General features: G+C 43.0%; 62 protein-coding genes (2 of these 62 running past the window's edge). 8 read left to right on the forward strand and 54 right to left on the reverse strand.

The window, feature by feature from the left end; all coding sequences use genetic code 11:
- Both DW159_RS04495 and glgA read right to left on the reverse strand, forming a co-directional pair.
- Positions 1 to 576, reverse strand: the 5' end (the start) of a protein-coding gene (locus DW159_RS04495) for an Rqc2 family fibronectin-binding protein (protein WP_117549458.1). 1170 nt of this gene lie to the left of the window's left edge; the window shows 576 of its 1746 coding nt (coding positions 1–576); the start codon lies at positions 574 to 576; its stop codon lies beyond the left edge, outside the window.
- Between the two features lie 94 nt (positions 577 to 670).
- Positions 671 to 2107 (reverse strand): glycogen synthase GlgA, encoded by a 1437-nt coding sequence (gene glgA / locus DW159_RS04500; protein WP_055224132.1) that lies wholly within the window; start codon positions 2105 to 2107, stop codon positions 671 to 673.
- Positions 2108 to 2290: 183 nt separating this feature from the next.
- On the opposite strand from glgA, the gene DW159_RS04505 reads away from it, so the two are divergent.
- Positions 2291 to 2788, forward strand: coding sequence for a DUF5721 family protein (locus tag DW159_RS04505; RefSeq protein ID WP_117549076.1), 498 nt, complete (start codon positions 2291 to 2293; stop codon positions 2786 to 2788).
- 251 nt (positions 2789 to 3039) lie between these two features.
- Complete coding sequence (gene htpG, locus DW159_RS04510) at positions 3040 to 5007, forward strand: molecular chaperone HtpG (protein WP_117549077.1); 1968 nt, start codon at positions 3040 to 3042, stop codon at positions 5005 to 5007.
- 122 nt (positions 5008 to 5129) lie between these two features.
- Here the strand turns inward: htpG and DW159_RS04515 are convergent, their stop codons facing one another.
- The 5 genes from DW159_RS04515 to DW159_RS04535 form a co-directional block, all read right to left on the reverse strand.
- On the reverse strand, positions 5130 to 6002 hold the full coding sequence (locus DW159_RS04515; protein WP_015534804.1) for a methionyl aminopeptidase: 873 nt from the start codon (positions 6000 to 6002) through the stop codon (positions 5130 to 5132).
- A gap of 112 nt (positions 6003 to 6114) precedes the next feature.
- On the reverse strand, positions 6115 to 8220 hold the full coding sequence (locus DW159_RS04520; protein WP_117549078.1) for an LTA synthase family protein: 2106 nt from the start codon (positions 8218 to 8220) through the stop codon (positions 6115 to 6117).
- Positions 8221 to 8332: 112 nt separating this feature from the next.
- A complete protein-coding gene (gene pyrE, locus DW159_RS04525; RefSeq protein ID WP_055144715.1) occupies positions 8333 to 9007 on the reverse strand; it encodes an orotate phosphoribosyltransferase in 675 nt (224 codons plus the stop codon).
- A gap of 90 nt (positions 9008 to 9097) precedes the next feature.
- On the reverse strand, positions 9098 to 10240 hold the full coding sequence (locus DW159_RS04530) for a tyrosine-type recombinase/integrase (RefSeq protein WP_117549079.1): 1143 nt from the start codon (positions 10238 to 10240) through the stop codon (positions 9098 to 9100).
- Positions 10241 to 10374: 134 nt separating this feature from the next.
- Complete coding sequence (locus tag DW159_RS04535) at positions 10375 to 10554, reverse strand: helix-turn-helix domain-containing protein (protein WP_015534801.1); 180 nt, start codon at positions 10552 to 10554, stop codon at positions 10375 to 10377.
- 258 nt (positions 10555 to 10812) lie between these two features.
- Between DW159_RS04535 and DW159_RS04540 the strand changes: the two genes are divergently transcribed.
- From DW159_RS04540 to DW159_RS04550, 3 genes are read left to right on the forward strand one after another with little or no spacing between them, the layout of a single operon-like run.
- Positions 10813 to 11766 carry a hypothetical protein gene (locus DW159_RS04540; RefSeq protein WP_117549080.1) on the forward strand — a complete coding sequence of 318 codons (954 nt, stop codon included), beginning with the start codon at positions 10813 to 10815 and terminating at the stop codon, positions 11764 to 11766.
- A gap of 55 nt (positions 11767 to 11821) precedes the next feature.
- Positions 11822 to 12733 carry a hypothetical protein gene (locus DW159_RS04545; protein WP_117549081.1) on the forward strand — a complete coding sequence of 304 codons (912 nt, stop codon included), beginning with the start codon at positions 11822 to 11824 and terminating at the stop codon, positions 12731 to 12733.
- A gap of 15 nt (positions 12734 to 12748) precedes the next feature.
- Positions 12749 to 13747, forward strand: coding sequence for a virulence RhuM family protein (locus tag DW159_RS04550; RefSeq protein ID WP_117549082.1), 999 nt, complete (start codon positions 12749 to 12751; stop codon positions 13745 to 13747).
- A 264-nt stretch (positions 13748 to 14011) separates the two neighbouring features.
- On the opposite strand, the gene DW159_RS04555 is transcribed toward DW159_RS04550, so the two are convergent.
- From DW159_RS04555 to DW159_RS04700, 29 genes are all read right to left on the reverse strand, one after another.
- Positions 14012 to 14866 (reverse strand): DUF2262 domain-containing protein, encoded by an 855-nt coding sequence (locus tag DW159_RS04555; RefSeq protein WP_015534800.1) that lies wholly within the window; start codon positions 14864 to 14866, stop codon positions 14012 to 14014.
- Positions 14867 to 14895: 29 nt separating this feature from the next.
- A complete protein-coding gene (locus DW159_RS04560) occupies positions 14896 to 15264 on the reverse strand; it encodes a hypothetical protein (RefSeq protein ID WP_055144730.1) in 369 nt (122 codons plus the stop codon).
- A 55-nt stretch (positions 15265 to 15319) separates the two neighbouring features.
- Entirely contained in the window at positions 15320 to 16039 is a 720-nt protein-coding gene (locus DW159_RS04565) for a PoNe immunity protein domain-containing protein (protein WP_117549083.1), read from the reverse strand.
- Positions 16040 to 16074: 35 nt separating this feature from the next.
- Entirely contained in the window at positions 16075 to 16308 is a 234-nt protein-coding gene (locus DW159_RS04570) for a hypothetical protein (RefSeq protein WP_055144735.1), read from the reverse strand.
- A gap of 214 nt (positions 16309 to 16522) precedes the next feature.
- Positions 16523 to 17311 carry a hypothetical protein gene (locus DW159_RS04580; RefSeq protein ID WP_117549084.1) on the reverse strand — a complete coding sequence of 263 codons (789 nt, stop codon included), beginning with the start codon at positions 17309 to 17311 and terminating at the stop codon, positions 16523 to 16525.
- 25 nt (positions 17312 to 17336) lie between these two features.
- Positions 17337 to 17774, reverse strand: a complete 438-nt coding sequence (locus DW159_RS04585) for a hypothetical protein (protein WP_055144743.1) — start codon at positions 17772 to 17774, stop codon at positions 17337 to 17339.
- Positions 17775 to 17924: 150 nt separating this feature from the next.
- A complete protein-coding gene (locus tag DW159_RS04590; protein ID WP_117549085.1) occupies positions 17925 to 18140 on the reverse strand; it encodes a hypothetical protein in 216 nt (71 codons plus the stop codon).
- 20 nt (positions 18141 to 18160) lie between these two features.
- Complete coding sequence (locus DW159_RS04595) at positions 18161 to 18571, reverse strand: hypothetical protein (protein ID WP_055144752.1); 411 nt, start codon at positions 18569 to 18571, stop codon at positions 18161 to 18163.
- 43 nt (positions 18572 to 18614) lie between these two features.
- Positions 18615 to 18863 carry a hypothetical protein gene (locus DW159_RS04600; RefSeq protein ID WP_133300871.1) on the reverse strand — a complete coding sequence of 83 codons (249 nt, stop codon included), beginning with the start codon at positions 18861 to 18863 and terminating at the stop codon, positions 18615 to 18617.
- An 8-nt stretch (positions 18864 to 18871) separates the two neighbouring features.
- A complete protein-coding gene (locus tag DW159_RS04605; RefSeq protein ID WP_117549086.1) occupies positions 18872 to 19150 on the reverse strand; it encodes a hypothetical protein in 279 nt (92 codons plus the stop codon).
- 51 nt (positions 19151 to 19201) lie between these two features.
- Positions 19202 to 19531, reverse strand: coding sequence for a hypothetical protein (locus tag DW159_RS04610; protein WP_238050222.1), 330 nt, complete (start codon positions 19529 to 19531; stop codon positions 19202 to 19204).
- The gene (locus DW159_RS04615) at positions 19512 to 19958 is read right to left on the reverse strand and encodes a hypothetical protein (RefSeq protein ID WP_055144761.1); all 447 of its coding nucleotides are present in this window, start codon (positions 19956 to 19958) and stop codon (positions 19512 to 19514) included. The genes DW159_RS04610 and DW159_RS04615 overlap by 20 nt, the downstream gene beginning before the upstream one ends.
- Before the next feature lie 8 nt (positions 19959 to 19966).
- On the reverse strand, positions 19967 to 20299 hold the full coding sequence (locus DW159_RS04620) for a hypothetical protein (protein ID WP_117549087.1): 333 nt from the start codon (positions 20297 to 20299) through the stop codon (positions 19967 to 19969).
- A gap of 20 nt (positions 20300 to 20319) precedes the next feature.
- Positions 20320 to 20619 carry a hypothetical protein gene (locus DW159_RS04625; RefSeq protein ID WP_117549088.1) on the reverse strand — a complete coding sequence of 100 codons (300 nt, stop codon included), beginning with the start codon at positions 20617 to 20619 and terminating at the stop codon, positions 20320 to 20322.
- 25 nt (positions 20620 to 20644) lie between these two features.
- Complete coding sequence (locus DW159_RS04630; protein ID WP_117549089.1) at positions 20645 to 21172, reverse strand: DUF3916 domain-containing protein; 528 nt, start codon at positions 21170 to 21172, stop codon at positions 20645 to 20647.
- A gap of 67 nt (positions 21173 to 21239) precedes the next feature.
- Positions 21240 to 21602, reverse strand: a complete 363-nt coding sequence (locus DW159_RS04635) for a DUF6547 family protein (RefSeq protein WP_117549090.1) — start codon at positions 21600 to 21602, stop codon at positions 21240 to 21242.
- Between the two features lie 14 nt (positions 21603 to 21616).
- On the reverse strand, positions 21617 to 21964 hold the full coding sequence (locus DW159_RS04640) for a DUF6572 domain-containing protein (protein WP_242992613.1): 348 nt from the start codon (positions 21962 to 21964) through the stop codon (positions 21617 to 21619).
- 20 nt (positions 21965 to 21984) lie between these two features.
- Positions 21985 to 22668, reverse strand: a complete 684-nt coding sequence (locus DW159_RS04645) for a hypothetical protein (protein WP_117549092.1) — start codon at positions 22666 to 22668, stop codon at positions 21985 to 21987.
- Between the two features lie 186 nt (positions 22669 to 22854).
- Positions 22855 to 24702, reverse strand: coding sequence for a relaxase/mobilization nuclease domain-containing protein (locus DW159_RS04650; protein WP_015534769.1), 1848 nt, complete (start codon positions 24700 to 24702; stop codon positions 22855 to 22857).
- Positions 24702 to 25094: a plasmid mobilization protein gene (locus DW159_RS04655; protein WP_015534770.1), complete on the reverse strand. Its 393-nt coding sequence runs from the start codon at positions 25092 to 25094 to the stop codon at positions 24702 to 24704. Before DW159_RS04655 ends, DW159_RS04650 begins: the two co-directional genes overlap by 1 nt.
- A 686-nt stretch (positions 25095 to 25780) precedes the next feature.
- Positions 25781 to 26299: a hypothetical protein gene (locus DW159_RS04660; protein WP_015534771.1), complete on the reverse strand. Its 519-nt coding sequence runs from the start codon at positions 26297 to 26299 to the stop codon at positions 25781 to 25783.
- Between the two features lie 9 nt (positions 26300 to 26308).
- Positions 26309 to 27337: a ParM/StbA family protein gene (locus tag DW159_RS04665; RefSeq protein WP_015534772.1), complete on the reverse strand. Its 1029-nt coding sequence runs from the start codon at positions 27335 to 27337 to the stop codon at positions 26309 to 26311.
- On the reverse strand, positions 27309 to 27716 hold the full coding sequence (locus DW159_RS04670) for a TnpV protein (RefSeq protein ID WP_158547578.1): 408 nt from the start codon (positions 27714 to 27716) through the stop codon (positions 27309 to 27311). The genes DW159_RS04665 and DW159_RS04670 overlap by 29 nt, the downstream gene beginning before the upstream one ends.
- 388 nt (positions 27717 to 28104) lie before the next feature.
- Positions 28105 to 31641, reverse strand: a complete 3537-nt coding sequence (locus tag DW159_RS04675; protein WP_117549094.1) for an EAL domain-containing protein — start codon at positions 31639 to 31641, stop codon at positions 28105 to 28107.
- Between the two features lie 43 nt (positions 31642 to 31684).
- Positions 31685 to 32587 (reverse strand): dihydroorotate dehydrogenase, encoded by a 903-nt coding sequence (locus DW159_RS04680; protein WP_172674885.1) that lies wholly within the window; start codon positions 32585 to 32587, stop codon positions 31685 to 31687.
- 11 nt (positions 32588 to 32598) lie between these two features.
- The gene (locus DW159_RS04685; protein ID WP_055144778.1) at positions 32599 to 33363 is read right to left on the reverse strand and encodes a dihydroorotate dehydrogenase electron transfer subunit; all 765 of its coding nucleotides are present in this window, start codon (positions 33361 to 33363) and stop codon (positions 32599 to 32601) included.
- Between the two features lie 74 nt (positions 33364 to 33437).
- On the reverse strand, positions 33438 to 34364 hold the full coding sequence (pyrF, locus tag DW159_RS04690) for an orotidine-5'-phosphate decarboxylase (protein WP_015534777.1): 927 nt from the start codon (positions 34362 to 34364) through the stop codon (positions 33438 to 33440).
- Between the two features lie 30 nt (positions 34365 to 34394).
- Entirely contained in the window at positions 34395 to 35258 is an 864-nt protein-coding gene (locus DW159_RS04695; protein WP_117549095.1) for a chorismate mutase, read from the reverse strand.
- Positions 35259 to 35358: 100 nt separating this feature from the next.
- Positions 35359 to 35910, reverse strand: a complete 552-nt coding sequence (locus DW159_RS04700; protein WP_055273512.1) for a VanZ family protein — start codon at positions 35908 to 35910, stop codon at positions 35359 to 35361.
- 161 nt (positions 35911 to 36071) lie between these two features.
- Between DW159_RS04700 and DW159_RS04705 the strand changes: the two genes are divergently transcribed.
- Positions 36072 to 37067 carry a DUF6709 family protein gene (locus tag DW159_RS04705; RefSeq protein WP_117549096.1) on the forward strand — a complete coding sequence of 332 codons (996 nt, stop codon included), beginning with the start codon at positions 36072 to 36074 and terminating at the stop codon, positions 37065 to 37067.
- 127 nt (positions 37068 to 37194) lie between these two features.
- Here the strand turns inward: DW159_RS04705 and DW159_RS04710 are convergent, their stop codons facing one another.
- Positions 37195 to 37785, reverse strand: a complete 591-nt coding sequence (locus tag DW159_RS04710; protein ID WP_055224152.1) for an NADH peroxidase — start codon at positions 37783 to 37785, stop codon at positions 37195 to 37197.
- Between the two features lie 343 nt (positions 37786 to 38128).
- Complete coding sequence (locus tag DW159_RS04715) at positions 38129 to 39958, reverse strand: GGDEF domain-containing phosphodiesterase (protein ID WP_117549097.1); 1830 nt, start codon at positions 39956 to 39958, stop codon at positions 38129 to 38131.
- Between the two features lie 214 nt (positions 39959 to 40172).
- Here DW159_RS04715 and DW159_RS04720 point away from each other — a divergent pair, with 214 nt between their 5' ends.
- Positions 40173 to 41618: a sodium:proton antiporter gene (locus tag DW159_RS04720; RefSeq protein WP_117549098.1), complete on the forward strand. Its 1446-nt coding sequence runs from the start codon at positions 40173 to 40175 to the stop codon at positions 41616 to 41618.
- Positions 41619 to 41635: 17 nt separating this feature from the next.
- Positions 41636 to 42253, forward strand: a complete 618-nt coding sequence (locus DW159_RS04725; protein WP_117549099.1) for a TerD family protein — start codon at positions 41636 to 41638, stop codon at positions 42251 to 42253.
- A 90-nt stretch (positions 42254 to 42343) separates the two neighbouring features.
- On the opposite strand, the gene DW159_RS04730 is transcribed toward DW159_RS04725, so the two are convergent.
- The 16 genes from DW159_RS04730 to DW159_RS04805 all read right to left on the reverse strand — a co-directional run.
- Complete coding sequence (locus tag DW159_RS04730) at positions 42344 to 44032, reverse strand: DUF4153 domain-containing protein (protein ID WP_117549100.1); 1689 nt, start codon at positions 44030 to 44032, stop codon at positions 42344 to 42346.
- Positions 44033 to 44070: 38 nt separating this feature from the next.
- Positions 44071 to 45891 (reverse strand): hypothetical protein, encoded by a 1821-nt coding sequence (locus DW159_RS04735; RefSeq protein WP_117549101.1) that lies wholly within the window; start codon positions 45889 to 45891, stop codon positions 44071 to 44073.
- A 28-nt stretch (positions 45892 to 45919) separates the two neighbouring features.
- The gene (locus DW159_RS04740; protein WP_117549102.1) at positions 45920 to 46852 is read right to left on the reverse strand and encodes a GTP-binding protein; all 933 of its coding nucleotides are present in this window, start codon (positions 46850 to 46852) and stop codon (positions 45920 to 45922) included.
- Between the two features lie 26 nt (positions 46853 to 46878).
- A complete protein-coding gene (locus DW159_RS04745) occupies positions 46879 to 47172 on the reverse strand; it encodes an acylphosphatase (protein WP_015534784.1) in 294 nt (97 codons plus the stop codon).
- 51 nt (positions 47173 to 47223) lie between these two features.
- Positions 47224 to 48513: a dihydroorotase gene (locus DW159_RS04750; protein ID WP_117549103.1), complete on the reverse strand. Its 1290-nt coding sequence runs from the start codon at positions 48511 to 48513 to the stop codon at positions 47224 to 47226.
- Positions 48514 to 48543: 30 nt separating this feature from the next.
- A complete protein-coding gene (locus DW159_RS04755; RefSeq protein WP_117549104.1) occupies positions 48544 to 49755 on the reverse strand; it encodes a PrsW family intramembrane metalloprotease in 1212 nt (403 codons plus the stop codon).
- A 208-nt stretch (positions 49756 to 49963) separates the two neighbouring features.
- Positions 49964 to 50908: a DUF4097 family beta strand repeat-containing protein gene (locus DW159_RS04760; protein WP_117549105.1), complete on the reverse strand. Its 945-nt coding sequence runs from the start codon at positions 50906 to 50908 to the stop codon at positions 49964 to 49966.
- 2 nt (positions 50909 to 50910) lie between these two features.
- Positions 50911 to 51504: a DUF1700 domain-containing protein gene (locus DW159_RS04765; RefSeq protein ID WP_117549106.1), complete on the reverse strand. Its 594-nt coding sequence runs from the start codon at positions 51502 to 51504 to the stop codon at positions 50911 to 50913.
- The gene (locus DW159_RS04770) at positions 51497 to 51817 is read right to left on the reverse strand and encodes a PadR family transcriptional regulator (RefSeq protein ID WP_117549107.1); all 321 of its coding nucleotides are present in this window, start codon (positions 51815 to 51817) and stop codon (positions 51497 to 51499) included. Before DW159_RS04770 ends, DW159_RS04765 begins: the two co-directional genes overlap by 8 nt.
- 234 nt (positions 51818 to 52051) lie before the next feature.
- Positions 52052 to 52924 (reverse strand): aldose 1-epimerase family protein, encoded by an 873-nt coding sequence (locus DW159_RS04775; RefSeq protein WP_117549108.1) that lies wholly within the window; start codon positions 52922 to 52924, stop codon positions 52052 to 52054.
- Positions 52925 to 53082: 158 nt separating this feature from the next.
- Complete coding sequence (nadA, locus tag DW159_RS04780; protein WP_117549109.1) at positions 53083 to 53997, reverse strand: quinolinate synthase NadA; 915 nt, start codon at positions 53995 to 53997, stop codon at positions 53083 to 53085.
- A 25-nt stretch (positions 53998 to 54022) separates the two neighbouring features.
- Positions 54023 to 54547, reverse strand: a complete 525-nt coding sequence (locus DW159_RS04785) for a transcription repressor NadR (RefSeq protein ID WP_117549110.1) — start codon at positions 54545 to 54547, stop codon at positions 54023 to 54025.
- A gap of 1 nt (position 54548) precedes the next feature.
- Positions 54549 to 55403: a carboxylating nicotinate-nucleotide diphosphorylase gene (gene nadC / locus DW159_RS04790; protein ID WP_117549111.1), complete on the reverse strand. Its 855-nt coding sequence runs from the start codon at positions 55401 to 55403 to the stop codon at positions 54549 to 54551.
- 2 nt (positions 55404 to 55405) lie between these two features.
- Positions 55406 to 56686 (reverse strand): L-aspartate oxidase, encoded by a 1281-nt coding sequence (locus DW159_RS04795; RefSeq protein ID WP_117549112.1) that lies wholly within the window; start codon positions 56684 to 56686, stop codon positions 55406 to 55408.
- A 163-nt stretch (positions 56687 to 56849) separates the two neighbouring features.
- Entirely contained in the window at positions 56850 to 57632 is a 783-nt protein-coding gene (locus DW159_RS04800) for an AlkZ-related protein (RefSeq protein WP_117549113.1), read from the reverse strand.
- 8 nt (positions 57633 to 57640) lie between these two features.
- On the reverse strand, positions 57641 to 57671 hold the 3' end of the coding sequence (locus DW159_RS04805; RefSeq protein ID WP_015534796.1) for a peptide deformylase. The gene runs 380 nt beyond the window's last position; 31 of the gene's 411 nt are visible here — the last part of the coding sequence; its start codon lies off the right edge, out of view; its stop codon occupies positions 57641 to 57643.

Genomic DNA, 57671 nt, shown 5'->3' on the forward strand with positions numbered 1-57671 from the left:
TATGATATTCGTAGGGCTCGAGCTCACACGCTCTATGAAGTCCCCGCGCTCTATCTCAAGCGGGGATACCTTTCCTCCCGCCGGAGGATACTCATAAGTCCTGCCCGGAAGAACCTCCCTCACTGAGCTCACCATATGGGATATATGCTTTATGCTGTCGATGATGACATTCTCATCCGTGGCAAATATGATATTGCTGTGCTTACCCATGATCTCTATGATGAGTTTCTTTCTCTTTAGATCTCCAAGCTCGTCCAGATGCTCGATGACCATGACAACTATTCTCTCAAAGCCCGGCTGATACACATCAACTATCCTTCCGTTGTTGATATGCTTCCTGAGGAGCATACAGAAATTCGGCGCTGTCATAGGATTCTCCTTGGCGGACTGCTGAAAGTATATAAGCGGGAGGCTTGCATCCGCAGACATGAGCAGCCTGTAATTCTCCCTGTTATTCTTTATTACTATGTTGAGCTCGTCCTTCTCCGGCTGATATATCTTATATATCCTTCCGTCGATGAGCTTCTCCTTCATGTCTCTTACCACATTGGATATCACTATTCCGTCAAACGCCATATCTGTCTCTCCTATATCCCTGAAAAAAGGCAGAAAATGCAAATTCATTCTCTGCCTCTTCCATATCTACTACCACATTACTGCTATCCTGATCCTACAGTGAATTGTAGAGATCCTTATATATATTCGCTGAGTTGTACCATGAGTAATCCTGTCTCATGCCACGCTCCTGGATTCCATACCATGCCTCTTTGTTGTTATAGTACACTTCCTTTGCATAGTTTATGGCATTGAGGAGCTCATATGCATCATAATTAGCAAATGAGAATCCTGTTCCTGTACCCTCGAACTGATTATAAGCCTCAACAGTATCTGCAAGACCACCTGTCTCTCTTACTACTGGAACTGTGCCATATCTGAGTGCCATGAGCTGTGTGAGTCCACATGGCTCAAATCTTGAAGGCACGAGCATCACATCGCAGCCTGCATACATCTTATGAGATCTCTCATCTGAATAATAGATGTTCGCTGATACCTTTGCAGGATGTATTCCCTGATAATACTTGAACATGTTCTCGTACTTGCCGTCACCGGTTCCGAGGACGATGAACTGTACTCCGTCACAGCATATATCGTTCATGATCCTGTCAACCAGATCAAGACCCTTCTGGTCTGTGAGTCTGGATATGATTCCTATTACAAACTGATTCTCATCCTGAGGAAGTCCACATTCCTTCTGCAGTTCGATCTTGTTGATCTTCTTGAGCTGTCTGAAGTTATCCACGCTGTAGTTCTTATATACCTGTGGATCTGTTGCAGGATTCCATACCTCGTAATCTATACCGTTGACAATGCCCCAGAGTGACTGCCATCTGGCACTTAAGAGCCCGTCAAGTCCCTCTCCATAATATGGAGTCTGTATCTCCTTGGCATATGTGTTACTTACCGTTGTTATCTTATCTGCATATACAAGTCCGCCCTTGAGCATGGCAGCATCCTTCTGGATCTCCAGCTTGTCCGGTGTAAATACATAATCAGGGAGCCCTGAATACTCCTGAATGGTCTTTATATCCCACTTGCCCTGGAACTGGAGATTATGAATAGTCATAACAGACTTCATGCTTGTATAGAACATATCTCCTGCAAACAGAGTCTTGAGATATACAGGCACAAGTCCTGCCTGCCAGTCATGACAGTGAAGTATATCCGGCTGGAAACCGATCGATGGAAGGATCGAAAGCGCTGCCTTTGAGAAATAACAGAACTTCTCGATATCCCACTTTACATCACCATAAGGTGTAAATCCGTTAAAGTAATACTCGTTATCTATGAAATATACCTTGACACCCTCATACTCCAGATACATAACGCCAACATAATCATTCTTGTAACCGATGTCCATATAAAAATGCGTTATATACTGCATCTTCTCCCTGTACTTGTTCGGAATACAGAGATAATTCGGCATGATGACTCTCACATCATACTCGTTCTTATCAAATATCTTTGGCAGTGTTCCAACTACATCCGCAAGACCACCCGTCTTTATAAATGGCACACACTCTGATGCTATATATGCAACCTTCTTCATCAAATAAACCCTCCATGACATTTAGACATTAAATCCTTGTATATTATATCACACGGGTATCCATAATTCAATAAATCAGTGTATCTATATTGTTGCATTTGCCACATTCCGCTGATATACTTTTAGCATGCAGCCGCACGCAGATACGGCTGCGATCACAATCCAGAAAACAGGAGATTTTCAATGTTAGACATCACCATCACCGAGACCAGGGACTTCGTGAAGAAGCTTCTGATGGACAATACATTTGACCGTTTTCTCGCCATGGAGGCATTTGTAAAAAGCGGGATAACATACAGCTTTGACGGAAGGGTAAACAAGGATTTCTATGACAAGGAGGAGCTGGAGCTCATGGCTTCCACATCCTACGCCTCATGGGAGTCCATAAAACCACATGTATATAATGTTATAAGAGGAAAGAAGCTGCCACTGAGCTTCAAGATAGTGCTCGTGCTCTCCCAGCCGGACATCATGGATATGCTTGAGAAGAACCATCTCACCATACCGGTATCCGGTGTGGCAAATCTCACCTTGAACGTCTACTATGACGGCATGAGCATACAACTCACATCCATGGCGACCCAGAACATATTCACCATGGATAAGACCCTTGAGCATGTGTGGGATGCGGAGATCAGGGATTTCCTTAAGACTGCCGGAATATATTTCACCGAAAGCTGATTTTTTGAAGAAATTTAATATGATTTTTGAAGATCCGGCACCTCATCTGATGCCGGATTTTTTTACGCGCCGCCCCCTGTTAGCACTCATTTTGTCTGAGTGCTAATTTTTTCTTGACTTTAGTTCCCAGCTGATTTATCATACCTTTTAGCCTGATGTGTCAGTGTACATTTCTATTAAGATTGAACACAGATCGAGGATGACACATCTTTCATTGAAAACCATTATATTTTAAGGAGATGTATACAATTATGAAGAACGGAAATTTATCGATCAACAGTGAAAACATTTTCCCTGTCATCAAGAAGTGGCTGTATTCAGACCACGATATATTTGTCAGGGAGCTTATATCAAACGGCTGTGATGCCGTGACAAAGCTTAAGAAGCTGTCTCTCATGGGCGAATTTGACGAGCCGGATGAGCCATATCGTATAGATGTGACCACAAGTGCCAATGACAAGACCATCACATTTACCGATAACGGTATCGGTATGACTGAGGAGGAGGTTGAGAAATATATCAACCAGATCGCTTTCTCAGGAGCCGAGGCATTCCTTGAGCAGTACAAGGACAAGGCAACAGAGGAACAGATCATCGGCCACTTCGGACTGGGCTTCTACTCCGCATTCATGGTTGCCGACAAGGTCACCATCGAGACAAAGTCATACAAGGACGGCGAGGACGCTGTATACTGGGAGTGCGAGGACGGCCTTGAGTACTCCATGAAGAAGTGCATTAAGGCTGACCGAGGTACTACCATCACCCTTTATCTGAACGAGGACAGCTATGAATTTGCAAATGAATACAGGATCAAGGAGGTCATCGACAAGTATTGTTCGTTCATGCCTGTTGAGATCTACTACACCAACGCAGACGAGCCACAGGAAGATCCTAAGGATGCTACTGTAGACGTGGATGCAAAGGAAGTCAGCGACACAGCAGATAATGCTGAGGGCAGCACTGACAGCAAAGGCCCAGACGCAGACGATATAAAGACCGAGGAGAAGAAGCCTGAAGCTCCTAAGCCACTCAACACCACTACCCCACTGTGGGCAAAGCATCCAAACGACTGCACCGACGAGGAATACAAGGAGTTCTACAGAAAGGTATTCCACGACTACAAGGAGCCTCTGTTCTGGATACACCTGAACATGGACTACCCATTCAACCTGAAAGGTATCCTGTACTTCCCTAAGATCAATACACAGTATGACAACCTTGAGGGAACGATCAAGCTGTACAACAACCAGGTATTCGTCGCCGACAATATCAAGGAAGTAATTCCTGAGTTCCTCATGCTCTTAAAGGGATGTATCGACTGTCCTGATCTCCCACTGAACGTATCACGTAGTGCGCTTCAGAATGACGGATTTGTCAAAAAGATCTCAGACTACATCACCAAGAAGGTTGCAGACAAGCTGTCCGGCATGTACAAGACACACAGAGAGGACTACGAGAAGTACTGGGATGACATCAACCCATTTATCAAGTTTGGTTGTCTGAAGGATCTCAAGTTCCTCGACAAGATGAAGGACTTCTGCATCTACAAGAACCTCGAGGGCAAATATATAACTCTCCCTGAGTATCTTGAGGCAGGAAAAGAAAAGTACGAGAACAAGGTATTCTATGTAACCGACGAGCAGGCTCAGTCACAGTACATCAACATGTTCAAGGCTGAGGGCATGGACGCTCTGATCATGACACAGACCATAGACAGCCCATTCATCACTCTGCTTGAGCAGAAGAACGAGAATGTTCACTTCTACAGAATAGACGCTGAGCTCTCTGACAACTTTGTCGGCGAGGAGCTCTCAGAGGAGACTGCAAAGGAATACAAGGATAAGCTCACAGCTACATTTGAGAAGGCTCTCGACATGAAGAACCTGAATGTAAAGGTTGAATCCCTGAAGGACGAGAACACATCTTCTATCCTCACCCAGCCTGAGGAGACAAGACGTATGCAGGAAATGATGAAGATGTACGGCATGGCCGGTATGGATCCATCAATGTTCGGTCAGGGCGAGGGCGAGACACTCATCCTGAACAGCAACAACAAGCTTGTTAAATACGTTCTGGACAACCCTGACAGCGACAACACAGCTACGATCTGCTGCCAGTTATATGATCTGGCCGTACTTGCCAACCGTCCACTGTCAGCAGAGGCAATGACCAAGTTCATCGCAAGAAGCAACGAGATCCTTGGAATACTTACAAAGTAATATAATCTGTCTGCCGGTTTACGGCAGCAGATCCTAATGGATAACTAACACAACAAAAAGCAGCAGCCCGATATGTCTTTGATAGCATATCAGGCTGCTGCTCTTTTATTCTATTACACTCCCTAGTGGGCAAGTATCTCCACTCCATGTTCTGTCATAACCAGTGTGTACTCCCACTGTGCCGATGGTGAGCCATCCTCCGTGTAGATAGTCCAGCCGTCATCTGCATCCTGATATACATCAGGGCCGCCCATGTTGATCATAGGCTCAATGGTGAACACCATTCCCGGAGCAAGCACATAATCCTTGCCAGGCTGTCCTATATGACTTACATAAGGCTCCTCATGAATTGCAAGACCTACTCCATGGCCGCCTATCTCACGGACAACCGAATAGCCCTGCTCCTGTGCAAATTTGTTGATGGCATATCCTATATCTCCTATGGTCACATATGGCTTGCTGCACACCTCAACACCTATATCAAGAGCCTTCTTTGTATCCTCTACAAGCTTCTTCCATGCGGGATCAACATTTCCCAGCATGAACATTCTTGATGAGTCTCCGAAATATCCCTTGTACTCTGTTGTACAGTCGATATTAACTATATCTCCATCCTGGAGAATAATGTCATCACTTGGAATGCCGTGGCATACCACATCATTTACCGATATACACACACTCTTAGGATATCCCTCATATCCAAGACATGCAGGAATAGCATCTATGGACTTTGTATAGTTATAGATAAGGTCATCCAGCTCTCTGGTAGACACTCCTATCTTGACAAATGGAGTTATGTAGTCGAGCACAGATGTGTTGACCTTTGAAGCCTCCCTGATTCCCTCGATCTGCTCTGCGTTCTTGATCATCGCATGTGTAGGGATCTTGAATCCTCTGTTCTTCATATCCTCAAGCTTATCGTCAAGAGCCAGGTGACAGGTCTTGTATTTCTTACCACTTCCGCACCAGCACATATCATTTCTACCAAGTTTCATAATTAACCTCTTTCTTTATTGCATATATTTTCATTACATACCTATGGTATTAGCCACAAATACTATAATACGTTTTTGAGAATAATTCCACATTTTAATATGATAAATATTGTCAATTATCCTCGTCTATCCCCAGATACCTGGCAACATATGTATAATACCCCGACTCTGTTATGTTGTCAGCTGCTGTAAATTTATCCGCGACATATAGCTGCATCGCAATGAAACTGTCATCCGATACCTCCGCACCCGTGTGGGATGTCAGCGTGTCCGTGACTGCGTTATATTCAAATGCATCCGTTATAAAGCTTCTGTCCGGGAACAGCACCAGTCCTGTACTGTCTGACAGGATATCCCTTCCTATGATGAGCCTCGAATCATAATCCACTCCCATGAGATTGAGCATGGTCGGCAGGATATCTATACTGCTGCACACCTTGTCAACTCTCACCGGCTTCTCCATCGACGCCGACCATATGACAAGTCTGCTCCTGTACGCCTCAAGACTGTTTCCAAAGTTCTCCCCTGCCAGTTCGTCCACAACGTCCATATTGTCATACGGTACATGATCCCCCGCCAGGACGATAACAGTATTGTCCAGCAGCCCCTTCTTCTCAAGTTTCTTCATCATATATTCAAGCATCTTTTCCATTTCGTACTGGGATGCCAGATATGCCTTTGTCGTATCCAGGACATAGTTAAGGTCACTGACCACAGTCTTGTTCTTCTCCGCCATGGCATTTGCCGCACCGTATCCATATGGCACATGACCGCTGACCGTCAGGTAGTACAGGTGGAACGGCTGCGTCTCTGTATACTTGTCAAATGTCTCCTCCATCATGACAAGATCCGACTGAGGCCACATGTCCTGTCCGTTCTCGTCAGTCTGGTACTCAAGCCCATTACCGCTGGCTATCCACTCGTATCCCAGCGCCGGATGGGTGATATTCCTGTCATAATATGTATAGTCGTTGTCATGGAATCCGTAACAGCTATAGCCGAGTCTCTTGAGCGTATTCGCCATGGAAAACAGCATGCCATTCTCATTGTCGGCAGCCCTGCACATACTGAGGTATGAACCGTTCTTAGTCGGGCTTCCCATCAGGTTTGCATACTCTCCGCCTAATGTTGAACCATACCATAGCGGCTGATAGTAATTTTCAAAGACAAAGCCCTCGTCCGCAAGTTTTGACAGTGTAGGGAACAGACCGGAATCAAGCGCATAGCCTGAGAACCCCTCCGCAGTTATCCATATGACATTATAGCCCTCGAACATACCTGTATATTCATTCTTATTTGTCGGGGGTATATTTGCAAAATATTCGCTGAGCGATGAAACCGCATCATTTCCCGCAAGGTCATTTATGGCATCAAAATCCAGATCCAGGACATTCGGGGATGTGTCGATCACAACCTCCTCTGTGGTCGCTTCCGCGACATCCACCGTCTCGGTGGTAATCTTCTGCATCGTTGTGCTCTCTGTGGAGGCAAGTGAGTCGATATCGACCTCACCACCCGAAGCAAAGTTTATCCTGCTCTGTGCTGAGCTCTTGCCTGCGATACCCTCTCTGACATCCACCACAAAACTCTCCATGACGCCGAGCTTTTCAACAGAGAGATCAACCGATGTATATTCCTTGTATAAATTGTACGGACTGTACACATCCGAGGCCACAGCCCACATCACAAACAGTGTTGTGGCATACACCAGAGCTGTTCCGGCGGCACCTATGAGGTTCACCCACCACCTTCTCCTGTCAAATGCCATAAATGTCCATATGCACACGATCATTATGAGCACCGGGACAGCCAGAAGAATAACGTCCACTATCTGTGCCTTTATATTGGATATGACCGTGTCCGCATTGTCCACAGCCTGATTTCCGAATTTTATGGTTCCAATAACAGACAGATAGTTGTTGAAGACCGAATGATATACGTACTGGGCGATGAAGATCACACCCGTAAACAACGTGAACAGCGTTGCAAGTATCTTATTGATGACCGGCGGAAAAAATCCTGTCAGCACGCTGAACACGCCTCCAACCACCACCGCAAATGCTATTATAGCGGCTATGTTCCCATCATCCAGGCTGAAATTCATGCCGTGAAACAGCAATTCATAATACAAGATCAACACAGTGAACAGTATCCACCCCGACCATTTTCTGAAATATTCTCTTACATCCCCAAACATCGCCTTAAAAAACTTTATCATACGTTGGAATCTCCCATATAAACAAAAAAAATAAAGATATGGCCCTTAACTCCATATCTTTATTTTATATAATATTTTAAGACTTTTTACAATATTTTAAGATATATTATATCTACTTTACACCGTACTGATCATAGTAAGCGTCGATAGCGGCCTTAAGGGTGTCATCTATGATAACTCTTCCCTTATACTCTCTGTTGTAAAGATGCTCCACTACCTCTGCCATTGTTACGATAGCTGTTGTCTTGATTCCGTAGTTCTCCTCGATCTCTGTCAGCGCACTCTTCTCGCCCTGGCCTCTCTCCATTCTGTCTACTGAAACCACAAGACCCATGACATCCACGTCGCCCTGTGCCTTGATGATAGGAAGTGTCTCCTGAATAGATGTTCCGGCTGTTGTGACATCCTCGATGATGACAACCTTATCGCCATCCTCTATAGGACTTCCAAGGAGTATTCCCTTGTCGCCGTGATCCTTTACCTCTTTTCTGTTTGAGCAATACTTGATGTCCTCATCGTACATCTCTGCTATGGACATAGTTGTCGCAACTGTGAGAGGTATTCCCTTGTATGCAGGACCAAATAACACATCAAAGTCCAGACCAAACTCTGCATTTATAGCCTCAGCATAATACTCGCCAAGTCTCTTGAGCTGGGCACCTGTTCTGTAAAAGCCTGTATTGACAAAAAATGGTGTCTTTCTTCCACTCTTTGTAACGAAATCTCCAAACTTGAGTACGTTACAGTCAATCATAAATTCGATAAATTCCTGCTTATATGCTTCCATTTTAATAAAACCTCCTGTATTTACAGGGGTTCCGGGGAACCCCTTATTCTCAAAATAGCCTTACTACACACTTACTACACACTTTTGAGCTTACACAGCCTTTTCCATCTTCATCATCTCTGTAAACAGTGTATCCTCTGTCACATGACAATACAAATCCATTGTCATCTGCAAGGAGCCATGTCCGAGAATCTTCTGTAATGTCTTTGGCTGCATTCCGTTCTCAATTGCTCTGGTTGCAAAAGTATGTCTTAAGCAATGTGGTGAAAACATCTCATAGTCAGGATGCTCTTTTCGAATCCGGTTTACAATGGCACCGATTGCCTCCTGCACTATGAACTGTTGTGTAGGTCTGTTGTTTTTCGTAACAAACACCAAGTCCCTGTACTGTTCCTCTGTTTCGATTCCCTTAAAGAGAATCTTCTGTTTTTGAATGCGCTGTCGTTTCAATGCCTCCAACGCCCTCGTGGTTAATGGAATCGTTCGTCTTCCATTCTTGGTCTTTGCATCATGCATCTCAAAAATGTACTTACCATCTTTTTGAAAATAGCACAATGTGTGACGCACATACAGTACCTTCTTGTCAAAATCAATGTCCTTCCACTGAACACCACAAAGCTCTCCAATACGCATTCCGGTTTCTATGGCAAGCACAAACAGATTATAGTAGAAACTACTCTGTGCCTCACCTAAAAACAACTCTGCTTCACTTACTGTCAGTACACGTCTTTCCTTCTTATCTTCCTTGGAAATCACCGTGTTTAATTGCTTTGCAACATTTTTTGTAAGTAAATCAGAGTCGATTGCTTTTTCCAGCATATCCACCAGAATCTTTTTCGTGTTCTTTCTGGCATTATCAGAAACAAGCTCATTGAGTGCATTCTGCATGATAATCAGGTTCAATGATGTCAGCTTACGCCACCCAAGCTCCTTCTGTATCCGCTTATAATGTGTGGCATAGGATTCCCTAGTGGAATTCCTGCAATTCTTCTTACAGGTATTCATCCAAATCTCATACCACTCATCAAGGGTTACATCCTTGGTGACAACATTCAGTGCCTTCTCATCCTCATACTGTTCCTCACGCATCCTTTTACGAAGTTCATTCAGATTGCTTGCGTATATGGTCTGCGTCTTGCCGAAACGATTCACAAATCGTCCCTGATAAAGTCCATCACTCTTTCTCTGTGTAATGCCTTTACCAAGTTCTTTACCTTTTATGGATTTACCCATATCTGCCTCCTTCCAGCGTGTATATACGTTGAAAGGAACCATCAGTCCACCCAATTGTAGCATATACACACTTAATTTTCAATTAGTTTCATGGTTATTTAATAAATTCATTGTCTTTTTATGAATCAAATTTCCTAGCATCCAATCTGATTCAAAAGCCATTCATCCAGCTTGCCCTTGTGAGCATACAGTCTGTTTCCGATGCGAACCGCGAATACATCAGCATTTTCAGCCAACAACTCACGTGCCTTTGTCTGACCAATCCCCAAATAAGAGCAAAACTCTTTTACAGTCAATAAAGCCTTATCCTTCATTCTTCTACCTCCTCAAAATCCTATTTCTAAGCCAAACACAAATAAATTTCTGTTTTTTCTCCAAAAATACAGAACATTTGTTTGTGTCATGTTATAATGGTTATGCGCATACCATTTCTTTTCAAAAGTAATCGTTTCTTATCAAAAACTATTACTCTCTCACTTATAGGAGATTTAGAAGGGGTTTTGCGGAAGTGTTTTTAAAAAAAGTTGCAAAAAATTTTAAATATGTATATACAAGGCAGGTTTTACGGATAAATGAACATTAGAAAACATCAGGAATTGATGGACTTCTGGGAATATTCTCATAACTTCGACAGCGAAGACGGAGCCTTTTCCATAGATGAGGATATTACCTTTGAGGCATCCCAGCAGGAATTACAAATTGAATTAGAGCATTTTAATGAAATGGATTTGGAACAGGAATTACATCCCATAAAAGATGATAATTTCCAGCCGAAGGATGAGCACCCCAATAAGACCATGTTAAAAAAGGAGCTTCGTGCCATTGCTTTAAAGCGACTGGAGGACGGTGCCCGCACTGTTTCGGATTTTGAGGAAGTGATAAGGGAATGGGACCTATTAGATTCCAACAGAGAACGCAAGGAGCGATATCACGAAATCGGCAGAGAAAACCTAGACAGCAAGAAGGATGTGGCACCACTTGCCATTGTTATCCCGGCTCCCATCAATCATGCTTACTGGCGACAGCTTATGAAAGGGGACTATATAGACATTATCTCTAACTGTCCTTTTGAGATGCACAACTCCCTTTCCGATGAGGACTATTCCAAGATTATTTATGACTTAAAGGACGACCATAAGGAGTTGATATACTTCCTATATCTTAGAGATTTCACTACCAGTCAGCTTGCTGCTTTACGTAATCAGAGCGACAGAAATATCCGTGGTGTCCGCTCTACTATTCTTGGTCAGATTGAGAAAAAGGTTCTTATGATACTGGTGGACAGGCAGGGAGAGGATTTTCCTTCTACCAATGGTAATCTTACCATGGAAGAACTGGACTTCCTATTAAGACATGAAGAAGAGATCCCGGCTACTATGGAAAAACTGGATAAAGAAAAGCTGGCTCTACTAAAGGAAATCGGTGTAGTGGTAAGAAGAATTGCCAGAGAACAGGAAAACCAGGCAAAGGAAGAAACCAAGAAACGCAAGAAAAATAATCGATCGGATCGTAAAAAAAAAGTTTAAATATGCATACAGACGTGCTATGATAGTAATAGTTTTTGCACAGAAAGGAATTACTATGAAGAATATCTTTCAGAAATCCAGTTCCAACTGGGTGAAATATGATAAATACGAATGGCGAACAGCCGCAAACGGAAAGTGTTATATTACACCTTCTGCGGATGCCAAGCCATCCATCTACAATCCTATCAAGGATTATGAGAAGCTGGTGCTGACCGCAATTAACATCGGTACTACTGCCATGAACAAGGCAAGTGAAGTTGAATTAAAAGAAGCCATTATGAGCTTTGTATCCGAATACGGTATGCTGGGACTAATGACTGCCCTGCCTACCACACCGGATTTTATTACATATGAGGCAGTCTATCTGCCAAAGAATCATTTTATCAAGGAAGAAAGCATCTCTACAGAGAAGTATTTGTCCTACTTCTTCCCTTTTGACAACATTGATTTCCGCAAAATGGGTGTGGAATCCAGTTGGAGTACGGATTGCGTGGAAATGATTGCCTTGATTATGACCATGAAGAATAAGCCGCAGGCTGTTATGATGAGCTTTCAGAAGGAATATGCAGAGCCTTATGAATGGCTTGTTGAAGTATTCCGAGACTGGGCATTTACCTTCTTCTCCAGCTTTCTTTATTATCTGGATTATGACAGACTAGATGAGAATGAGCGTAACCTATACCGTCAGGGAATGGCGGCTTTCGGCGGTGTGGCACCTACCTACCGCATAGAACTACGGGAACGCCCTACCATTGTCTGGGATTTCAATTCCTTGTTGTTATGCGTCCAAATGATGTTTTCCTTTATGCTGACGGATGAAAACTCCACCATGAAGGTATGCAAGCACTGCGGCAAGGCTTTTGTTGCCACCAGACCAAATATGGAATTCTGTTCACCACAATGTAAAAACCAGTACAATGTGTATAAGAGCAGGGCAAAAAAGAATAATGACAGCAATCTTGAATAGCGGGAGGACATACACATGAACAAATCGAATATTATTATGTATACAACCGAAGATGGTTTGACAAAAATAGAAACTACCTTTGAAGAAGATACTGTTTGGCTGTCCATTGACCAGATGGCAGAGTTGTTTCAGCGTGATAAATCCACTATATCTCGCCATATCAAAAACATCTTTGAAGAGGGAGAATTACAGCGCATTTCAGTTGTTGCAAATTTTGCAACAACTGCCACCGACGGAAAAACCTACAATGTCGATTACTACAATCTCGATGTAATCATCTCCGTAGGCTACCGTGTAAAATCCCACCGTGGTACACAGTTCCGTATCTGGGCTATGGGAATTTTAAAGGAATATATGAAAAAGGGATTTGCATTAGATGATGACCGACTGAAGAAACTTGGCGGCGGCAATTACTTTGACGAATTGCTTGCCCGTATCAGAGACATCCGGTCATCCGAAAAAGTATTCTGGAGAAAGGTTCTGGAAATCTATGCTACCAGCATCGATTACGATCCTAGTGCAGAAAGCTCCGTCCTATTCTTTAAGCAGGTGCAGAATAAGATGCACTGGGCAGCACACAAGCACACAGCCGCAGAAGTTATTTACCAGCGTGCCGATGCTGAAAAAGATAATATGGGACTTACTTCATGGGCTAGTGACACCATCCGTCGCTCCGATGTGGAAGTTGCCAAAAACTATCTCACCCAGCAGGAGCTGGATGCTTTAAATAAAATAGTTACCGCCTACCTTGATATCGCCGAGGTACATGCTCTTAATCAGGAACCAATGTATATGAAGGACTGGTTGGAAACCATTGACGACTATCTGAAAATGACCCGCCGTGATATTCTTACCAGTAGCGGTCACATCAGCCATAAGCAGGCACTTGATAAGGCTCATTCCGAATACACCAAGTACAAAAACCGCTTGGAAAACACCATTTCCCCGGTTGAACAGGACTTTATCAAAAGCATTGGCACATTGGAAGAGATTGCGGATTTCGGCAATAAATAAATACACAAAATACTTCAGGCGGGTCTAAACAGCCCGCCTGCAACAAAATCAACTTTCTGGATTTCCTAAATCAAATTTAGCAATCGCTTCATCCAAGATTCCGCTCCATTCAGCCAATCCGCATTCATTAAATTTCTGAATCTCGGAATTAATCACGTCTAACAACATTTCCAGCTTTATTTGGTTCCGGATTAGGCTTTGAATATAACCAATGGTTTATAAAAACAGATTTTTCACTCATCTTATTTCTCATGCTCCTATGTTTTATCTCATCTCGGCACACACCATTTCACCCTTAGAATTTACATCCACATCTATCTCATGTCCACCAAATACATAACCATCATCGTATCCTACAGTATAAGAGCCATTCTGATTCACAAATATATATTTCATTCGACCCTTTAATGCGTCTGCAAATTCTTCCGGTGTAGAAAAATGAATTTCGCATTCATCTTCATATTCTTCCACGCACTCCAATGCAGCATCATACAGATCCTCATCAGATGCAATATACGATCTAAACACCTCATCCTTTGAAGCAATATGCTCTGCAAAATCTCTGGCAACAGTCAAAGGCTTTTTCCAAGTTGCCTTACTGTCCCACTCTACCTCAATATAAATTGTGATGTCATTACCTGCAAAATCATACTTACCTTCAAACAGACCTTCCGATTTTTCTAACACTAATTTCCCCAGCACCTCATCCTCTAAGACAATTGGTGCCAGATACTTTTCCTGATTTTTATCAAGCTTTGTTCCGGATGCATTTTCTTCCAAAACCTCTCTGATGTACAGAAATGCAAGTTCTCCGAAGTAACTATACTGTAATCTTCCTGCCACCTTATAAATGACACCCTCTTTAAATCTGTTAAAATATCCGCTGTTTTTCTCCTGTGCATCATGTTCCTCGTTAGGTATAGGCCATGTCATAACCTTTATCTTCTTCACCATACTGGCAGCGTTTATATCATAGATTGCAACAGCAGAACGTGTAATAATATAATACTTGTGACTCTTGTCCCATCTGGACGAGTCACCTTTTCCAACAAGAACGTAATATATGCTCTCCTCACCCTCAAATTTATTATCTTCCTGATAGATTTCATGTATATCCATAGTCGCTCCTCCACAATAATCAAATCTATTTATGCCGTTGTACACCAAAATATATAATAAAACATTTCCTTTGTTTCTATAACCCAAGCATTGTCAAAATCTGTTATAGTACCTGTTAAGGTTTTTATGGGTTCTCCTATTTCAAAGGATACTTTTCGATTCATTCCCTCAATAATTTCATGTAGCCATTTTACAACATCGTCTGTAGCATCTACAAAAACACAGTTTTTATATTCTTCAGCATCACAAGAAAAATCATTCTTTATCTGATAGTCCAAAGCTTTTTGAATAAATTCATCAATGCTTGATGTTTCATTTTTTCCTGCAACTACTATACATAAAGTCTGTTCTGAAACCTCGCAATTAAAGGCAAGATTACCAAATTCTATTCCGAACATTTAATCACTCCAATCCATAAATCACAACACTGCAACATACCCAACCTGTAGTTCCTTACAATAAATCGGAGGCGATATATTTCGAATCGCATAGTGCAGACATATCAAGCGCTAGCGCTTTTGCAACTGCTGTCAGCACAATATCAGTAGCACCGGTATATGTATATCTGTCTTCCGCTAATGACTCATAATACTTTACAAGCTTTCTGTGATGCTTGTCCTTTACAGTGTTCAAATGCCTTAAAAACAAGTCAGTTCTTTCTGCATCAGGAGCATTGTAAACATCTACAATCCCTCCATTTTCTTTACTAAAATCTCCGAAATACCCCTTATCCCTATAATAAAAACCTTTGGAAGAATAACACTTTCCTTCAAAATATAAATTACGGATAATATCCAGACGAATATCTATGTATTTTTCTTCAACCATTTTTGTTTTAATAAAATCCACTTGCTCAGAATCAACATCAAACAAATATGCTAATGAGAGTAAATTAGCCACATCGTCATATGTTAGGTTCCCTTCACAGTACAGAACCTTCTGTTTATCATTTTCTATATATTCCAAAACATCATGCTTTATCTCATCAATTTCATACCCCAATTGATATTTAATCAAAATAACAGATAATAGCTTTAAGCCTATTGCAATATGAAGTCTTGAGGCATTCTCTTGGTTAAGATTATCTTTATATCGATTAATTCTTTTTTCAATATTTTCTAATTCTTTCTGATAGTATTCCTTTGACTTAAAATCATCTTTTATTCTATTCATAATTTTATCCCTTCATTCCGACTAATAAATTTTTCTTAATACTCTCCCGGACATACTTCTATTCCCAACGAATATTTTACCTCATTCAATAGCTCTTCCTCAGTTAAGTTATACGGAAAAGGCTCTGCATCCTCCATAGCATTATTCATAAGTTCATCATATGTTCCATACTCTATCACAATAAATGGTTTATCCGAAAAACAAACTTCATCCACTCTATAATACTGTCCATTATACTCAAAAGTCGGTCTGACAGAACTGTTTTTCACAGCATCATTTCCTCTTCCGTCAAGAAATGACACCACAAACCGTATTGCGGCTCCGTAAAATCATATTGCAATGATTTCTCCCAATCCTTTGCATTCAAAAGCGTTAAAATATTCTTATCTTCTCCATTTGTTCGGTATGTGCTGCAGCGACACTTCATGCCATGAAATTCTACAATCATTTTTTTACATCCTTACTATTTTTTGTTCAACCATATTACTCAATTTTAGCCTCTACCAAAATATAAAACTTATATTCCTCGTTCTCAATCCACATGGAAGTCTTTGTAATTTGCACATTTAAAGGGCACTGGTCATCAAATACCGTATAACATTTCGTTCCCGAGCCCTGATATACAGCCTCTCCGTAATATTCCTTTTTCATATATGTAAGCTTCAGCTTTAATGCTTTATCAAAAGTAGACCATGCATTCGAATCATTTTTCAGATATGACTCCTTGCACCTTTCTGCTTCCATTACCATATCCGAAAAATTCAACAGCTCGATTTCTGTATTTTTATCTATTTTTAATTTTGTCTCCTTAAAGCCATTTATCACCTTTACCTTTGGAACAGATGGCACTTTTGCTTCTACTTCTGCTTCAAAAGAAACGTTTTCTCCACATTCCTCATTCCAAAACACATTCGCCTGACCGGACCATTTTACCTTAATCAAATCCTGCGTAACATCTAAAATATCAATTTTTCCTGATGTGACATCCTCGTGCTCTAGCACATACAAAGTTCCTGCCTCTTCGCCCTTGTTATTATAAGCCTCATTCCATTCAAAGCTTTTTCCTATTAATTTATTTGGTTCTTTTACTCCGATATGAAAACCATTATTATGATACAATCTAATGGTTCTAAGCTCATAATCCAAATCTTCACCCTCATAGCTTCCGTCTATATCCAGAAACATGATTAATGATTTGTTATCTTCTGACATCTCAAAACCTACATTAGCAGCAGTGATTTTATATTCATAATTATTCAGTTTCAAATACATATCGATCCCTCCCGGCATTGTGTTGCTAAATTTCTAATTTTTCATTTTGAGATAAAATGTACTCCACTGGATTTTTGCAAAACCGATTTGCTCTTGATTTTTTCATAACCCCAATTATCTCTTCCATTCGTGGTGAGTAAATCTTATCTCCCACAAGAAACATTGCACCGATTTCTTGTACATATTCAATCACTGAAATTAAGTTGGTTTTCGTAAGACTTCGCAAATCCAATCGACAGCTTATTTCATCTAATATGTTATCAATGTATATGAACTCTATACACGTTTCATCCGATTTTCCATACTGGATAATGTCTTTTGACCAACTATCCTCCTGTTCAAGAAACTTAAGATTATGCGGTGGTTGAGGTATCCCTTTCCACGAAATCATTTCATCATGACTTAATCTATCAAAATTTAATCTTGCCGGTATAATATTGCATTGAAACTGCCATATCGCCATGTTAAGTCCACCCACTATCATCTATGTTATAAACATTTATCATAATCGTCAATGTATTTATATTCATTATAGTTCCATAGTCCCCACATGCCACTGGCTGTATGTAAATTCTCTTTGTACATATTCGAATTTTCCCTTCGTATATAAGTTTTACCTTGTATGATTCATGAAATAATTATCCAATAGACTTCTAATATAGGATGGTGTCACAGGTACTTCCGAATCAAACGGCGGATATTCCAAATTTATCTTTTTATTATCTGACAAAATACGAATTCTCATGTTACCATTATCATCAACACGTACAAACCAATAAAATATATTTCCTTCATATTCTATTTTTCTTTTCCCTTTCTTTGCAACCATACTCAAAACCACCAATCCTATTAAACCATTTTTTTAATTTCTCCATACCAGCTCATCAGCTCTGACACAGGTGATATTCCACTCTTGGTATAGTTGTCATAACGATAGGATGCATCGAATTTATGCGTAGCAACATCAAATTCCAGCTTATATTCATTGGGACATTTTTGTTGATAACTATCACACAATTCAACCAGCTTATTAATATCTTTTGTTCCAATTGATAAAAACTCGTCAGAAGCTTCATCATCAGCAAAATTCCCCGCGGGTATAACATCGTTTCCTTTCACGAAAATGGCATTAAACATTTTCTGTGATGTATCTTGGTAAATGTAGATATATATTTTATCAACATTTCCGTTTGTATACTCCATACATAGAGATACAAACTCCGCCTGTAAATCAGTAAACGCGTCTTCAAAACCTTTCATCACAATTTTCTCCTTTATCCACGTATTTTCTCCAGTTCAAATTTTAAAACACAATCTCTCCAAGGTCCGGATAGCCCTTCTTAAGCACATCCATATTCCTTTTTAGCAGCGATAGTTTATCCGGCTGATTACTCTTAAAATAATCCGTAATAACTTGAAGTAGTGAAAGAATTTCCTCTCTTCGGTATGTGGATTGTGATATAGTCGCTATGGCGTAATAATATCCTTCCACCGGCTCCACTTTATTCTTCCCATCAGAGAACGGATACCTATTTTCTTCCAATGCTTTCATAATCACATCTACGATTCCACATCCTCTGAAAAAGGTAACATTCTCTGGTAGTCCTTTAATTTGATTAGCGCATGACTAAAAGAAGCTATCTTCTTACAATACTTCCAGATCTTTTCCTTATTGGTGTCATCTGTATGAGACATAAGGATATAGGTCATAGGCTTTGTAATTATCATTTTTCTTTTGTCATCAAATATACCCTGTGCCTGTAATTCTTTAAATGATAACATTTCAAATGTATGTATAACCTCTCTCATTTCCTCTATTGTAGGCGCTGTATCCTTCATTGTATTTACCTCCGTTTTAGGCTATTTATAGCACTTTTAAAGCTTCTATCATTAATCACTCAACTTCATGTAATCATCTACTGGAATTCCACCCATGCAGATGATTCGTACATCATCCCATCTTTCTTTTAATGATTTTCCTCTATAAATTGTTGCATTCACTAATTCATCTGCTGTTAAAAATTCCGTTCCATTAGGAATATCACACAATCCAGCCCAGTAGGGTTTATCGTACTGTGGAAGGCAACCTATATAGTGTTCTGGTTCACTTATTTCATCAACAAAATAGAAGGATGTTTCATTCATAATTTTGCCTTTTCTCAATTCTGCCAAGAAATAGTTAAAATCTACAGTATTCAAATTATATTCTGTATGGTCCATATACTATATCCTCATAATAAACAATCATCACCGACGGCAACAAAATCAAAACCAAATCAGATGGATAACAAAAATCCGACCACTTTGTACAAAAAAGATTAATTGGCAATTGTAAACCATTTTCACAGTCATAATATATCAATATCTTGTCCACATTTAATTCACTAAAAAATGTTTCAAAAGCTTCTCTGGTTTTATCTTCATTCTCTCCCCACTGGCAATCTTTAATTAATACTGGAGCGCTATGATGAACTATATCGTTTATGTATGCACTCTCTTGAAATATTTCCTTTTCACAAATCCGAATCCATTCCTTCTCTACTTCATCCTTGGATATAACACTTATTGTAGATAGTTCCTGTTTAGATAACACTGCATATTTTTCATCGCTAAATCTCCAATAATATTTGAAATCTTCAATACTCAAATAATCACCTACTTTTTCTGCAATTCCCTTAACTCATCAAAGGAATAATCCCTATAATTTTCACCCGGCTCCAGAATAGAATTTGTCGTTGCCGGAATCACCTTTAGCAATTCATTCACATCAATATCTTTCGGAAACGGAACAATATCCCCGTGTTCATTTTCGTCCTTATGTGCACAGAAGATAAATTCTCCAGTCTCCCAATTGATAGCAAATGTGTTCATATTTCCAACAGCATCCATATCCATCAGTTCTTCATGATTTGCTATAAAATTTTCATATATAAATTCATATAATGCATCCTTATCGATTTTAATGATTCTACATTCATTTTCTTTCATCCATCACACCTCACAAAAAGCTATGTAATCCTATGGTAGTTATATGTCTCTGGTTCTATCCACAGCAATACAGCAATCCATCTTCGACCGTCTATAGTTCGTCCATCCATTCTACTGCAAACGCCGGTACTCATAATATTTTCAAACAATTGCTTATTCCCTTTTGCCGGAAAACGTAAAGGCACACATGGATAATATTTCCCATCATTGTAAACTGTTTCTTTATGACTGGTATCTATACAAATTTCGCTGGAATAAGATAATGCAAATTCTTTTGCTTTTTGAAATACTATTTCGTAGTCTATATTATCAGGTAACACTCAGCTCATCCTCCCAAAACACATATTAAATCCATTCACCATAAAACCAAATATGCGACTTAGCACAATAGTCTTCATCATTAAGCTCTTCTAAATAACCTATCTCCGGTAATTCTGTCATGATTCCTCTTTCCTTCATAAAGGAACGCTTAGTATCTACCAGCGTCCATATCTGATAAGGTCCTTTCCTATCCCAAAAAGAATGATAATATTCCTCGTCATAGAAAATAATAATCTGGGACTCCCGTACTTCCGGATAGGTTATGGCTGCTACCACCTTGCAAAAGGGTATATCCTTCGGTTTGTTATCAATAAATTCCTCAGTCTTTTTAATCCATTCCTTACAAAACGCAGTCTTTATCTTACCGGAGGTTTTTGGCTTTGAAAGCCATGGTCCGCATGGAACATGAAAATGCTCAAATTTATCCTCTACATCTTTGAAGAGTAAATCATTTGTATTTTTAAATGGCTCTATTTTATCCAGCCAGCTTAACAATCTTTTAAATTTTTTCTGCTGTCCTCTGGATTTGCTTCGAATCATATATATTGACATTTTACTTTCCCTTCTTCCATCTCATCTGGCACCATCCATCCACGAACCATATGCCATCTCCGTAAAATTAATCCTCTTCAGGCCACTCCCAATCACTCCTGCGACCGATATAATCATTTGGTATGCCCTCATACTTATCCAATGGTAGCTTTTCACCCTCTACTGTAAGCTCCATATTTTTACAACACCTAAGCCATTCCAGTTTTTCCAAGGTGTCATATATTCCGGAATGATATACATCTATTATCAGCTCTGCCAAAATATCACGTTCAGTATCATTAAGCTTTTTTAATATGTCATTCATGCCCATTTGCTCTGCATCGGTTCCCGGCAGCTTGCCCTTTTTCACACCTCTGGCATCGGCACAATCCTTTGACATATTGGCAAGTTCATCTATTATTTCCTTATACATTTCGGTTGCTTTATCCATGTTCAATTCCTCCACTACTTTGTTCCATGCTCCACAATCATTTCCAAATTTTCAAAAGCATTCAAAAACACCAGTTTTGCTCTTTCTAAAAGCTTATGACATATCTCCGGCTCCTGAAATAGAAAACTTACACGAATTTCTATTTTTTTAACATCAGTATATTTTTCTTCATATTGTCTTGAATCTATGTACCAGATATAGGTATTAAGTTTCTCCTGCAACAACAATAAATGACGATTCATATCTGACCAATCCATTCCATCTGCTAAAAGAAGTATTAAGATGGAAGTCTCCTGTTCATACGCCAAACCATCTATGGTATCTGTATTTTCAATATTCAATTTCTCAATTTTGTCTTCCACACCTAAAACCTCACTCCCAATTAGCATTGCTCTTTCAACATATTCTGTCTAATTTCCCTTGCATTTTCCTTCAAATAGTGATATTCACTTTTATCCGCAAGATCCAGATAATTTTCAAGCTCCTTTGAATGAATAATATATAACACATGAAGCACCATAATCTTTTGGTATTCTGATGCGTAATCATCATCCTTATATTTATCTCTCCACCAAAAATCTATTGCGTACTTCTCTGCCTTGTCCGGATAGAGATATGCTAAAGATTTCAAGGCAAGACGCTGTGTATATTCGTTATCCACCTGTAAAAAATCGAATATCAACTCCCGTATTTCATCCTTACCATTACAATCCTTCAGACTCTCTGCGAATTGCCACTTTGCATTTATGTAATCAGTAGACAACACTTTCTTGCATAATAATTCGTACCACTCAGGATAATCTAATAACATTGCTACAATACGGCTACATTCGTTATCCCTTGCAATCCCAAATAAAATATCATCAAGCATCTGCTTCGAAGCTTCATCACAGGACGTGGTCTTAATTATATCAAATATAACATCACACATATCGTCAAATTCATTTAAGTCAATCTCCCATTCCCCATTGTCGCGACTTTCGCTCCAATCCGGATAGTCTTTATTCGCTCTTTTTATAAATTTGGCAATACACTTATGCAATTTTCTTTCATAATTATCAAACATATCTTACCTACCAATCAATAGCTTTATAACACATACAACTACGCTACTTGTACAACCTACACTTTACCATGTTCAGGAGGTTCATTCCACTTATATTTTCTATATTTTTTATTAAAGGGCGAACTGTAAATTACAACAATTCGCCCACAACATAACAATATAGCAAATATTACGTTTTAATAATTACTACCTTGTTTCTCTACTCTTCTGTACGCTGATACTTCTCGAATCATCTCTTACACCATAGTATTTCTTACGATACTGATATTCAGCCATAAATTCATCATACACAGTCATCTTATAACGGATACTATTCATCTTCTCTCTCGTATATCCCATACGCTGACAGTAAGCATTATATTCTGCTGTATAATCATCTGTAGGCACAGGTAGAAGCGAAGCACGTTCTTCCATAGACAGCTTAGTATAATCAATCGTTTCCGGAAAAACCTCTGTATCTTCTGATACTTTTTCTTCTGTCTCAGGAATTTCAACATCTGCTTCCTCTGATACTACAATAGCCAGTAGCTCGTCTATTGAAGCAGTCTGAATAGCTGCGATCTTAGAATCCTCTACAGTCTCAGAAATCTGCTCTTGTATTGCTTTCTCTGCGTCCTTCACTTCCGCAAATTCCTCATAAGACATAATATCTTCCTTTGCCATCTCCAAAGTCACATCTGCTGTATCTTGGTATTTGATATCTTCCAAATAATCCATATACTCCCACTTCCACTTATGGGTAGAACTGGAAAGCTGGCTTAACACCATATCCCAAAGTTCTACTGCTCTGGCAGCTTTTTCATGATACAGTTCTACTGCCTGCTGTCGCTCAAACTCATCTTTGGTCATAACCGGTGCTGTAAGCTCCCCTTCCATGAATCCGGCTGCATCATTTACATTTATAAACTGTGATTGCAGATAATCCACATAGTCTTTATTCCAGTCCTCTCTTGCAAGCTCTTCACTACAATAATCCTGACAAATACGATTTCTGTCAAATGCCAGTTTTCTTTTCCGCGCAAGAAGCTCTCTCTGCTTCTGCTCCTCCTGTAGCTGTTTCTCCTTCCTTGCAGCCTCTTCTCTGGCAAGTGCCTCTGCTTTTACCCTTGCTACTTCCTCAGCAATGCGACGGGCTTCTTTTTCCGCATTACGCTCTGCCACAACCTTTGCAATTCTTTCTACAAGGTCAGCTTTGCCATAACCTTCTCCCAGCTTATTTCCTCGAATACCCTGCTTCATACCCGACGTGGAAAATGTCACTGTTTTATTCGTAACACGAATCTTCCAGTTATACATAAATTGCAGACATTCAACCATTTGCTCAAAGGAATCCACGAAAGGCAACAGCTTGTCTATGGTATCCCGAATCAATTCTCTGTTAGAAGTGACACCAACACCGTCCTTGGCATTCTGATTCATCAGATTCTTTTCCACCCAGTAGTTGTCCGTGTGCTTCTTAGCAAGCAAATCTACCTGTCCTAAACCCAGTCGGATACACTTCTCCATTACCCACTTTTTTGCATGGAACATCATCTTCCCGGTGCTTTTGTGCTTACAGCCCAGCTTCCATTCACAGGGTTTCTCATGCCACCTGCTCTGCTTTCCGGCATACTTTCTGACAGAATTGATAACCATGTGAACGTGCATATTCTGACTGCCATTGTGACCATCCGGATGAACTGCCACCACTGCCTGATGCCCCGGTGCGAATACCGAAAGCCATTGCTTGCCAAATTCCAACGCCTGCTCTATGGTAATGGGATCATTTGGCTCAAAGCTGATGATATAGTGATGCGCCTTTACATCCTTTACGGAATTATTCTTGCCATACAGACGATTGACCTCGATACATTCTGCACCAAAGCTGTCCACATCACAGTTCACACCTACAATCAGATAATTCTCACGCTCTTGTATTCTGCCTTTTTCATCCAACACAGGCTTGTTGGTATATTCATCAAACTGGCAGGTAAGATACTCCACCGCCGAAGAATAAAATCGGTTCTTTACTGAGATATGCTTCAAAATCGCCATTAACCTTCACCATCCTCTCCACTTTTGCGCCTACGCTTCTTTCCACAGGCAACATCCTCCAATGCAGGAAGTATTTTAAATTTCAAATCCAACAGCTCCCTTATGGCTTCCTTCAGTTCATAATAAATGCTGTAAAAATCTCCGCCACCATTTAAGTGCTTTGCTATCTGGTTCAGGTTGGAACCAATCTTGCCCAGCTGCATGGAATACTCCTTCAGCAGACTGGTATCACCATAACAAGGAAGCTTTCTTCCTAATGCACACCGTCTGATATATTCCGAGGTGCTAAGCCCGGTCTTTCTTGCCTTCGCTTCAATCTCTTCCTTATCCTCTGCCGAAATACGCATGGACATCAGAACCATATTCTCTTTCTTTTTATCTGTATTTCTCATAAATTCCTCCATTCCGATACACAAAAAAGCAGGTAAATAAATACCTGCTCCCTCGTACCTACAAAATATAAATTTTTAATTGCTACTCCAATAGAATAATTAAACTGCCGGATACGTCAGAAGATTTTCCCCGATGCAGATTCTGCATCTCCCCTCCCGTGCATAGCCTCGCTCCCCTAAGGTCGCTCACCAATGCGCTCGTTGCACTCACGGATATTTCCTTTAGCAGTCTGTTGCGGCTCGTTATAATTCGCTAGCCGAATATATGGAAATGTGTCATACACCTGTCTTACAGAAATCTGCTAATCACATTTCTCATAAGAAATCCTGCTATAGCCTCCGCATCATTTTCCTTAAGAAATCCTTCTTTCGCTGATGCGTGCCGACCTAAGTCGGCATGGGCTCCGGATACGTCGCATAAGGTAGAGCAAGTTCCGCCCTGTATATACACGGGCAGGAACTTGTTGGGGATTTGACATCCCCAAGCCCTAGCTTTTTCGCCTTATGGACATAAAAATAAAGCCTGCAAGCAGACTTTATTTTTTGCCAAAGGCTTGGCTGGCTTCGTAAGAATTTCGTATCACAGCTTTTCCCATAGAAAAAGAACTGTCTTACAGATAAGGTCATTTCCTCATACAAGGCACCTTTTTGTAAGACAGTCCGTCATACTGTGATTTTTCATTTTCTTACTCATCATCCATATCAAACAGACTTCCAAGCATATCTTTTGTGGCACTATCCATAGCATTGGAAGTATCTGCGGCAAGTTCATTATCGGGAACCGTTGGCTCCGGCACATTAGCTGCTACAGCAGAAGGCATTACATTCGGTACAGCAACTGTCATACCATTAGGAACTGCACCAGACATCGGCAACGTAGCCATAGGAACAACTCCCATATTCATCTGCTGAGCCATTGCTCCCAGAACTCCGGCAAACATATTGTTAGCCATATTCTGTGAGGACTCCTGCACCACCTTGGTAAATTCCTCTGCCATGCTTTTGATTGCCTGCTCCATCCATTCTGTGGTTTCCTTTTCCCGAATGCCCCTTTGCTCACTTTCCATAGCAGAAAACAATGCCTGCTTGATAAGCTCTGTCTGATTCAGATATCCCGGCTGGCTGGATTTTGCCTCCAGCCACGCAAGGATTTTTCTGTCACTTTCACATTTCGGATTCAACCGAAAAGATATTGCATTTCCCATAAAAGCCTCCTATCCCAGATTTTCTGCAAGATAACGGTAGCCGATGGCATTGGCTTTCACATCCGTTACATACTGGATGTTTCTGCCCTGCGCTCTGCCAAAACGCTTCATCACACAGGCGCCACCGCCCACATACACAATATTCTCATGCATTAAATCCACCTTAATCTCCCGAAGCTTCGCTTCCACCTCGTCTGCATACTGCTGTAAGCCTTTCTCAATAAAAGGGATAAAGTCAGCATTTACATTGGACTGCTTTCCACGGATAACATCAACAATGTCATCCTCCGGCATTTCACACTTTAACTTGGGAAGGGCTTCCTTTTTGATACGCTCAATGGTGGTAATCAGTCCAAGCTCATAAGTACAGGCATCCTTATCCATAGGGATTCTGTCACGGACGCTTAATATATCCAAGGTCCAGGAGCCCAAGTCCACACATCTGAGTCTGTCCATATCTCCCATACGGTTCGCAATAGCTGCATAACACTGGGCATAAATCTTTACCTTATCCATGAAGAAAGAATAATGCACTCCCTCAAAGGTAAAAGAAATACGCTCCTTATGCCACAGATAATCACGAAACTCCTTACGCTCCGCACCAAACAAGGTCAGAGGCACACCTGCATATAATTCCACATGAGAAGCCGCTGTCTTACCCTGATACTGCAATTCCTTGGCAATCCCTGCAAGGGTCAGCAGAAAATAGTTCTCATTCTCTGTCTTGGTTGCCTGCTTTCCAAGTCTGCCCTGTCCTACGATATACTTTTTCCCTTTATACTCCAAAAGTCCGTTCTTGGTAAGAGGCTCATAATCCACCGGAACTATAGAAGTCTCCATAAAAGTATGCTCGCCCTTAATGGAACTCCAGCCATGATCCAGTGCAATTTTAACAGGTGCCATAGTTGTTTCAGTCATAAATAAATTTTCTCTCATAAAATCCTCTCTTTCTCCGGCATAATAACCGGTCTGCATAATATTTTTGTTTTGTGTTGCAGTCGCTCCTGCATTAGTGATACTTGTAAACAATCTCTCCATAAATAACCTCCTCCGCAAGCTGTTTTGCCTGCTCTCTTATTTTCCACATTACCATAGTGGAATGTGCATCCTTTGGCTTATGCTTCACCAGATACTTCTCTACAATCCTATCTAACATCTCATAAGCCTCCTCATTTACTTCCTTTGCCCTAATCAGAAGCTGACCCAGCCTAATATGATGACGATACCTGTCAGGGTGGTTTTCCTTCATATAACAAATCCACAGATGACCGTATTTTCCGATATCGGCGGCTGCTACAACCGAAGCCGTATCGGATTTCGTATCAGTATCATCCATACCGATATTCGGATACAAAATACCATCCACCTCTGTATAAGTACCTCCCAGCTTCTCAAACAATGAAATTTCATTACTCATAATCTTAACTCTCCTTCCATAATCCATTTGAATTTTTGATAATAAAAAAAGCCCACATACCTGCATTTCTACAAGTACATGGACTTATACTTTTATCATCCTCATCTGATGATTCCTATTCGTTTGTACTACACACTTTACTACACACTTTTTATGATAAACTACACACTTTTACGATAAGTTACGATACTTTTGCGATTTCTGTAAAAGTGCTGTAAGCCTTGTAAATACGGCGTTTTTCGAGGTTTGGGAGAGTCTTCAAAACAGGACAGCCAAGAATTCGATAAATTCCTTCTTGTACTGTTCCATGTCTCTGCGAATCCTCCTGTTTTCAGGCTTTTTTGCCCTTTTTCCTACACATACTACCATAATCCATATAAAGATTCAATTATTTATTGGTGTACGGCTGTGATATGCCTCTTTCCCTGCATATCTCCACATACTTTTCTTTCTCCAGCGGCCTGCTGCACAGATACCCCTGTATACAAGCCAGTCCCATGCTGCTGAGCGCATCCGCCTGATCCTCGGTCTCCACACCCTCAGCTATACAGAACATTCCCAGTTCATTGCACATGTTTATGAGATGACACATAACCGTGCGATCCACCGGATTGACAGTTACGTCATTTATCATGCTCTTGTCGAACTTGATAATGTCAAATCCCATATGGGCAAGCATGGCGACATTTGAGTATTTTGTTCCAAAATCGTCCATCGCTATGCGGAATCCAAGCTCATGTATATTGTTTGATATGTTCACCAGTGTATCATGCTCCTGCTCGCTGACCGATTCGGTTATCTCTATCTCGACCACATCATGCGGTATTCCGTACCTGTCAACCACTGCTGCTATCTGCTTGGCCACATTGCTCTCTATAAGCGACATTCTGGAAAAGTTACAGGATACCGGGATGTATGGCATTCCCTCTTCATGCCATTTTGCCAGATCTCTGCACACATTCTCAAGCACGTAAAAATCCACATATTTTACAGTCCTGCTCTTCTCAAGCCTGTCGATAACATCCGCTAAGTCATCATTTCCGGAATATCTTACAAGGGCCTCTGCCCCACATATCTTTCCTGACGGATACAGCATCTTCGGCTGATAAAGGACATAGAACAGTCCTTCCTCAAGTTCCTTCTTCACCATATCCTTTTTCAGCGTATTCCACTTCACCGAATGACAGTCCTGCTGTTCATACCAACGCTGTTTCTCAGAATACAGGAGATTTGCCGCATGATCCTCCATCCTGCGGACGTCAATGTTATAGTCTGTCCAGACATACCCGCAACATGCCGTGAACTCACCGTAGAGCAGGTTTTCCCGCAGTCTTGATGCATATACGTTAAACTTCAACTGCTCAATGTTCTCGCATATGATGATAAAGCTGTCATAACCCATGCGGAACACCCTTTCGTCCGGAAACGTCTTCCTTATCCTGCCGACAAGCTGCAGGATCACATCGTCCGCATAATCCGGACCGAACATCTCCGCGATGCCCCTTATCTCATTGATATCCACAGCCACAAGTCCAATACTGCTCAGATTCTTTCTGCCTCTTATATAGTCTATGTAACTGTTCCTGTTAAAGCATTTTGTCTGCTTATCGTGGGTGAACTCAAACTGCTGGTCCTCCTTCAGATGTCTCTGATATATCTCACTTCCGATAAAAGCAGCGAAGTTCTTCATGAGTCTTATGTTTCCATTGTGCTTCTCCGGATTGAACACAAATACCCTGCCGAGCAGTTCATCGTCCACTATGATCGGAACCGCATACAGTGACCATATCCTGCTGTCACTCAGCATCCGTGCAAATTCTGTTTCAGGATTCCTTAATGGATGGGAACGGTCCACTATGAGAACCTCGTCCCTGAGGACTTCCTTCTCCAGTTCATCCCTCATTTTCTGTGTGACAAGAGCCTTCAGACCATCCTCTATCGACTCCTCGTCTGATGATTTCCAGTAATAAAGCTCCCCTGTGCCATCCTGTCCATACTCCACAAGGCAGGCGTTCTTGGAATTGTAGAAAGTTCCCATCACCTCGAGCAGACTGGTATATTTCTCCTCACTGCTCTGCTTTGAAGTTATATTCGCCATGAAATTGACAAGGGCATCCTCTATGTCATAGCTGTCCGCCAGAACCTGTGTTGTCTTATCTATGTCAGACACGTCAACTGCAATCTCAAGCCGGCTCTTTCTTCCGTGCCAGTCAACTATCTTATCCTTCACCACATACAGTCCCTTTGCCTTGCTGTTGTAGTGATTCCATACATAACTCTGTCCGGGAACCAGTATCTCATTAGAACAAAATGGGCACTGGTCATCACCGCCCTGGGTTATCTCAAAGCACTTTTTACCCTTGTAAGAATCGTCGTTCTCCGCAATTCCAAGACTTCTCTTCGCCGCCTTGTTGAGGAAATACATCTCGTGGGTCTTCATGTCAGCAACATATGCTATATCAGATATCTCATCCAGCATAAGACCTTCGTCATCATTGTATGTATATCCGCTGTGATGCGAATCACATGAATGCATATCCGCTGAGTCGGCATAGTCACAGTAACGGTTCTTGCCGCCCCTCTTTGCTGCGTACAACGCCTGATCCGACTCACTGTATAGAAGGTCAAAATCTATACCACCCTCTATCCTGTGGATACTTATTCCCATCGACATAGTATGCGGCAGACTGCAATTGATCGTGGTGAGTCTGGTCTGTATATTCTCAGCCAGCTTATACACGTCCTCTCTTCTGTCGACTATCGGGATAAACAGTGCAAATTCATCGCCGCCCAGTCGTCCTGAGAATCCTCCGGCTGCCGACGCAACCTCCTCCAGCGTCACTGCAACATCACACAGAAGATCATCTCCCGCATAATGTCCAAATGCGTCATTTATATGCTTAAAGTCATCTATATCCATGATATAAAAAGCGCACAGTTCACCCGGGAAAGACTCTAGCATATCCGTAATCTTGTGCTGAAATGTGACATGATTATAAAGTCCCGTCAGAGAATCCCTCTCCGCCCTGAGCTGAAGCTCCTGACTTCTTATCTTCTCATCGTTTATGGAGTAATATTTGCCGAATATCTTGCGAACCTTTTTCTTGGAGTCCCTGAGAGGAACAAAGAGCACTCTGTACCACTCACATTTGCCTCCGCCACCCAGATCAAGGCGCAGATCACCCATCAGCCTGTCACAGCTATCCGCATCCGCATCAAGGATCTTTCTGAACATGCCGGTCACGGCGTCTCTGTCGTCAGCGTGGACTATCCTGTTAGTGTCGATACCCTTATAGAAATTCTCATATTTCATGGTGGTGACCATCTCACCATCCACGACCTTCTCATTTATCAGAGTATCCGTCGGGACATCGTACACGATTATGGATTCTCCGCTTCCCTGAAGTATCAGCCTGAGCATCTCAGACTGCGCCTTGTTCTCCAGCTCCGCTTCCATCTTGCTTGTCACATCGATAAACACCGCACACAGTGCGATGATTCCCTTTTTTATGGACATGACAGAAAGGCAGACCTGTATCCAGAAATATCCCCCGGTATTCACATCCGTAAAGCGGATGTCACGCACCGTGGTCTTGTTACTCGTTATGGTCTCCAGGATCTGCTTCTTAAGGGCAGACCGATCCTCTGGAATGGCCAGCATCACGTAGTCACTGGCATATCCGCTCATCTGATCCTCGGTCACATTGAACAGCTTATAAAAGCTTTTGCTCATGTACCTGACAGCCGGCTTATTCCCGTGAAGTTCAAATATACCCACACCGCCTGCCAGATTGTCAAGAGTCTTCTCCAGCATCCTTGCGTGATCAGATATCTCCTCGCTGAGCTCCTCATTTCTGCCAAGCGCCTCATCCAGTTCCATGCGGAGTTTTTGTGCATATTTTTCAATATCTATGTTATCTTCCATAACCCAACACCCCTTAAAACTCTTACAGAAGACTTATATCGTTCTATTTTACACAGCCTATCAGCTCATGGATATCGCTGATGGAATTCTTCTTCATATACTCCTCAATACCCTTTATGATCTCCACTGTTGCATAAGGATTGTGGAAGTTGGCCGTTCCAACTGCCACCGCACTTGCGCCGACCATAATCATCTCAAGGGCATCTTCTGTGGTAGCCACGCCGCCCATTCCGATGATAGGAAGCTTTATTGCATTTGCCACCTGGTATACCATTCTGACTGCTATCGGATGGATCGCAGGGCCTGACACACCTGCAGTCTTATTTGCCACTGCAAATGTTCTTCTGTTCACATCTATCTTCATACCTGTCAGTGTATTGATGAGTGATACCGCATCAGCACCACCAGCCTCTGCAGCTCTGGCCATCTCTGTTATGTCTGTGACATTCGGACTCAGCTTCATGATGATAGGCTGCTTTGCCGCTGCCTTGACTGCCTTTGTTATATCGTAGAGCGCATCCGGCTGCTGGCCAAATGCGATTCCGCCCTCTTTTACATTCGGACATGACACGTTGATCTCAAGCAGATCCACATCACAATCGCCAAGCTTCTCAACGCAGTCAACATAGTCCTCCTTGGACTTTCCACACACGTTTACGATGATCTTTGTATCATAATCCCTGAGGAATGGTATATCTCTCTTCTTGAACACATCGATTCCAGGATTCTGAAGTCCTATGGCATTCATCATGCCGCCGTAAGTCTCAGCTATACGAGGTGTCGGATTGCCCGGCCATGGCACATTTGCCACGCCCTTGGTGGTTACTGCACCGAGCTGTGAAAGATCCACGAACTCGCTGTACTCCATGCCTGAGCCAAATGTTCCTGAAGCTACTGTTATTGGATTCTTGAGAGTCACACCCGCTATATCCACTGACATATTGATCTTATCTGACATTACAGCTCCACCTCCTCAGCGTAGAATACAGGTCCATCCTTACAGATCCTTCTGTTGTGCACCTGTGAGTGCTCATCTATATCCTTTGTCTTGCATACGCAGGCAAGACATGCGCCCACGCCGCACGCCATCTTCTCCTCCATGGATATCTGGCACTCGATGCCCTTCTCCATGGCGTATGCCTTGATTCCCCGAAGCATAGGAGTAGGGCCACATGCATATATGACAGCACCGTCCACGCCGTATTCCTTTATGGCATCTATTACGTTGCCCTTCACACCGTGCTGTCCATCCTCAGATGACATATACACCTGTGCGTATGGCTCAAATTCCTCGTTCAGGAATATCTCATCCCTGTAGCCGAGCACGACTGACTTCTCACAGTCAAGCTCTTTTGCAAGCTGTAACATAGGTGGGATTCCTATACCTCCGCCTATCAGGATCGCCTTCTTGTCGGACTTCATGAAGCCGTTGCCGAGAGGCCCCAATATATCGACCGTATCTCCAGCCGCAAGCTGTGAAAATTCCTTTGTTCCAAATCCAACCACTCTGTATACAAGGCGGAGTGTTCCCGCCTCTCTGTCTATTCCGCAGAGGCTGATAGGTCTCGGGAGCATCTTGCTGCCATCGTGAGTATATACAGACACGAACTGTCCTGCTATAGCCTGTGAAGCTATCTCTGGAGCTTCAAGCACCAGACTGTATACATCAGTGGCAAGAGTCTCCTGGCTGACCACCTTTGCTGTCATCTTAAGTTTGCCCATAGTCTTCCTCCATCATCATTCTATTATCAGTGTACGGCGGACAAGCCCGGCTCGCCGCACACATTCCGGCTTAATTACGCATCAAGTGCGCCGTTGATATCCTCGATCATGTCAACTACTGCCTGTCTTGAGGCATCTGCATAGTTCTCAGCACCAAACTGTGCATACTTGTCCTGCTTGTAAGCAGCTATGATTCCTCTTGATGAGTTGACGATCGCACCGAGTCTGTCCTCATTGAAGTAGTGTACAAGGTCTGCAGCCTTACCCCCCTGTGCTCCGTAACCCGGAACAAGGATAAATGACTTTGGCATAACCTTTCTCAGCACCTTGCCCATCTCAGGGTATGTGGCACCGACAACAGCTCCAACCGCTGAATATCCTGATTCACCTACAACATCGCTGCCCCATTTGTCAACCATATCTCCGACTATCTCATAGAGTGGACGTCCATCCACAAGTCTGTCCTGGAACTCACCTGATGATGGATTGGATGTCTTGACGAGAACGAATATACCCTTGTTCTCCTCCTTGCACACATCCACAAATGGCTTGATTCCGTCTGTTCCAAGATACGGGTTTACTGTGATGAAATCCTCATCAAATCCAGCATATGTCTTGCTTCCCACCTGTACCTTTCCGATATGACCAACCGCATATGCTGTTGATGTTGAACCTATATCGCCTCTTTTTATATCTCCGATAACGACAAGTCCCTTCTCCTTGCAATAGTCAACTGTCTTCTTGAATGCCTTGAGTCCCTCGATTCCGAACTGCTCATACATGGCTATCTGTGGCTTAACTGCAGGTATAAGATCATATGTAGCGTCAACTATTCCCTTGTTGAACTGCCATATAGCCTCACCAGCGCCCTCAAGTGTCTCGCCATACTCTGCAAATGCAGCTTTCTGGATATGCTCCGGTACATAGTTGAGCATTGGATCAAGTCCAACTACTATAGGTGCATTTGTCTTCTGGATATTCTTTACTAACTTGTCTATCATGATATTTTCTCCTTAAAAATTATTTTTTCTCTAAAACTGTTCCTCGTCACAGGCATAGCTCCCGATGATCGTAAACTCCTCCGTCTCGTTCATGAGCTGGAACACTAAAGCCTGTATATCCTTCTTCAGTAAATTGGCAGACAGCTCCACATAGAATCTGTAATTCCAATGCTCCTGCCTGTTTGGCGCCGAGTGTATCTCTGTGAGGTTCACCCCGTAATCAGAGATCATGGACAGTACGCTGCTGAGACTTCCGCTCTTATTCTTACATACGAACATCACCTTCAGCCTGTTGTGGTTCTCCTCCACTATGAGGTGGTCTGCAAATGTGACAACCTTCTTGTTGTGTCCATTCTCATTTACAATGTTACATCTGTATATATACAGCTTGTTGTTGGTGAGCACCTCGTGAAGCGCATCCGAAACTCCGTAGCTTATGTCCTCAAGTATTCCCATTCCGGCGTCTACCTTGCCAGTCTTTATGAGCTCATACACCTCATCGTATGAGTCCACCGCAATGACCTTGTCCCTCGAGCATCCCTGACAAATGTACAGCTCCGGCTTTATCATCGCCACCGCATCTATGTCAGGCTCCTTCACATCATACTCCACATCCAGGCAGTTCCTGAGCTCCAGAGTCCTTCCATACTGGTACTTTCTGCTTATCTCCATGATTCTCTTGATAAGCGCCGTGTACTCCATCTTGATGTTATCATCCACATCCCCTGTGAGATTGGATATGATGGCCTCCTCGCGGTCTGGCTTATATATGTCATCCTCGGTCTCTGCCTTGACCTGAGCAACATTGTCCGCAAGAACCATTCTCTCCTTGAAGAGCTGCTTGATCTCCTTGTCGACCCGGTCTATGTTCTTTCTAACATCTGCTAATGTCATTCTGCATCCTCCAGTCAGCATCGGTAATGTGATGCTCATAGTCTTTTTTAATATACCATCTGCCCCACTCTAATTCAAGGCTGCCAATACTAAATGCGCTCTAAAAAGGCCACAGGAAAAGGAACATAACCGCTGCCACCAGCACTATCCCTATCACAAAGCCCATTATTATCCTTCCCCTTGTGCTCTTTGATCCCCATATAATAAGAAGAGCTGCCAGTGCGCCGCACATATCTATAAGCACATCCGTGCCCCTGCCTGCCCTGTCAGCGACAAAGAGCTGATGAATCTCATCGGAGCACGCATAGACAAATGTTATCACAACTGACCATATATACACGCCAGCCGAAGTCATCCTTCCGCCGGCCTTTCTGACCGCCAGGGCCAGCAGAGCCAGAAGGATTCCATATTCCGTCATGTGTGCACCCTTTCTGACCATGATCTCCACCACTCCCGTCATCCTGTCAACCACGGGCGCGGAATCATTTCTCACCTTCTGGAACAACCCCACTATAAAGTCTGTCATGGGGTTGCTCACCGCCGACGAGTCATCTCCTGTTCTGGACGACATGTAAAATATGAATATCATCCACAGCACTGCCGGAATTATATATATGTACTTTTTCTCATTCTTTTTTGTTTTCTTTGCCATAAAATCACCACCATGAATGAGTATACCATAAAAAATGTCTAATTTTTTTTGATTTTGCCTTTTTTACTTGAAATATTAGTTTTTTACCTGTACTGTAGAAAAGTGAGGTATTGAAGTGGTTATGTATAATTCATAACAAATAAAAAAAGTGAGGTAACATTATGGCAAGAACAAAGAAAAAGGGGAATCCCATCGTATCAGCAGTTGTTTTCGGTATATTCGGAATAGTTCTTTTATTCCTGGGTATACGAACATTTATCGGTTTACACGGAAAGCTTCTAAACGTTACTACATGTGACGAATCGGAAGTTAAACCGGGAGTGTATGTGGAGGGAACACTCACCTACGGATACGGAGCTTACATTGAGAAGACTACAACGTACAATCACGTGGTCACCAAGACCGACGGATACTACTATCTCGTTGATATCTGCGACAAGAATGAAGACGGCTCAAAAAGAGACACATCCAAGTGGATCGGAATATCGATCTCCAAGAGTGATGACGCCAAATTTGACGCGATCTCATCTGCTGACGATGCAGAACCAGTCTACATAACAGGGGTCATCCGCAAGAACAGCGACAAGGTGCAGGGCTTCCTTGACGACTACATCACCAAGTATGTCGACGCATACGCACAATATTATGGATACACTCCTACAAGTGAGGACTATGCGACCGCAAAGGCAGAAGCTTTTCCTTACTATATAGAGATGGTTGACTCTTCAGATTACATATTCAAGCTTGTCCTCGGAGCTGTATTCCTACTGGCAGCAGTGATCATGATCCTGAAGGCAACAAGAAGCAAGAACACCATCAGCGCATCTGCACAGCCAGCAGGCACAGGTTACTATGACGGTACAGGCGATTTCAACGGCGTGTACACTCCGGGCAGCACAGGAAGCCCAAATAACGGCAGCTATACACAGCAGTATGGCAGTACAGACAGTGGCAGCTATACACAGCAGTACGGCACTACAAACAGTGGCAGCTACGGCACTGCAGAACAGACACAGGCACCGCAGACGTCTTACAGTGATCCGTTCTACTCACAGCAGCCGGCAGCTTCAGAGCAGGATGCCCACGCATCTAATCCTTATACAACAACAAGCTCAACTACATCTTCCTCTTCCTTCAGTCTCAAGAAAGATGAGTAACAATTAAATAGCACACATAAATCTAAAAAAGGTATATACGGATCGCAGCCTGACTGCTTTCCGCATATACCTTTTTTAGATTTATGTGTAAGACTGACTATCCTTATGAATAATCTTTACCTTCTTCTTACTTACCGAAGTATCTGTCAAGAAGTCCCTTGAGAGCCTTGCCGTGTCTTGCCTCGTCTCTTGCCATCTCATGAACTGAATCATGGATCGCATCCAGATTGTTCTTCTTAGCGCACTTTGCAAGATCTACCTTTCCTGCTGTTGCACCGAACTCGCAGTCAACTCTCCATGCAAGATTCTTCTCTGTTGAAGCTGTCATGTTCTGCTCAAGGTCTGATCCAAGCATCTCTGCGAACTTAGCTGCATGCTCAGCCTCCTCGTACGCTGCCTTCTCCCAGTAGAGACCGATCTCAGGATAGCCCTCGCGATGTGCTACACGAGCCATGCAGAGATACATTCCAACCTCTGAGCACTCTCCCTCGAAGTTAGCCTTGAGCTGCTCGTAGATATACTTCTTGTCCTCATCGCTGATCTCTGGATTGTTCTTAACTGTCTCAGCATATACACCAAACTCATGCTCTGCTGCAAGTGTGAGCTCTCCCTCTACCTTCTTGAACTTATCTGCTCCTGCGTGACAGATAGGACACTCTGCTGGTGCCTGCTCTCCCTCATAGATATAACCGCATACTGTACATACAAACTTTGCCATAACTTAATTCTCCTTTTCTCTTTTAAATAATCTAATCAATATCCATCATTGATCGTTAAAATATATTCTGTCTTCTTTGTTGATGTTTATTTATCAACTATATCTTATTATATCTATTTTTTGATCAAAGTCAACCCCTATTGGGAATGATTCTTAATTATTTTTTTAGTAGGTTGTTGATTATATATACAAGACCTGTAAATTATATACATTACATTATTGGGATTACATCCTGTTAAGGTCCAATATAAATAGAAAAAGAGGATCGATACATTCATATATCAATCCTTCTTATACTCTTCTGTATATTCTCTATATGTCGCTATATAGCATCATTATCCGGCTAGCTCTGTCCCAGCATTATCTTCTTGAGAAGATATTCATATCCCGTGATAGGTATAGGCTTGCTGTAGTAATAACCCTGAATGTAGTGGCATCCCCACTCTCTCAGGTATTCCTTCTGCTCAAATGTCTCAACACCCTCCGCAAGACTTCTGATTCCCAGATGCCTTGACATGGCAAGGATATCCTGTGTCATGAGCATGTCCTTGTTGTTCGGCTCGCCGGTGGCTATTCCGTCAATAAAGCTCTTGTCTATCTTGATTATATCCAGCGGCATATCCTTAAGAAGTGCCATACTGGAGTATCCTGTTCCAAAATCGTCCATGGATATCTTGAAGCCCTCAGCCTTCAGATCCTTGAGCACCTTTATCAGATACTGCACGTCAGCGAAATCTGCACTCTCAGTTATCTCAAAGTCTATAAGCGAGTGATCCACTCCGTATTCATCGACTATATCACACAGTATATATATAAGATCCGGTCTCGATATCTGGTGTCTCGAGAGGTTACAGGATATCGGGTAGAGCGGGTAGCCAAGCTCCTTCCACTCCTTGAACTTCTTGCACACCTGTCTCAGCACATATCTGTCTATGATGTCTATAGTTCCGTCAGTCTCAAACTGCGGCACAAAATACTTCGGCGAGAGAATATCTCCGCCCTTGTAGAACCATCTTATCAGAGCCTCAGCACCGGTCAGGGTGTCGTTCTGTGGATTGTACTTCGGCTGAAGATATACCATGAGATCCTCATTCTCTATGGCATCCGGGAGCTCCAGCTTGTACTGCTGTGCCATGATGTATTCCTTCTTCATCTCCGATGTGTATATCTTTATCTCATTTACATTGGTCTTGATACACTGGAGGTGTGCCATCTGCGCCATGTCCTCAACGCGCATTGACATGTTGAGTTTCTCGAATTCATCATAGAATACGATACCACAGCTATAGAATATCTTATACTTCCTGTTCGACGGAAGCTGTCCTATCTCCTCAAAGAATGTATATAGCCGGTTCATTATCTCATCCTCCGGCATATACTTTATAATCATGGCAAAATCGTCACTCTCACACTTTGCAGAGTACAATATCCAGTCCTGCTTGGTCATAGCGTCACATATATATCTGAACAGATCCTTCGCCACCTCACGGCCCATAACGTTGTTGATGAGCCTGAAGCCCTTTATGTCGAATCTGGCAAATATAAACTGATCCAGTCCTATATATTCACACTGCTCAAGCTTCTCCTTGAGCCATGTCCAGTTGTAATGTCCGGTGGCAGGCTCCCTGTATGCTATCTCATAGAGATCTCTCTTACTCATGTTGTCAAGAGTCAGCATCTCCTCCGTCTTGGTCTTCTTGGACCATACCGGAATCTCCACGCACAGACTGTCTGCGCTCTCCATGTAACATATATATGGAAGCTTGTGGTTAGAAACAATGTGCAGCTTCTCCGTCTCTATATACAACTTGGCATATGAATACGCCATGGTCATGAGTCTCGGTATATCCTCTATCAGAGATATATCAAATCCCTTTATATCCACAACGTCGAATCCCGGAACCGTGATGCTCACACAGTTCTGAGGAACCACCTCCATATCACTGTATCCTATCTCCACTCCTCCACACAGACGCGAATATCCGGCGTCCATCATCTTCTCAGGCATATAAAACAAAGCCCTGTTTGCCAGCGGCCTGTATATGTTACTAAAGCACTTGTACCAGTCATAGCCATTCTCCTGACAAAAATCGTCAAATCCCTCTGACTCTCTGGACCTCAGCACGTAAAGTTTTCTCTTTGGTTTGTATGCCTTTGACCATTGATGTTCCATAATATATCAATTACCTCTGTTCTGCCCTAAGGCCATAGTATTGCAATTTTCAATCTTTTTCATTCTATCACATATCCATCTTTTGGGCTATACTTATTATTTTTTTGTTCTGGAAAATAAATGGTTAAGTTTCGATTTTTTTCGTTGAATTTTTACCATATTTTTGTTAGCATAGATAAGGTTTTTCAATTATAATTAATAGGAGGCAAAAACGATGAAAAACAGGTTATTTCTAGGTCTCGGCACAGTCATCTCAGTTCTTGGACTGTCACAGGCAAGTGCCCTGGCGGCAGACAGCGAATCCGGTACTGAAACACTCGGTGCTACGCTTCCACTTACATGGTGTATACCATTTGTGTGTATGCTTCTGTGCATAGCTGTTATGCCCCTTATCGCCGGTGAGTGGTGGGAAAAACACAAACAGTGGGCTGTTGCAGGCTGGTCTCTTTTATTTTTAATTCCATTTGCCATATTCCATGGCTTTGGTACGATGGGCGAACAATTGCTCGAGGTAATGATCGGTGACTATCTCACCTTCATTGTATTGCTTTTTGCCCTGTTCTGTGTGGCAGGCAATATATCTCTTGAAGGCGACCTGGTGGGAACACCTAAGCTCAATGTTCTGCTTCTACTGATAGGTACTCTGCTGTCAAGCTGGATCGGTACTACCGGTGCAAGTATGCTGATGATCAGACCTATCATAAAGGCAAATAAATGGAGACGAAGAAAGGTTCAGATCATTGTATTCTTCATCTTCCTCGTTTCAAATATCGGTGGCTGTCTCACCCCTGTCGGTGATCCTCCACTTCTGATGGGATTCATGAATGGTGTTGACTTCTTCTGGAGTCTCAGACTTGCAAAGGTCATGGTTGTTAATCTCATCATCCTGCTGACTGTATTCTTCTTTCTCGACACAAGAGCGTACAAGAAGGATATCGCAGACGGCAGACAGAAGCCGGTATTCGATGCGGATACCAAAAAGCCAATCAGACTTAAGGGCGCTCACAACATTATATTCCTTGTAATGATCGTAGGCGCAGTTATCCTCAGCGGTGTTCTTCCTATGAAGTTTCCTGCATTTGCAAAGGGTATCAATTTCTGTGAGGGCGTAACGCTCTCATGGGCTGCTATCATCGAGATCGTGATCATGCTCGCAGCGGCTTTCCTCTCATTCAAGACAACGAGCAAGAAAGTCCGTAAGGCCAACAACTTTACATGGGATGCTATACAGGAGGTTGCTATACTGTTCATAGGTATATTCATCACTATGATCCCTGCACTCCTGATTCTCAAGGCACGTGGTTCTGAGCTCGGACTTACACATCCGGCACAGTTCTTCTGGATGACAGGACTTTTATCAAGTTTCCTTGACAATACACCTACCTACCTTGTATTCTTTACCACCGCTGCTTCAAGTGGATTTACAGAGGGTATAAGCACTGCTATGGGTGTAGTTCCTCAGGTCATGCTGATGGCTATCTCCTGCGGTGCCGTATTCATGGGAGCCAACACTTATATAGGAAACGCACCTAACTTTATGGTACGTTCAATAGCCGAAGAAAATGGTATCAAGATGCCTTCATTTGTAGGCTACCTCGTATGGTCAGTTGCTATTCTTGTACCAACATTCTTCATAGACACATTATTATTCTTCTTGTAATCTAAGGGGGTTTTTGTATGAACGAATATGTTGTAAAAGGTGATAATAAACTTACGGTCGGCATTGGCTGGGATGCCAAGAAGGTCGACCTCAAGAAAAAGATTAAGATTGCCATAGACAATATCATGAGTGCTACATCCGAGGACACATATGACCTCAATCTTGCAGCTATTGTTGAACACATCGATGGTTCCGACCCTGAGCTGGTATTCTGGGGCCACAAGTACAGCAGAAGCGATTCTGTTGTTCTGAAGGGCGATGACAGGACCGGTGAGAAGGAAGGAATCGATGAGGAGATGCGTATCTACCTTGACAGAGGTGAGAACGTTGGAAGGATCATCCTCTTCCTCTACATCTACAACGGTAACCTTCACAAGCAGTGCCTGGCCGAGGTGGACAACGTATTTGCACTGATCAAATGCAAGCACACCGAGAAGGTCTATGTTCGTGAGGATGCCATCTTCAAGGCATGTGAGGATGCAAAGCACAATAACTGCTATGTATTCGGCGAGATTCTCCACAATGGAGATGAGTGGGTTGTAAGGGAGAGATCCCAGTTCCTGCCATACGACAAATCCGAGGATATATTTGAGTATTACACATCAAGACATTACGTTCCTGAAGAGGACGACTAATATTTAATGCAGCTAAAAGCCCCCTGCCTCCGGTGTAAATAACCGAAAGCAGGGGGCTTTCTTCATTGTGATCTATAATTCTATATTGCACTACTTTATATAATTCTCTATAGCTTTTGAAGCTCTGTATCTGGATAAGTTAAAGCTTCTGATATAGCCCTTGTCGTCATTCTCCTCAAGCATCTTCTCAAGCCTCTCTCCCACCGTGTCGTTTCTCCAGTAGTAGGTGTCCTCGCTATATTTCGACATCACTTCCTCCATGACCATTTCGGGCGTAATGTCTTTGGTCCTGAAATAATCGATCAAATATGGAACTCCGTCATTACCTATATCCATCACATACTCAAGATCCACTTTCTTGCCATCGTGTGCCTGACTGATATTGTACCTCGTTATCACTGCGCCAGGTCTGATAAATGCATACAGCGTGAACATCACAAGAACCGTCATAAATATGTATCTGAACAGCGGCATATTTCTCCAGAACAGGCTTATGATAACACCGAGCATCACTATAGACGTGACTATCAGCGCCCATATGGTATTTATTCTGAGGTATGTCAGATCATATTCCGCAATGTACATGGACAGCCTCACAGCTGATGAGGCAATCATTATATATGTACATATGCACATCATGAGCAGTGACACGTTGAGCACCAGACTCTTTCTGAATATAGCACTAAATATCAGCACCATACACACATTTACAACCGCTACAAAGAGCAGCTGGAAGAAGCCCTGTCTTGCATACTCTGCGTATGTCATATCGTCCGGAAGTCCTGCGCTGTTCATGAACAGATACACTATCTGAACAACGGCAAATATCAGATAGAACGCTGTGAGCACTATCGTTATAGTTATACCTGTCACTGCATTGTACTGCCCCTCCTTCGGAGCATTTGCACCAAGATCTCTGCGGCCCGCCTTGACAATAAATCCATATACAAACAGGAATATCACAGCGGCAAACAGAACTATCTTCACTATATCCCACGAGAAGAACAGTTTGCCAAATATGTCCTTTATGACCTTTGCAAACACAGGATCTGCCGAAGACAGCAGATTGAGCACGATCACCAGTATCGGAAGTGCTATCACACATCCAAGAAGTATGTACATCAGCTTGGAATTTCTCTTTTTGCCGGTTATCTCACGCTCCGCCTTTCTGTCGGCAAATGGCATGTTTACATACCCTATCGAACCAAAGAACATCTCGAAAAATGAGAATATTCCCTTGAATATCCCCTGCTTTTCAGTGTCATTGAAGTATGTCATAACCGCATACATCTCTGTAACGATTATTCCCACATTACATCCAAATATGATATATCCCTCGTCTGTGAGACTCAGGGCAACCGACATCATGAACACAAGAATATAATATGGGATCAGTATACTCTGTTTCGACAACGCAGCTCCAGTGGTCATGGCCTCACGGTCTGCACCGATGTTCTTCTCATATCGTACCATGCATGTACTGATAAACACTATTGATACTATCGAAAGCACAGCCGACAATATACTCGACCAGTTGCTGTACAGACATGCCGCACATATGATCGCATATACCAGTACCGGAATACCAAACATCCTGAATCTGTTCGGAGACACCGCAGGATTTCTCCTCTGCGGCGGTCTGGCATTCATGTTCATATAACCCTGAGGTGGCGGCGGGGGCATCCCCGGGCCTCCATTCATGTTCATATACCCTTGCGGTGGTGGCGGGGGCATCCCCGGGCCTCCATTCATTCCATTGTTAAAATTCTGTTCGTTCATCCCAAACCCTCCATTTTTTCACCTTGAACCACTTTGAGCTACTCTACAAGTGCCATCTCATCAAGCCCCACGATCCTGTCCATACACACCGGTGCTGTCAGCCTGTAGGCAAAACTTGCAGACTCGAACAGGCAGTATAATTTGCCATTATACGAATATATCTGCTCCAGCTTCTGCGGGAGCTTAACCACCTGTCTCGGTGTCTCTGTGCCGTAATTCACACTGGACAGCTTACCTATATCTGTATCGTATACCTCTATCCTGGATTCATCTATACCATATGATATAGAGAATATTATCTCATTTTTATACACCTGAAGCCCCTGCACCCTTCCTGGTATATAGAAAGCCTCGTCCTCCTCCGAGGATATGGCGGTGCCGCCATTTACGATCTCGTAGCTGGCTGCCATGCTGTAGCTGTTCTTATCCTTTCGCCAGTAGCCCGCATATATATGTCCGTCATATATCGTGATAAATGACGTTGCAGGGAACATGACGCTACATGTGTTCCTGTATTTTATCGGCTTTCCCTGAGCCACATCGTATTTCTCTATGGAGTCCAGCGTAAGACATGATATGGATGCCTTCCTGCTCCTGTCCTCATCCTCATCGATCATATACGAGGAAACCCACAGCACATTATTCTTCGTATCATACGCAAGTCCTCCGGCATGTGTCGTGTCCTTGAGAACCAGTGTTTTAATATATTGCCCGGTCTGTGTATCAAGAACAAATATCACAGATTTGTGTTTCTTCGTCTTGCAATATGCACTGACAAATGTATACTTCTTCGTCACCGCCAGCCCCTGTGGCGTCATGGACGTGCAGTTCTCTATCTCCCTCGACTCACTGCCTATCGTATCAGCATACGCAAGTCCCGGAATGATCATCATGCCATAATCGGTATCCCTGTTCTGGGCATACATACCCATATGATAGAATTCCGGTTCAGTCGACATCTCCCATATCTGCGAGAAATTCGACTTGTTGTCAACCGCATAGGTGCTGGTTCCGGAATCATTTCCCGATATCTCGAAGTTTCTGCAGTACACTCCGCCATACAGCCATATCACACAGATTCCCCCGACATAGCACCATGCAAATATCTTCACAAGTATCCTTCTCGACTGGACCGTCGACAAAAGTGCCGCCATGACCATCTGACTTATTATGGTTATAAGCATCATGGCATTCGTCAGCATATCTCCATGGCTGACTATCTGAAGCGGTACGCCTATCATCATAATCCAGTAGGCCTTCTGTTTCACCTTAATTCTTATTACACTATTCCAGCCTTCCCGCTTCATGCCCCACACCTGCAATGACTGCCATACAACCACTAGGCCATATACGATGCACGCCACAAGCAGGAGCTGCCTGAGCACAGCAACAGCCGTTATCTCAAGGGCCTCACCATTTCTGTAAAATGCCATATAGTACACACCCTGTGCGAGCTGCCATATCCTCCACGCCATCATGGCGAACATCGCAAGCGCTGCAACAAATGCAAATGTGTTGGTAACAGTTCTTCGTCTGACACCCTCACGATGTTCCTTCATCTGTTTGCGCAGACGTTTCTTTGCCCTTCCCAGCTCCTTTATGTGCTTTTTACACTTTCTGATTCTTCTGCGTTTATAGAACAGCACCTTGTACGGTGCGCGTCTGTTCTTCAGCTCTTCATATTCTTCCCTAAGTCTGTCATACCGTTCCGACTCCTCATGAAGATCCGTTCTGGTCGCCCTGAGTGCAGAACGACACATAACGTACCCCTCAAGATCTATCTGTGCCTGTTCTTTCAGCTTTTCAGCCTGAAGTTGAAGCTTCTCTTCTCTGTTCAATTTCTTAGCCCTGTCTGTCATGAAAATCCGCTCCTGTCCATCAGCCTCTTTACTCAAAGTACCGTTTTATTTTGTCCTCCACCAAATTCGAACCGATCACAATTATGATCTCCTGCCCGTTCTCTATAGGTCTCACCTCGGTCTTTTTTACCGTGGCGTTGAGCTCTATCCATCCGGTGTCATTTACAGGGAGAAAACCCTTGATTCTAAAGACATCTCCGCATTCCTTATCCTCAAATATATCCCTGACTATCGTCTCAAGCCGCTCCTGAGGCATGACCTTATTCATGATATATACCGAGTTAAACACATCACTTTGTTTGAACCATAATTTTACATAGTCGTTTAATTTGTATCCGGTTGACATAAAACCTTCAAAGTCATCATCCGTGAAATCATCCCAGTTCTTCTCCAGAACATCATCGCCGAACTGACGCTTACACTGAAATTCGGTGAGCACTTCATTGATATATTCTATTGTGCTCCTCTTCTCATCCTCCGATGCATCCTGAACCTTGCTCATCACCAGAGTTCCACAGTTCGCAACCTCAGACGCAAGCACATATCTGGACTGTCTGCTCATGTCCCGGTCAAGTCCGGCATCGACTATGGAAATGATGCATCCAACCTCATACCATCTGTCTAGTGGCTCCTCGTGGAGGACGTCAAAGAATTCATCCACATCAAATATTCCGGAAGGCTCAACAATGACTCTGTCATAGCCGCTCATCCCCATCGCTATGAGCTTTGTCTTGAACCTTCTCTTGTGACAGTCCTCGCCGCAGCCACCTGCCACCATTTCAGCATGACAGTTCTCGCCCATCACATCCTGAAGAAGCATCATGTCCACGTTGACTGCACCATAATCATTTTCAAGGATTCCGACATTATATCCTTTGCCAACAAGGTAGCTCACATACTTCTTAATAAATGTCGTCTTGCCTGAGCCCAGAAAGCCCGTTATCAAATCTATCTTTACCATATGTCCACTCTCCTTATCTACGCGCGTTACCAGCTTGATCTCACATGAAATCCGCTGTCATTCTCCAGAGGTATCTCCCTGACATCCATATCCTCTATAAATATATATCTGTCATTTCTGAGAACTGCTATCACCTTGTCTATAGCCTCAGGCAGCCCCTGAGCCTCCATCTCAACAGAATCATCATATCTGTTGCACACCCAGCCGGTGACTCCGTACATGGATGCAGCATAGCTCGCCCTGTATCTGAAGCCAACTCCCTGCACTCTTCCTCTGAATGTATAATGTCGTCTTATCTTGTCCATATCTATATGTCCCATCTCTGTTATGATCTTCTCATATCTTACATTTTATATCCTGCTGCCCGCATCTTACACATCATGTTCAGCATCGTACTTTTCTGCGTCATACACGATATTTCCACCACAGATTGTATAGTGAACCCTTCCCGGGAGAGTCCATCCGGCAAATGGACTGTTGGATGCCTTTGACGCAAAGCTGTTCACTGTCCACTGCTCATTCTCGCCAAATATGACTATATCCGCAGGAGCTCCCTCTGCTATCTTGCCCGGTTCCATGCGGTAAAATTCTGCAGGATTCCTGCTCATTAGTTCCATGAGCTTCATGAGTGAGATATATCCAGGCTGTACAAGGGAATATATTCCAAGGGCAAGAGATGTCTCAAGCCCTGTTATTCCACTTGGCGCCTTGTCAAACGGTCTCGCCTTCTCCTCACTGCTGTGCGGAGCGTGATCCGTCACTATCATATCTATTGTGCCATCCTGTATTCCCTCTATGATCTGTCTTCTGTCTTTCTCAGTTCTGAGTGGAGGATTCATACGCGCCATGGTTCCGTACTTCAGCACAGCATCCTCTATAAGGGTGAAATGATGTGGAGTTGCCTCCGCATGTACGTCCGCTCCAAGCTTCTTTGCAGTTCTCACTATATCCACGGAATTGCCTGAGCTTATATGCTGTATGCACACTGATGCACCTGTGTGAAGTGCAAGGACGCAGTCCCTTGCAACCATAATATCCTCCGCTGTGCGGGATGCACCGCCGTATCCAAGCTTTTCTGATACTTTTCCTTGATTCACTCCCGGCTGTACAATGAACAGCGGATCCTCTTCATGAAGACTCACCGGAAGATCAAGATCCCTTGCCTTCTCCATAGCCTCAAGAAGAAGCTTCTCATCCATGATTGGGATTCCGTCATCGGTAAATCCTGCTGCACCTGCAGCCGCAAGACTGTCCATGTCCACGAGTTCCTTGCCAGCAAGGCCCTTTGTGACTGTGGCTGTCTGAACTACATGTATTCCGGTCTTTGCACCTTTATCCTGTATATACTTGAGAGTCTCAAGGTTATCCACCGCCGGCTTTGTATTCGCCATACATACCACCATCGTGAAGCCTCCTCTTGCAGCGGCGGCGGCACCTGTCTCGATGTCTTCCTTGTACGTAAATCCCGGATCGCGGAAGTGTACATGTGTGTCTACCAGTCCCGGTGCAACTACAAGTCCATCTGCATCGATGACCTCCGCACCCTCTGCCTCCAGATCGTATCCTGTCTTAACTATGTGATTGCCGTCGATGAGCACATCCATGACCTCGTCTGTATGGGTGACCGGATCAACGACTCTTCCATTCTTTATCAATAACATTTGCCTGTTCTCCTCTATATAAATATTTTATTACTGTCTGTATGTGTTCTGCGGATCATACTGTGATGACTGACCGTAATGTGGCTGCTGACCGTAGCCGCTATACTGATTATTCTGCTGTGACTGCCAGCCATACTGGGTCTGCTGGCTGTAGCCATTCTGCTGATCGTACCGCTGTGGCTGACTGTAGCCACTTGACGGCTGATTGTACTGTCCTGGCTGTTGAGTATAGCTGCCCGGCTGATTGTACTGCCCCGGCCGCTGACCGTAACCGCTCTGCTGACTGTATCTGCTCTGCGGATTATACTGCTGACCATACCGGGTCTGCTGGCCGTAGCCACTCTGCTGATTATTGTACTGTCCCGTCTGGCCGTATGCATTTGTCCGTATGGTGTTCTGCCTCTGGCCATATACATTTGACTGATTGTACTGCATGTTCTGCCCGTACATATTTGGCTGATTGTACTGCATGTTCTGCCCGTACATATTTGGCTGATTGTATCCACGCATAGGTATATATCTGAAATTATACGGATTCACCCATATAGGATTTACCGCTATGATATGATCGTTCTTTGCCGCATGGGATATGAGCAGGAACATCAGAACCACCGACAGGATCAGAACCAGTATGCACAGGATCACGCTGGTGTCATCAATCGACAGCACAAAATCATACAGTCCGTGTATTCCCATGGTGCTAAAATACGCTATCAGCATATTGCCTGCGGCACCCTCGCCCTTGTTCGCATTCTCTCTCGCCTTTGAGTAGAAATATCCCATGATAACGCCGCATGAGCAGTGAAGTGGGATTGCTGTCACAGCCCTCAGGATTCCGAGTCCTATTCCACCCTGGAATACATACAGGATATTCTCCAGTGTTGCAAATCCGAGCGACGAGCACACGCCATATATAACGCCGTCATAGCTGTGGTCAAAGTTCTTATTTTTCCATGTAAGTATTAACATTCCAAGGAATTTGCCCAGTTCCTCGATCATCGCCACTATAAAGAAGCAGTTGACCAGCTCATAAACCGCCGTTCCGGATTCCAATCCCATGTAGTATAACAATACGCCCCCAACCAGCTCCACGACTACTGCCGGTATCGTGCTGACAGCTCCCAGAACCGCAAGCCATACTAGCAGGCTCATTGGATCCCTGCTATTCTTATTTCTTCTGACTACAAATAACAGCAGTAACACCGAAGGTAATACTGCAAGTCTCAATGCAAATGCACTCATCCTTTACTCTCCCTGATATTTTCTTCCGTATAAATATATATACATATTAAAGATACCATTTTTAGCGTGAATCCACAATAAGCAGAGGCCTTTACCGACATTTTATTTCATTAATTAACTTTAATTTAGCCTAAATACAACTCAAGGCAGGTCATTCCATTTCAGAAGACCTGCCTTGAACCAATTTTCAAATGTATTCAGTTACGACTTACTGTGTGACATCAATATCTCCGCTACTAGTCTCGATATTGCACTTTCCATCTGCTCCCTCAACCGAGTCCGGTACATTTACATCACCGCTGGATGTCTTTGTATTGTATTCATACTTCATTTCTGAGCCAATGCCGATCGATACATCACCACTGGTTGTCACGACATTGATCTCAGAAGCATCACAGTCTCTAATCATTACGTCACCACTTGACGCACGACCGTTTATACGTTTTGCCTTTATACTGCCAGATGTGATATTGCCACTGGAGGTCTTCAGATCAATATTATCCATAACCACATCACCAAGACTGACGTCACCACTGTTTGCTGATATTCTTGTATCCTTTGACGATACACTGTCAAGCTTAATGTCACCACTGCTGGTCGCCACCGTCAGAGCATCTGCATTTGCACCATTTACGATCACATCGCCGCTGGCGGCCTCTATATCGATATTACCTATTGCCAGATAATATTCCATATCCACGTCACCACTGCTGGTCACAATCTTCAGATCATCGTACTCCGTACCAGCCAGATACACCGTCACGGATGGCCATGCTCCAGAATACACACCAATGGAAATGTTAAATGCTGCATTCCTGCTGTCGTCTGCGGTTATCCTGAGCACACCATCTGATATATCTACATGATGTGTCAGATTCCCGCAGTCATAATACTCCACATAACTTGTATCTCCACTCGCCTTCTTCACGGCAACATCCACATCTGATGCGCTTTTTACATCAATTGCAGTGAATTTATCTTTTATATCAACAGTCTTCTTTACGTAGTTCACCGGCTCCGATGTCATGTGGGCCAGATTAACTGTCACATTCGGCCATCTGAATCCATTTACAACAAGTGCTGAGATCACAGTGATAATTCCAGCCACGATCATGATCGATGCAGCTATAACAGCTTTCTTTGTTCTACTCATGCCTATTTCTCCTTTACAAACATTCTCTTTATACCATTCACACTGGCCTTGCAGACCTTAAATATACCAACCGTAACAGGTTTGACGGATACAACAAACAGTATCGCTATACCTATTCCAATGAGTGCTGCTCCAAGCATGAGAACTGCTGTGTATGGGCTGTTGGCTATGAACAGCGGTATGGCACATATCAGTCCGCCTATTCCCGCTGCCACAAAGCTGAGCACAACTGCGTAGAATGAAATAAGAAGTGCAAATGCAACTATCCACAACGTAAGCAGCAATACCAACGCCGTAATAAGAAGTGGAATCCACACCGGAGAACCAAGTACTATGAGTACGACCTCCCATGCCTTGAGCTCGTGCTTTGGCTTGATCTTCTCCTTCACAAGCTTCGTAAGCGGCATATCTTCAAGTATCTGCTCCACTGCTGCATCAGGTGATCCCATATCTGCCACAGCCTCCTCCTCGGAAAGGCCGTCCTCCACGCGGTCATCTATCATCTCGCTATAGTAATCCATAAACCTGTTCACATCATCAGCCGGCATCGCACTGATCCTGCTTCTTATTGCCTCCAGATATTCCTGTTTATTCATCTCTGACTTCCTCCTTCACAATAAATCTGTATATGGATTCCAGTTCCTTCCACTCTTCCTTGAACTCTTCTATCCTGGCTCTTCCGGCATCCGTAATATGATAATACTTTCTGAGTCTTCCGTTGTGCTCCACGGAATGAACCGTGAGCAGCGCTCCCGCCTCAAGTCTTCTGAGGATAGGATAGAGTGTGGACTCTGATATCGTCACATACGGCTTCATATCTTTGATGATCTGATATCCATAGGAATCCTCGTCCTTGATGGCCGCAAGCACACACACGTCGAGCATCCCTCTCTTCAATTGTATATCCATCGCTATACCTCCTTACGCAGTATACTATACGTCGCATAGTATCATATGTCAAGTAGTATTTTCAGCACTCTACAAAAAGGAACAACAATGGGGTCAGGCACCTTTTACATAGATTCTACATTAATGTATATGAAACATAACAAACAGGGCGGGACATCCCACCAATGGGATGTCCCGCCCTGCTTACAAATTATATTCTGCTATATCTTAATCTGACACATGATATGTTTTCCATTATAGTATGTCGATGACATACTCCTTGCTGAACGAATGGCCAGCCTCAAGACTGTTTGAATACTCACGGTCCGCCAGATCTCCGTCATATCCCTCGCGGTCACACCTGCCAAACCAAGGCTCTATGCAGACAAATGGCGCATGTTTCTTTGCAGGAGACCATATGCCTATCTGCGGCACATCAAATCTCAACTGCAAAACCGGCGCATCAGATGAGTTCCTTAATGTAATCGTATTTATACCCTTACCATCCATGATCAGGGCATCCTCATCAAACATCTCATCACGCAGCTTTAAGACTCCATCTGTCAGTCTGTGCGTAACTGTTCTATCTCCAAGAACTCCATTTGCTGTCAAAAGACCACATTCAATCTCGTTCTTACCTGTGTGCATATCCAGAGAATAACCGCCGATGCCTCCCTCACATGCAAATGCAGGATGAGCACCGATAGAAAAATGAATCGTGTCAGTTCCCTCATTCACAACGGTCCACATAACATGTACAGATGAACCTTCAAGTCTGTATCCTATACAAAGACTGAAATCAAACGGATAGCTCTTCTGCCATGTATCATTCTTCTCAAGCACAAACAGCAGTGTATCACCAGTCTGGCCAGCCACTACAAACTCGCTGTCCCTTGCAAATCCGTGCTGAGGTATATTCTCATAAACCACCCCGTTATGTCTGTAACGCTGTCCTTCAAGCTTTCCCACAAATGGAAACAGCACAGGAGAAACTCTTCCCCAATACTCAGCATCACCGCACCACATGTATTCTCTGTCTGTCTCGATACTCTTCAGGCTCACAAGCTCAGCGCCGTGAGTATTCACCTTTATAGCGATCTTATCATTTTTTAATTCAACAATACCCATCATGTCCTCCTATACTCCAGCCAGTCTGGCTGATCATAATTTGCAAATAATATTATACACTTTTATAACATTATAACACAGGTACAAAAAAATACGGTCGCTTAATGAACTAATAAGCAACCGTATTTTATATACTGTTTCTCGGCATCCACACCTCGTTATCCAAGCGCGATCATTCTGTCGATGCAGCGGGATGCTCCCTCCATCACCTCATCAGAAAGGACTATCTCTTCGCCACCTGTGCCCTTTAATACATTCAATATGTCAACCAGGGTAGTAAGTTTCATATTATGGCACATCAGCTTTGAAGAAATTGGATAGAACATTTTGTCAGGGCACTCATACTGAAGATGCTCCACAATACTGTGCTCTGTACCGATGATAAATTCTTTTTTCTCTGACTTTCTGGCATATGCCATAATTCCTGTGGTTGAACCTACATAATCAGCCTCTGCAACTACATCCGGCCTGCACTCAGGATGGACAAGAAGTTCCGCATGTGGATGTAACTCTTTTGCCTTCAAAGCATCATCTAGGGTAACCGCAAGATGTCTAGGACATCCGCCGTTAAAAAATACAAATTCCTTTTCCGGCATCTGCTTTTGAACATAGTTTCCAAGATTCGGATCTGGAATAAAAAGAATCTTGTCATTATCAAGCTTGCTGCAGATCTGCACTGCTGATGAAGATGTCACACATACATCACAGGCAGTTTTCAATTCAGATGTCGTATTTATATAGGCGACAACCGCATATCCCGGATACTTCTTCTTCATCTCATTCAGCGTTTCAAGGTTCATCTGTTCAGCCATCGGACATCCGGCTTCAGGATTAGGCAGATACACCTTCTTATCAGAGGACAGTATCTTACATGTCTCCGCCATAAAACGCACACCGCACATTATTATATTTTTGCGGGAATCCTTGCTCGCCTCCACGCTAAGTCCATATGAATCTCCCATATAATCTGCAACTTCAAGAATCTCATGTCCCTGATAAGCATGTGCCAGTATGCAGAAATCCTTCTCTTTCTTCAGTCTGATTATCTCTTCCTGTATCTCTTTTATCGTCATTTTATTCTCTCCAAATCATTCTGTATTATTTCTCCCACTCCTGCCATGGAACAAGAAAGCCTGTCTCCTCGAGTTTCTGCTCTATAGTGTCCAGGATCTCTTCACTAGGAGCCTCTATCAGATGGTAATGATATCCGTTCGTAGCATTTCCAAGCAGGGACGACTGGCTGTTTGCCAATTTTTTCATAAATTTTGCCACGTCGTATCTGGAAGCAATATTCATCTTTGCAGTAACACGATTGTACACCGTATGACTTATACTTACATTCTTTACAACACCGCCATAATCAACTATGATCGTGAGTTCTTCCTCAGTCCTGTCATAACCGTGTTTTACTTTAAACTCTCTCTGACATTTTGATTCATTCTTGTATATATAACCCCTGTTAGTTGCAATTATGCCATCATCAGCCGCCCTGATCACTGCAATGTCCTGTACTATTATCTGTCTACTGACATCGAATTCTGACGCAAGCTTATTTGCCGGAACAGGGACATCTGAATTCTTCACAATGTCAAGTATCCTTTCCCTTCTCTCTTTTGCCTTCACTTTATTCCTCCGCATGAAGATTTTTCATCGATATATCCATTATAGGTGAGCTGTGTGTAAGCGCACCGCTTGATATATAATCCACTCCCAATGATATCAGGCTCTCTATGTTCTCTTTTGTAACATTGCCTGAACATTCTGTCTCCGCACGTCCATCGATCAAATCAATCGCAGCCCTCATCTGATCCGTTGTCATATTGTCAAGCATAATGATATCGGCTCCCGCTTCAACAGCCTCTTTTACCTGATCCAGTGTCTCAACTTCAACCTCTATCTTGCGGACAAATGGTGCATACTCCTTTGCCATTCTCACTGCATTGGTTATACTTCCCGCAGCGCCTATATGATTATCCTTAAGTAATACTCCATCCGACAAATTGTATCTGTGATTGCTGCCTCCGCCGACTCTGACTGCATACTTCTCAAATATACGGCAATTAGGCGTGGTCTTTCTGGTATCCAGCAGAGTAGTCTTGCTTCCTTTAAGAAGTTCTGCAACCTCATGAGTATATGTAGCTATGCCACTCATACGCTGGAGGTAATTAAGCGCAACCCTCTCTCCAGAAAGAAGAACCCTGATATCACCAGTCACAATTCCCATAAGCTGGCCAGCCTTCACCTCATCGCCATCTTTGCAGAAGAACTCAACCTCAGTGCTGTCATCTAAGAGTGTAAATACTCTTGCATATACATCAAGTCCTGCAATGATTCCATCCTGCTTGCATATCAGGTCTACTTTTCCTTTCTGTGCCTTTGGCATCACCGCATTTGTGGATACATCCTCACTTGTGATATCCTCCTGTAAAGCCATCATTATAAGCTTGTCCGCATTCAATTTCATTGTTATCTGATTCATTCTCAGCCTCTTCTTTCCGTTTCTGTCAAAACTATATTCTTATATTCTCTAAACAAACCATCTATATCTTCATATTCAGACAGATCTATGTTGTCTTCTCCACAGCCTCTGTGTTCTCTGCTGAACATGATATCATCTGCCGCTCTCTGTGCAAAAACAAGCGACTCAAGTAACGAATTGCTTGCCAGTCTGTTTCTGCCATGCACTCCATTACATCCGGCTTCTCCTACCGCGTACAAGCCTTCCATGGATGTCCTTCCGGCAAGATCTGCCTTCACTCCGCCCATGTGGTAATGCTGAGCCGGCACAACCGGTATCGGTTCAACAAGCACATCATACCCCTCATCCTTGCACTGCTTGTATATATGTGGAAAATGCTGCAAGATCACATCTCTTCCAAGCGGTCTCAGATCTTCCCACACATGCTCCGTTCCATCTCTCTCCATCTGTTTCCATATTGCATGGCTGACTACATCACGAGGCTGCAGTTCATCTGTAAACCTTTCTCCCGCCTTGTTAAGAAGCCATGCGCCTTCGCCTCTCACAGATTCAGATATCAAAAATCTTCTTCCCTTATTCCGGCTAAACAATGTTGTCGGGTGGATCTGTACATAATTCAGATTCTCTACCTCTACACCATGTTTTAAAGCAATTGCTATGGCATCACCTGTTATATGGGCAAAATTCGTTGAGTTCTTATATATACCTCCGATTCCACCACACGCCAATACAACATTGTTGGATCTAAGTATGCTTATGTTCTTGGCCTCATCAGCTATAACCACTCCACCACAGGCATTGTCATTGCAGATGATGTCGAGCATAGTCGTATACTCATATATCTCGATATTGGATTTTTTCTTTGCACACTCCAGCAAAGTGGATGTAATCTCTTTGCCGGTAATGTCCTCGTGGAACAATATTCTTGGCTGGCTGTGAGCTCCCTCCTTGGTGAAGGCAAGCTTTCCGCTCTCATCTCTCTCAAATCTAACTCCAAGCCTTATCAATTCTCTGATAACAAGATTCGATGATCTGATCATCAGATCGACTGTCTTTTTATTGTTCTCATAATGACCGGCTCTCATGGTGTCTTCAAAATAATCTTCGTAGTCTTCCTCACCCCGCAGCATACATATGCCGCCCTGGGCCAAAAAAGAGTCGGACTCATCAGCCCGTCTTTTTGTGATAATACAGACCTTTTTTGTCTCTGGAAAATTCAACGCACAGAACAAGCCTGCAGCGCCAGTTCCCACAATAATAACATCATATACAGTGTTCATCATTTCTCCTCTTCAAGTAGGCATCATATTATTCTTTATAACCTGACTTGCATATAAACATAACATATGTAAACACATATGTAAATATATATGTAATGTTATATGTAAACTTTTGATGTAAACCTTTTTTGATGTGAGTTTTCGAAATAATGCACACCATAAGTCTCTACTTTAAGACTTTCTTTATCTGTTTCTCTGTAGCTATCGGGTAAATATCATCCATATGCTTCACTATCCTCTTCCACGATTCCTCAGGGCTCTCACCATATGCGGACGTCACATGGTCATATCCCCACAGCTTCTCCGGCATGGAATACACAGCCACATTCCAGCCGTATTCCGCGCCCTTCTTGTTCAACCGTTTTCTGAAGTCACATGCACACAGATAGGTCTGCATCTGGAGCTGTGTCATCGTACCCTCAAAGCCTTTCTCTCCGCCCTTGCCAAATCCGGCAAGCTTCTTTATATCGAATGAAAAAAGTTCTGTATTGTACATACTATCCAGCTTTTCTGCCGCAAATTCCGCATCGCTCTCCTCGTCTATCCGGTCATCCATGAACAGATCCATGATCTTCTTCTGCCTGAATGATGCAAGCTCATCATCCCATCTGGCATCGAAATCATATCCAGCTCTTCTATAATTTGCAAAATACGGGAACCATTTCTTTGAGATAAATCCCGCCTTATTGTGGAAAAATTTGCCGTATGCGATGTCGCCTCTTCTGGCTATGATCTCACGCCACACCCAAGGATCCCTCTGCGGGTCTTCACTCCACCAATACTTCTCCGTGGTTCGCTCTTCCACCGAAAATCCAGGTATCTCATTGCGGAAAAGAGGCAGGAATCCCACTTCCTCTATATATCCGATAAGTTCGTCCACCGTGTGCAGGCACTCCGGATCATCCTCTGAAACGCCATACATAATCCATGTTCCGTCTTTTGATTCCATAAACTCTCCTAAATTATTCGCCCCTCAAGGTGATCCATC

Origin of the sequence: Coprococcus sp. AM14-16 (assembly GCF_003434675.1) — a bacterium.
Classification (GTDB): domain Bacteria; phylum Bacillota; class Clostridia; order Lachnospirales; family Lachnospiraceae; genus Coprococcus; species Coprococcus aceti.

Coding starts and splice junctions, on each gene's coding strand:
- glgA (WP_055224132.1), bottom strand. CDS start 2,107: ATGAAGAAGGTTGCATATATAGCATCAGAGTGTGTGCCATTTATAAAG.
- DW159_RS04505 (WP_117549076.1), top strand. CDS start 2,291: ATGTTAGACATCACCATCACCGAGACCAGGGACTTCGTGAAGAAGCTT.
- htpG (WP_117549077.1), top strand. CDS start 3,040: ATGAAGAACGGAAATTTATCGATCAACAGTGAAAACATTTTCCCTGTC.
- DW159_RS04515 (WP_015534804.1), bottom strand. CDS start 6,002: ATGAAACTTGGTAGAAATGATATGTGCTGGTGCGGAAGTGGTAAGAAA.
- DW159_RS04520 (WP_117549078.1), bottom strand. CDS start 8,220: ATGATAAAGTTTTTTAAGGCGATGTTTGGGGATGTAAGAGAATATTTC.
- pyrE (WP_055144715.1), bottom strand. CDS start 9,007: ATGGAAGCATATAAGCAGGAATTTATCGAATTTATGATTGACTGTAAC.
- DW159_RS04530 (WP_117549079.1), bottom strand. CDS start 10,240: ATGGGTAAATCCATAAAAGGTAAAGAACTTGGTAAAGGCATTACACAG.
- DW159_RS04535 (WP_015534801.1), bottom strand. CDS start 10,554: ATGAAGGATAAGGCTTTATTGACTGTAAAAGAGTTTTGCTCTTATTTG.
- DW159_RS04540 (WP_117549080.1), top strand. CDS start 10,813: ATGAACATTAGAAAACATCAGGAATTGATGGACTTCTGGGAATATTCT.
- DW159_RS04545 (WP_117549081.1), top strand. CDS start 11,822: ATGAAGAATATCTTTCAGAAATCCAGTTCCAACTGGGTGAAATATGAT.
- DW159_RS04550 (WP_117549082.1), top strand. CDS start 12,749: ATGAACAAATCGAATATTATTATGTATACAACCGAAGATGGTTTGACA.
- DW159_RS04555 (WP_015534800.1), bottom strand. CDS start 14,866: ATGGATATACATGAAATCTATCAGGAAGATAATAAATTTGAGGGTGAG.
- DW159_RS04560 (WP_055144730.1), bottom strand. CDS start 15,264: ATGTTCGGAATAGAATTTGGTAATCTTGCCTTTAATTGCGAGGTTTCA.
- DW159_RS04565 (WP_117549083.1), bottom strand. CDS start 16,039: ATGAATAGAATAAAAGATGATTTTAAGTCAAAGGAATACTATCAGAAA.
- DW159_RS04580 (WP_117549084.1), bottom strand. CDS start 17,311: ATGTATTTGAAACTGAATAATTATGAATATAAAATCACTGCTGCTAAT.
- DW159_RS04585 (WP_055144743.1), bottom strand. CDS start 17,774: ATGGCGATATGGCAGTTTCAATGCAATATTATACCGGCAAGATTAAAT.
- DW159_RS04590 (WP_117549085.1), bottom strand. CDS start 18,140: ATGGTTGCAAAGAAAGGGAAAAGAAAAATAGAATATGAAGGAAATATA.
- DW159_RS04595 (WP_055144752.1), bottom strand. CDS start 18,571: ATGAAAGGTTTTGAAGACGCGTTTACTGATTTACAGGCGGAGTTTGTA.
- DW159_RS04600 (WP_133300871.1), bottom strand. CDS start 18,863: ATGAAAGCATTGGAAGAAAATAGGTATCCGTTCTCTGATGGGAAGAAT.
- DW159_RS04605 (WP_117549086.1), bottom strand. CDS start 19,150: ATGAAGGATACAGCGCCTACAATAGAGGAAATGAGAGAGGTTATACAT.
- DW159_RS04610 (WP_238050222.1), bottom strand. CDS start 19,531: ATGGACCATACAGAATATAATTTGAATACTGTAGATTTTAACTATTTC.
- DW159_RS04620 (WP_117549087.1), bottom strand. CDS start 20,299: ATGAAAGAAAATGAATGTAGAATCATTAAAATCGATAAGGATGCATTA.
- DW159_RS04630 (WP_117549089.1), bottom strand. CDS start 21,172: ATGTCAATATATATGATTCGAAGCAAATCCAGAGGACAGCAGAAAAAA.
- DW159_RS04635 (WP_117549090.1), bottom strand. CDS start 21,602: ATGGATAAAGCAACCGAAATGTATAAGGAAATAATAGATGAACTTGCC.
- DW159_RS04645 (WP_117549092.1), bottom strand. CDS start 22,668: ATGTTTGATAATTATGAAAGAAAATTGCATAAGTGTATTGCCAAATTT.
- DW159_RS04650 (WP_015534769.1), bottom strand. CDS start 24,702: ATGGCGATTTTGAAGCATATCTCAGTAAAGAACCGATTTTATTCTTCG.
- DW159_RS04655 (WP_015534770.1), bottom strand. CDS start 25,094: ATGAGAAATACAGATAAAAAGAAAGAGAATATGGTTCTGATGTCCATG.
- DW159_RS04660 (WP_015534771.1), bottom strand. CDS start 26,299: ATGGGAAATGCAATATCTTTTCGGTTGAATCCGAAATGTGAAAGTGAC.
- DW159_RS04665 (WP_015534772.1), bottom strand. CDS start 27,337: ATGGAGAGATTGTTTACAAGTATCACTAATGCAGGAGCGACTGCAACA.
- DW159_RS04670 (WP_158547578.1), bottom strand. CDS start 27,716: ATGAGTAATGAAATTTCATTGTTTGAGAAGCTGGGAGGTACTTATACA.
- DW159_RS04675 (WP_117549094.1), bottom strand. CDS start 31,641: ATGGAAGATAACATAGATATTGAAAAATATGCACAAAAACTCCGCATG.
- DW159_RS04685 (WP_055144778.1), bottom strand. CDS start 33,363: ATGGGCAAACTTAAGATGACAGCAAAGGTGGTCAGCCAGGAGACTCTT.
- pyrF (WP_015534777.1), bottom strand. CDS start 34,364: ATGATAGACAAGTTAGTAAAGAATATCCAGAAGACAAATGCACCTATA.
- DW159_RS04695 (WP_117549095.1), bottom strand. CDS start 35,258: ATGACATTAGCAGATGTTAGAAAGAACATAGACCGGGTCGACAAGGAG.
- DW159_RS04700 (WP_055273512.1), bottom strand. CDS start 35,910: ATGGCAAAGAAAACAAAAAAGAATGAGAAAAAGTACATATATATAATT.
- DW159_RS04705 (WP_117549096.1), top strand. CDS start 36,072: ATGGCAAGAACAAAGAAAAAGGGGAATCCCATCGTATCAGCAGTTGTT.
- DW159_RS04710 (WP_055224152.1), bottom strand. CDS start 37,785: ATGGCAAAGTTTGTATGTACAGTATGCGGTTATATCTATGAGGGAGAG.
- DW159_RS04715 (WP_117549097.1), bottom strand. CDS start 39,958: ATGGAACATCAATGGTCAAAGGCATACAAACCAAAGAGAAAACTTTAC.
- DW159_RS04720 (WP_117549098.1), top strand. CDS start 40,173: ATGAAAAACAGGTTATTTCTAGGTCTCGGCACAGTCATCTCAGTTCTT.
- DW159_RS04725 (WP_117549099.1), top strand. CDS start 41,636: ATGAACGAATATGTTGTAAAAGGTGATAATAAACTTACGGTCGGCATT.
- DW159_RS04730 (WP_117549100.1), bottom strand. CDS start 44,032: ATGAACGAACAGAATTTTAACAATGGAATGAATGGAGGCCCGGGGATG.
- DW159_RS04735 (WP_117549101.1), bottom strand. CDS start 45,891: ATGACAGACAGGGCTAAGAAATTGAACAGAGAAGAGAAGCTTCAACTT.
- DW159_RS04740 (WP_117549102.1), bottom strand. CDS start 46,852: ATGGTAAAGATAGATTTGATAACGGGCTTTCTGGGCTCAGGCAAGACG.
- DW159_RS04745 (WP_015534784.1), bottom strand. CDS start 47,172: ATGGGACATATAGATATGGACAAGATAAGACGACATTATACATTCAGA.
- DW159_RS04750 (WP_117549103.1), bottom strand. CDS start 48,513: ATGTTATTGATAAAGAATGGAAGAGTCGTTGATCCGGTCACCCATACA.
- DW159_RS04755 (WP_117549104.1), bottom strand. CDS start 49,755: ATGAGTGCATTTGCATTGAGACTTGCAGTATTACCTTCGGTGTTACTG.
- DW159_RS04760 (WP_117549105.1), bottom strand. CDS start 50,908: ATGAGTAGAACAAAGAAAGCTGTTATAGCTGCATCGATCATGATCGTG.
- DW159_RS04765 (WP_117549106.1), bottom strand. CDS start 51,504: ATGAATAAACAGGAATATCTGGAGGCAATAAGAAGCAGGATCAGTGCG.
- DW159_RS04770 (WP_117549107.1), bottom strand. CDS start 51,817: ATGGATATACAATTGAAGAGAGGGATGCTCGACGTGTGTGTGCTTGCG.
- DW159_RS04775 (WP_117549108.1), bottom strand. CDS start 52,924: ATGGGTATTGTTGAATTAAAAAATGATAAGATCGCTATAAAGGTGAAT.
- nadA (WP_117549109.1), bottom strand. CDS start 53,997: ATGACGATAAAAGAGATACAGGAAGAGATAATCAGACTGAAGAAAGAG.
- nadC (WP_117549111.1), bottom strand. CDS start 55,403: ATGAATCAGATAACAATGAAATTGAATGCGGACAAGCTTATAATGATG.
- DW159_RS04795 (WP_117549112.1), bottom strand. CDS start 56,686: ATGATGAACACTGTATATGATGTTATTATTGTGGGAACTGGCGCTGCA.
- DW159_RS04800 (WP_117549113.1), bottom strand. CDS start 57,632: ATGGAATCAAAAGACGGAACATGGATTATGTATGGCGTTTCAGAGGAT.